General features: G+C 71.4%; 53 protein-coding genes (2 of these 53 only partly in view). 28 read left to right on the top strand and 25 right to left on the bottom strand.

Annotation, left to right across the window (positions count from 1 at the left end; translation table 11 throughout):
- Window positions 1-1,043, bottom strand: the 5' portion of a protein-coding gene (locus ABT053_RS08595) for an acetate/propionate family kinase (protein ID WP_350968269.1). It extends 97 nt beyond the left edge of the window; only the first 1,043 of its 1,140 coding nucleotides appear in the window; its start codon is at window positions 1,041-1,043; the stop codon falls past the left edge of the window.
- 324 nt (window positions 1,044-1,367) lie between these two features.
- Between ABT053_RS08595 and ABT053_RS08590 the strand changes: the two genes are divergently transcribed.
- Window positions 1,368-1,715 (top strand): STAS domain-containing protein, encoded by a 348-nt coding sequence (locus tag ABT053_RS08590; RefSeq protein WP_350968268.1) that lies wholly within the window; start codon window positions 1,368-1,370, stop codon window positions 1,713-1,715.
- Between the two features lie 187 nt (window positions 1,716-1,902).
- Here the strand turns inward: ABT053_RS08590 and ABT053_RS08585 are convergent, their stop codons facing one another.
- Window positions 1,903-2,121, bottom strand: coding sequence for an EF-hand domain-containing protein (locus tag ABT053_RS08585; protein ID WP_350968267.1), 219 nt, complete (start codon window positions 2,119-2,121; stop codon window positions 1,903-1,905).
- A gap of 154 nt (window positions 2,122-2,275) precedes the next feature.
- Between ABT053_RS08585 and ABT053_RS08580 the strand changes: the two genes are divergently transcribed.
- The 3 genes from ABT053_RS08580 to ABT053_RS08570 all read left to right on the top strand — a co-directional run bounded on the left by ABT053_RS08580 (window position 2,276) and on the right by ABT053_RS08570 (window position 5,073).
- Window positions 2,276-2,755 (top strand): GNAT family N-acetyltransferase, encoded by a 480-nt coding sequence (locus ABT053_RS08580; RefSeq protein ID WP_350968266.1) that lies wholly within the window; start codon window positions 2,276-2,278, stop codon window positions 2,753-2,755.
- A 436-nt stretch (window positions 2,756-3,191) separates the two neighbouring features.
- Complete coding sequence (locus ABT053_RS08575) at window positions 3,192-4,238, top strand: lytic polysaccharide monooxygenase auxiliary activity family 9 protein (RefSeq protein WP_350968265.1); 1,047 nt, start codon at window positions 3,192-3,194, stop codon at window positions 4,236-4,238.
- 271 nt (window positions 4,239-4,509) lie between these two features.
- Complete coding sequence (locus ABT053_RS08570) at window positions 4,510-5,073, top strand: cellulose binding domain-containing protein (protein ID WP_350968264.1); 564 nt, start codon at window positions 4,510-4,512, stop codon at window positions 5,071-5,073.
- Window positions 5,074-5,178: 105 nt separating this feature from the next.
- Here ABT053_RS08570 and ABT053_RS08565 read toward each other — a convergent pair whose 3' ends face one another.
- Window positions 5,179-5,424, bottom strand: coding sequence for a type B 50S ribosomal protein L31 (locus ABT053_RS08565; RefSeq protein WP_350968263.1), 246 nt, complete (start codon window positions 5,422-5,424; stop codon window positions 5,179-5,181).
- A 2-nt stretch (window positions 5,425-5,426) separates the two neighbouring features.
- Window positions 5,427-5,591 carry a 50S ribosomal protein L33 gene (gene rpmG / locus ABT053_RS08560; protein ID WP_350968262.1) on the bottom strand — a complete coding sequence of 55 codons (165 nt, stop codon included), beginning with the start codon at window positions 5,589-5,591 and terminating at the stop codon, window positions 5,427-5,429.
- A gap of 171 nt (window positions 5,592-5,762) precedes the next feature.
- Between rpmG and ABT053_RS08555 the strand changes: the two genes are divergently transcribed.
- Both ABT053_RS08555 and ABT053_RS08550 read left to right on the top strand, forming a co-directional pair.
- Window positions 5,763-7,502 (top strand): sialidase family protein, encoded by a 1,740-nt coding sequence (locus ABT053_RS08555; RefSeq protein WP_350968261.1) that lies wholly within the window; start codon window positions 5,763-5,765, stop codon window positions 7,500-7,502.
- Window positions 7,503-7,629: 127 nt separating this feature from the next.
- A complete protein-coding gene (locus tag ABT053_RS08550) occupies window positions 7,630-10,086 on the top strand; it encodes a Tex family protein (RefSeq protein WP_350968260.1) in 2,457 nt (818 codons plus the stop codon).
- Window positions 10,087-10,195: 109 nt separating this feature from the next.
- On the opposite strand, the gene ABT053_RS08545 is transcribed toward ABT053_RS08550, so the two are convergent.
- Window positions 10,196-10,393 carry a hypothetical protein gene (locus ABT053_RS08545; RefSeq protein WP_350968259.1) on the bottom strand — a complete coding sequence of 66 codons (198 nt, stop codon included), beginning with the start codon at window positions 10,391-10,393 and terminating at the stop codon, window positions 10,196-10,198.
- 1 nt (window position 10,394) lies between these two features.
- A complete protein-coding gene (locus tag ABT053_RS08540; protein ID WP_350968258.1) occupies window positions 10,395-10,940 on the bottom strand; it encodes a GNAT family N-acetyltransferase in 546 nt (181 codons plus the stop codon).
- Between the two features lie 976 nt (window positions 10,941-11,916).
- Between ABT053_RS08540 and ABT053_RS08535 the strand changes: the two genes are divergently transcribed.
- Both ABT053_RS08535 and ABT053_RS08530 read left to right on the top strand, forming a co-directional pair.
- A complete protein-coding gene (locus ABT053_RS08535) occupies window positions 11,917-13,320 on the top strand; it encodes a ricin-type beta-trefoil lectin domain protein (protein WP_350968257.1) in 1,404 nt (467 codons plus the stop codon).
- Between the two features lie 45 nt (window positions 13,321-13,365).
- Window positions 13,366-14,745: a ricin-type beta-trefoil lectin domain protein gene (locus ABT053_RS08530; RefSeq protein ID WP_350968256.1), complete on the top strand. Its 1,380-nt coding sequence runs from the start codon at window positions 13,366-13,368 to the stop codon at window positions 14,743-14,745.
- A gap of 131 nt (window positions 14,746-14,876) precedes the next feature.
- Here the strand turns inward: ABT053_RS08530 and ABT053_RS08525 are convergent, their stop codons facing one another.
- The 9 genes from ABT053_RS08525 to ABT053_RS08485 all read right to left on the bottom strand — a co-directional run bounded on the left by ABT053_RS08525 (window position 14,877) and on the right by ABT053_RS08485 (window position 24,726).
- Window positions 14,877-15,776, bottom strand: a complete 900-nt coding sequence (locus ABT053_RS08525; RefSeq protein WP_350968255.1) for an MOSC domain-containing protein — start codon at window positions 15,774-15,776, stop codon at window positions 14,877-14,879.
- A gap of 150 nt (window positions 15,777-15,926) precedes the next feature.
- Window positions 15,927-17,369, bottom strand: a complete 1,443-nt coding sequence (locus tag ABT053_RS08520) for a WGR domain-containing protein (RefSeq protein WP_350968253.1) — start codon at window positions 17,367-17,369, stop codon at window positions 15,927-15,929.
- Between the two features lie 66 nt (window positions 17,370-17,435).
- Window positions 17,436-18,413 (bottom strand): phosphotriesterase family protein, encoded by a 978-nt coding sequence (locus tag ABT053_RS08515; protein WP_350968251.1) that lies wholly within the window; start codon window positions 18,411-18,413, stop codon window positions 17,436-17,438.
- Window positions 18,414-18,728: 315 nt separating this feature from the next.
- Window positions 18,729-19,388: a DUF998 domain-containing protein gene (locus ABT053_RS08510; RefSeq protein ID WP_350968250.1), complete on the bottom strand. Its 660-nt coding sequence runs from the start codon at window positions 19,386-19,388 to the stop codon at window positions 18,729-18,731.
- Window positions 19,389-19,737: 349 nt separating this feature from the next.
- On the bottom strand, window positions 19,738-20,955 hold the full coding sequence (locus ABT053_RS08505) for a 4-hydroxybenzoate 3-monooxygenase (protein WP_350968249.1): 1,218 nt from the start codon (window positions 20,953-20,955) through the stop codon (window positions 19,738-19,740).
- A gap of 139 nt (window positions 20,956-21,094) precedes the next feature.
- Complete coding sequence (locus tag ABT053_RS08500) at window positions 21,095-21,841, bottom strand: IclR family transcriptional regulator (RefSeq protein ID WP_350968248.1); 747 nt, start codon at window positions 21,839-21,841, stop codon at window positions 21,095-21,097.
- A 63-nt stretch (window positions 21,842-21,904) separates the two neighbouring features.
- Window positions 21,905-22,348 (bottom strand): SRPBCC family protein, encoded by a 444-nt coding sequence (locus ABT053_RS08495; protein ID WP_350968247.1) that lies wholly within the window; start codon window positions 22,346-22,348, stop codon window positions 21,905-21,907.
- A gap of 24 nt (window positions 22,349-22,372) precedes the next feature.
- Window positions 22,373-23,278 carry a phosphotransferase enzyme family protein gene (locus tag ABT053_RS08490; RefSeq protein WP_350968246.1) on the bottom strand — a complete coding sequence of 302 codons (906 nt, stop codon included), beginning with the start codon at window positions 23,276-23,278 and terminating at the stop codon, window positions 22,373-22,375.
- Window positions 23,278-24,726, bottom strand: coding sequence for a helix-turn-helix domain-containing protein (locus ABT053_RS08485; RefSeq protein WP_350968245.1), 1,449 nt, complete (start codon window positions 24,724-24,726; stop codon window positions 23,278-23,280). The genes ABT053_RS08490 and ABT053_RS08485 overlap by 1 nt, the downstream gene beginning before the upstream one ends.
- 230 nt (window positions 24,727-24,956) lie before the next feature.
- On the opposite strand from ABT053_RS08485, the gene ABT053_RS08480 reads away from it, so the two are divergent.
- Window positions 24,957-25,241 carry a hypothetical protein gene (locus tag ABT053_RS08480; RefSeq protein ID WP_350968244.1) on the top strand — a complete coding sequence of 95 codons (285 nt, stop codon included), beginning with the start codon at window positions 24,957-24,959 and terminating at the stop codon, window positions 25,239-25,241.
- Between the two features lie 322 nt (window positions 25,242-25,563).
- Window positions 25,564-26,298 (top strand): glycosyltransferase family 2 protein, encoded by a 735-nt coding sequence (locus ABT053_RS08475; protein ID WP_350968243.1) that lies wholly within the window; start codon window positions 25,564-25,566, stop codon window positions 26,296-26,298.
- 88 nt (window positions 26,299-26,386) lie between these two features.
- Here ABT053_RS08475 and ABT053_RS08470 read toward each other — a convergent pair whose 3' ends face one another.
- Window positions 26,387-26,752 (bottom strand): STAS domain-containing protein, encoded by a 366-nt coding sequence (locus ABT053_RS08470; protein ID WP_350968242.1) that lies wholly within the window; start codon window positions 26,750-26,752, stop codon window positions 26,387-26,389.
- A gap of 86 nt (window positions 26,753-26,838) precedes the next feature.
- Complete coding sequence (locus tag ABT053_RS08465; RefSeq protein ID WP_350968241.1) at window positions 26,839-27,213, bottom strand: STAS domain-containing protein; 375 nt, start codon at window positions 27,211-27,213, stop codon at window positions 26,839-26,841.
- A gap of 98 nt (window positions 27,214-27,311) precedes the next feature.
- On the opposite strand from ABT053_RS08465, the gene ABT053_RS08460 reads away from it, so the two are divergent.
- Window positions 27,312-28,589: a hypothetical protein gene (locus ABT053_RS08460; protein WP_350968240.1), complete on the top strand. Its 1,278-nt coding sequence runs from the start codon at window positions 27,312-27,314 to the stop codon at window positions 28,587-28,589.
- A gap of 555 nt (window positions 28,590-29,144) precedes the next feature.
- Here ABT053_RS08460 and ABT053_RS08455 read toward each other — a convergent pair.
- Window positions 29,145-30,485, bottom strand: a complete 1,341-nt coding sequence (locus tag ABT053_RS08455; RefSeq protein WP_350968239.1) for an APC family permease — start codon at window positions 30,483-30,485, stop codon at window positions 29,145-29,147.
- 133 nt (window positions 30,486-30,618) lie between these two features.
- On the opposite strand from ABT053_RS08455, the gene ABT053_RS08450 reads away from it, so the two are divergent.
- Entirely contained in the window at window positions 30,619-31,014 is a 396-nt protein-coding gene (locus ABT053_RS08450) for a DUF8711 family protein (protein WP_350968238.1), read from the top strand.
- 287 nt (window positions 31,015-31,301) lie between these two features.
- On the opposite strand, the gene ABT053_RS08445 is transcribed toward ABT053_RS08450, so the two are convergent.
- Window positions 31,302-32,420, bottom strand: a complete 1,119-nt coding sequence (locus ABT053_RS08445) for a glycosyltransferase family 4 protein (protein ID WP_350968237.1) — start codon at window positions 32,418-32,420, stop codon at window positions 31,302-31,304.
- Between the two features lie 72 nt (window positions 32,421-32,492).
- Here ABT053_RS08445 and ABT053_RS08440 point away from each other — a divergent pair, with 72 nt between their 5' ends.
- Genes ABT053_RS08440 through ABT053_RS08430 form a run of 3 tightly spaced genes read left to right on the top strand, consistent with a single transcriptional unit; the run spans window position 32,493 to window position 37,861 of the window.
- Entirely contained in the window at window positions 32,493-33,314 is an 822-nt protein-coding gene (locus ABT053_RS08440; RefSeq protein ID WP_350968236.1) for a PIG-L deacetylase family protein, read from the top strand.
- 60 nt (window positions 33,315-33,374) lie between these two features.
- Window positions 33,375-34,436, top strand: a complete 1,062-nt coding sequence (locus ABT053_RS08435) for a lysylphosphatidylglycerol synthase domain-containing protein (RefSeq protein ID WP_350968235.1) — start codon at window positions 33,375-33,377, stop codon at window positions 34,434-34,436.
- A gap of 53 nt (window positions 34,437-34,489) precedes the next feature.
- Window positions 34,490-37,861 carry an ATP-binding protein gene (locus ABT053_RS08430; RefSeq protein ID WP_350968234.1) on the top strand — a complete coding sequence of 1,124 codons (3,372 nt, stop codon included), beginning with the start codon at window positions 34,490-34,492 and terminating at the stop codon, window positions 37,859-37,861.
- A 39-nt stretch (window positions 37,862-37,900) separates the two neighbouring features.
- Here the strand turns inward: ABT053_RS08430 and ABT053_RS08425 are convergent, their stop codons facing one another.
- Window positions 37,901-38,569, bottom strand: a complete 669-nt coding sequence (locus ABT053_RS08425) for a hypothetical protein (protein WP_350968233.1) — start codon at window positions 38,567-38,569, stop codon at window positions 37,901-37,903.
- A gap of 162 nt (window positions 38,570-38,731) precedes the next feature.
- Here ABT053_RS08425 and ABT053_RS08420 point away from each other — a divergent pair, with 162 nt between their 5' ends.
- Window positions 38,732-39,274 (top strand): DedA family protein, encoded by a 543-nt coding sequence (locus tag ABT053_RS08420; RefSeq protein WP_350968232.1) that lies wholly within the window; start codon window positions 38,732-38,734, stop codon window positions 39,272-39,274.
- A gap of 149 nt (window positions 39,275-39,423) precedes the next feature.
- Here the strand turns inward: ABT053_RS08420 and ABT053_RS08415 are convergent, their stop codons facing one another.
- On the bottom strand, window positions 39,424-40,089 hold the full coding sequence (locus ABT053_RS08415; RefSeq protein WP_350968231.1) for an SDR family NAD(P)-dependent oxidoreductase: 666 nt from the start codon (window positions 40,087-40,089) through the stop codon (window positions 39,424-39,426).
- A gap of 78 nt (window positions 40,090-40,167) precedes the next feature.
- On the opposite strand from ABT053_RS08415, the gene ABT053_RS08410 reads away from it, so the two are divergent.
- From ABT053_RS08410 to ABT053_RS08375, 8 genes are all read left to right on the top strand, one after another.
- Entirely contained in the window at window positions 40,168-40,551 is a 384-nt protein-coding gene (locus ABT053_RS08410) for a MerR family transcriptional regulator (protein ID WP_350968230.1), read from the top strand.
- A 281-nt stretch (window positions 40,552-40,832) separates the two neighbouring features.
- Window positions 40,833-41,912, top strand: coding sequence for a D-alanyl-D-alanine carboxypeptidase family protein (locus tag ABT053_RS08405; protein WP_350968229.1), 1,080 nt, complete (start codon window positions 40,833-40,835; stop codon window positions 41,910-41,912).
- Window positions 41,913-42,107: 195 nt separating this feature from the next.
- Window positions 42,108-42,764 (top strand): GntR family transcriptional regulator, encoded by a 657-nt coding sequence (locus tag ABT053_RS08400; RefSeq protein ID WP_350968228.1) that lies wholly within the window; start codon window positions 42,108-42,110, stop codon window positions 42,762-42,764.
- Between the two features lie 119 nt (window positions 42,765-42,883).
- Complete coding sequence (locus tag ABT053_RS08395) at window positions 42,884-43,267, top strand: VOC family protein (protein WP_350968227.1); 384 nt, start codon at window positions 42,884-42,886, stop codon at window positions 43,265-43,267.
- A gap of 138 nt (window positions 43,268-43,405) precedes the next feature.
- Complete coding sequence (locus ABT053_RS08390; protein ID WP_350968226.1) at window positions 43,406-44,086, top strand: cysteine hydrolase family protein; 681 nt, start codon at window positions 43,406-43,408, stop codon at window positions 44,084-44,086.
- Window positions 44,087-44,089: 3 nt separating this feature from the next.
- Window positions 44,090-45,706: a SulP family inorganic anion transporter gene (locus ABT053_RS08385; protein WP_350968225.1), complete on the top strand. Its 1,617-nt coding sequence runs from the start codon at window positions 44,090-44,092 to the stop codon at window positions 45,704-45,706.
- 301 nt (window positions 45,707-46,007) lie between these two features.
- Window positions 46,008-48,089: an allophanate hydrolase gene (gene atzF, locus ABT053_RS08380; protein ID WP_350968224.1), complete on the top strand. Its 2,082-nt coding sequence runs from the start codon at window positions 46,008-46,010 to the stop codon at window positions 48,087-48,089.
- Between the two features lie 81 nt (window positions 48,090-48,170).
- A complete protein-coding gene (locus ABT053_RS08375; RefSeq protein WP_350968223.1) occupies window positions 48,171-48,578 on the top strand; it encodes a RidA family protein in 408 nt (135 codons plus the stop codon).
- Between the two features lie 82 nt (window positions 48,579-48,660).
- Here the strand turns inward: ABT053_RS08375 and ABT053_RS08370 are convergent, their stop codons facing one another.
- On the bottom strand, window positions 48,661-49,383 hold the full coding sequence (locus ABT053_RS08370; RefSeq protein ID WP_350968222.1) for a 5-formyltetrahydrofolate cyclo-ligase: 723 nt from the start codon (window positions 49,381-49,383) through the stop codon (window positions 48,661-48,663).
- Window positions 49,384-49,393: 10 nt separating this feature from the next.
- On the bottom strand, window positions 49,394-50,554 hold the full coding sequence (locus tag ABT053_RS08365; protein WP_350968221.1) for a helix-turn-helix transcriptional regulator: 1,161 nt from the start codon (window positions 50,552-50,554) through the stop codon (window positions 49,394-49,396).
- Window positions 50,555-50,704: 150 nt separating this feature from the next.
- Here ABT053_RS08365 and ABT053_RS08360 point away from each other — a divergent pair, with 150 nt between their 5' ends.
- Window positions 50,705-51,133 (top strand): ATP-binding protein, encoded by a 429-nt coding sequence (locus tag ABT053_RS08360; protein WP_350968220.1) that lies wholly within the window; start codon window positions 50,705-50,707, stop codon window positions 51,131-51,133.
- Between the two features lie 78 nt (window positions 51,134-51,211).
- Here the strand turns inward: ABT053_RS08360 and ABT053_RS08355 are convergent, their stop codons facing one another.
- Complete coding sequence (locus ABT053_RS08355) at window positions 51,212-52,138, bottom strand: TrmH family RNA methyltransferase (RefSeq protein WP_350968219.1); 927 nt, start codon at window positions 52,136-52,138, stop codon at window positions 51,212-51,214.
- The gene (locus ABT053_RS08350) at window positions 52,131-52,904 is read right to left on the bottom strand and encodes a DUF4184 family protein (RefSeq protein ID WP_350968218.1); all 774 of its coding nucleotides are present in this window, start codon (window positions 52,902-52,904) and stop codon (window positions 52,131-52,133) included. Before ABT053_RS08350 ends, ABT053_RS08355 begins: the two co-directional genes overlap by 8 nt.
- Before the next feature lie 197 nt (window positions 52,905-53,101).
- Here ABT053_RS08350 and ABT053_RS08345 point away from each other — a divergent pair, with 197 nt between their 5' ends.
- The 3 genes from ABT053_RS08345 to ABT053_RS08335 all read left to right on the top strand — a co-directional run.
- Window positions 53,102-53,731 carry a cation diffusion facilitator family transporter gene (locus tag ABT053_RS08345; protein WP_350968217.1) on the top strand — a complete coding sequence of 210 codons (630 nt, stop codon included), beginning with the start codon at window positions 53,102-53,104 and terminating at the stop codon, window positions 53,729-53,731.
- A gap of 351 nt (window positions 53,732-54,082) precedes the next feature.
- A complete protein-coding gene (locus ABT053_RS08340) occupies window positions 54,083-55,873 on the top strand; it encodes a substrate-binding and VWA domain-containing protein (protein WP_350968216.1) in 1,791 nt (596 codons plus the stop codon).
- A 202-nt stretch (window positions 55,874-56,075) separates the two neighbouring features.
- Window positions 56,076-56,134, top strand: partial view of a sigma-70 family RNA polymerase sigma factor gene (locus ABT053_RS08335; RefSeq protein WP_350968215.1) — the 5' end (the start) only. It continues 2,710 nt past the right edge of the window; the window shows 59 of its 2,769 coding nt (coding positions 1-59); the start codon lies at window positions 56,076-56,078; the stop codon falls past the right edge of the window.

Here is a 56,134-nt window from a genome sequence, read left to right as displayed (position 1 = left end):
CCGTCGGCATCGGTATCGGCGTCGGAAGCGGCATCGGCGCCGACGCCGGGAGCGGTACGGGCGGGCAGCTCGACGCCGAGGAGCGAGAGCCTGCGGCAGACGGCCTCGCGGACCTCGGGCTGGTCCCACCCGATCTCGCCGGTGAACACGAGCGCGTCGAGCCGGTCCAGGCTCGTCGCGGCGGCGGCGATCTCCCGGCTCACCCGGTGCTCGAACACCTCCAGGGCCAGCGCGGCGGCGGGATCCCCGGAGGCGATCAGTTCCCGGGTGTCGCCCGACTTCCCGTTCGAGAGGCCGAGCAGCCCCGACCCGTGCTCCAGGCCGTCGCGCAGCTCGTCGAGCGTGAGCCGGGAACCGGACAGCAGCCACAGCAGCATGCCGGGATCGACGCTCCCCGACCGCTTGCTCATCGGGACCCCCTCCAGCGGGGTGAACCCCATCGAGGTGTCCACGCTGCGGCCCTCGCGGACGGCGCACACCGAGGAGCCTCCGCCGAGATGGGCCAGGACCACCTGCAGGGTTCCCGCGGGCCGGCCGAGCAGCTCCGCGGCCCGTCCCAGCGCCCAGGTGTACGACAGGCCGTGGAAGCCGTAGCGGCGCAGGCCGTAGCGGCTCCGCCACTCCGCGGGCAGCGCGTAGGTGGCGGCGGCGTCGGGGAGCCCGGCGTGGAAGGCGGTGTCGGGGCAGAGCACGTGCGGGACGCCGGGCAGCCTGCGCCGGGCGGCCTCGACGAGCGCGAGGGCGGGCGGCACGTGCAGCGGGGCGAGGTCGGCGTACTCCCGTACCGCCTCCAGCACGCCGTCGTCCACGACCGTCGGCTCCCGTACGGCCTCGCCCCCGTGGACGAGGCGATGGCCGACCGCGGCGAGGCCGGTGTCGGGGGCGGCGTCGAGGAAGTCCGAGATCGCCCGTTCGGCCGTCCCGGGGTCGGGGCTCCGCTCGCTGTGCTCGGTGCGCAGGACCTCGCCGTCACGGACGAGGTGGAGCTGGAGGCTCGACGATCCCGCGTTGACGGTGAGCACCGCCGGGTCAGTGGTTCCCATCCCCCTGGCGTGCCCGGGGGTGATAAGGACAAACGATACCTGTCGCGGACCCGTCAGCCCGCCGCTCCACGCGGGCCTCCGCAGAGGTCCGTTCTACCGCGACGACCTGGGGTGACGATGCCCCGGACCGGGTGGCCGGAACGGGTCGCGGCACCCCGCCACCGGACTTCTTGACCTTCGGCGTTTCACAATCGCTTGTTGAACTGTCATGAGCCACGGGCGTACGGTGGGGCCAATGGCACCCGTCCTTCGTACGGCTCCCAACAGGGCGCTGTCCCCAACTGCCGTAGACAGCGGGGCGATATGACTCGACTATCCGTCACTGTGGACGCGCATCCGCACTTCTCCGTGGTGACCCTGATCGGCGATCTGGACAAGTCCTCGGCACCTCTGCTCGAAGAGCGGCTCGCGGACTTCATGAGACGCGGCCACGTCTGCCTGGTCGTCGACACGACGGGGCTGGGATTCTGCGACTCCACGGGCATCTGGGTGCTGCTGACGAGCCTGCGGCGCGCCTACGAGCGGAAGGGCTGGCTGCGCCTCGTCGGCGTGCACGGATTCCTCGGCCGCCTGCTCGACCTGACCAGGCTGAGAGAGGCGTTCCCCATCGACTCCAGCATCGAGGAGTCGCTGCGCGAGGTCTCCGACGGGATCGTCCCCGTCTCGCGCTGATCCCGCCTCAATCCCCTTCAATCCCTCTCGACCTCCCGTCGACCCCTTCGACGTTCCCGTCGGCGGAGGACCCGCACGTGACGGCACCCGCTCCCGGAAGGGGCCACCGGCTCCGGCGACGGGCGAAGGGGCCACTTCCGGGAGGAACCGCTTCCGGGAGAAACGCGTTTCGGGGGCGAGGGGCGGATCAGTCGCGGGAGACCAGGCGAACGAACTCCTCGAACGAAAACCGGCCGTCGCCGTCGGAGTCACCGTTCTGGTTCAGCGACCCGATGGCCTCGGCGGGCAGCGCGGGGAAGTGCTCACCGAACTCCCGCTCCGTGATGAACCCGTCGCCATCGGTGTCGATGGCCGCGAACGCCTGCCTGAGCTCCGCCAGACGCTCCCCGTTGGGCTCTGTCGACATGGTGACCCACCTCTCTCAACGACCCGCACTTCGATCAGCAGACAACTTACGGGAGGGGCGCCCCGTCCAGCCAACCGACCCATATAACACCTTTTATCACCAAAAATCCTTTTTTGGCACCGGCGTGGTCACGGCCCGCGCCTAGACTTCGGGCATGATTCGCCCCGCAACGCCGGACGACGTCCCGGCGATCATCGACATGATCCGTGGACTCGCGGAGTACGAGAAAGCGCTGGACGAGGTCCGGAACACCCCCGGCATGCTCCACGAGACGCTCTTCGGCCCCTCCCCCAGCGTGTTCTGCCACATCGCCGTCGACGGGGACAGGATCGCGGGGTTCGCGATCTGGTTCGTCTCCTACTCGACCTGGCTCGGCACCCACGGGATCTATCTCGAGGACCTCTTCGTCCACCCCGACCACCGGGGCGGCGGGTACGGCAAGAAGCTGCTCGCCACGCTGGCGGGCATCTGCGTGGAGCGCGGCTACGGCCGCTTCGAATGGTCGGTGCTCGACTGGAACACCCCGGCCATCGACTTCTACCGGGCGATCGGCGCGGAACCGCTCGGCGAGTGGGACAGGTACCGGCTCTCCGGCCCCGCACTGGAGAAGGTCGCCGCGGGAAACACGCGGTAGCCGGTACCGGAAGAGAAACACCGATAGCCGCACCGGAAGGGAAGCGCCCGGCGGCCGTACCGGAAAAGGGATTTTCTCCCGGGCCGTCCCGCACGGTGAAGACCGGCCGGAACACCCTTCCGGCCGGTCTTCCGTTCTCACGCGCGGCGTTCTCACACCTTCCAGGAAGCCCGCGCGCGAAAACCTCACCGGAGCACGGCTCCGGCCGTGAACCTTTCATCTCGCGAAACCTCCACACACCCTCCCTGAGCTGGTACGACGAGTCGTAGCCGCACCGCGGGGAAAGCGCTTCGTTTACACCCCGGGATCGGCGACCTAGAGTCCGTCTCGCGTGAGCGCCTCACCGCCATTGATCAGCGACTCGTCACCCCTCGAAAGGGAGGGTAATTCTGTGAGTAAATGGCGAAGTATGGCTGTCGCCGGTGTGGTCACGTTCATGACCGCGCTCCTTGCCGTCGTCCTCATTCCCCAGTCGGCCTCGGCGCACGGCGCCATGATGACGCCCGGCAGCCGGACCTTCTTCTGCTGGCAGGACGGTCTCTCCCCGCAGGGGAACATCGTGCCCATCAACCAGGCGTGCTCGGCCGCGGTGGCCCAGAGCGGGGCCAACTCCCTGTACAACTGGTTCAGCCTGCTGCGGTCCGACGGGGCCGGGCGGACCCGCGGGTTCATCCCCGACGGCCAGGCGTGCAGCGGCGGCAACCCCGGCTACAGCGGGTACGACCTGCCGAGCGCCAACTGGCCGGTGACGCACCTGACCTCGGGCGCGCCCATCCAGTTCAAGTACAACAAGTGGGCCGCCCACCCCGGCTGGTTCTACCTCTACATCACCAAGGACGACTGGAACCCCAACCGGGCGCTGACCTGGGACGACCTGGAGAGTGAGCCCTTCCACACGGCCGACCACCCGCAGAGCGTCGGCTCGCCGGGCACCAACGACGCCCACTACTACTGGAACGCCACGCTCCCGTCGGGCAAGTCGGGCCGTCACATCATTTACTCGGTGTGGAAGCGCTCCGACAGCGCGGAGACGTTCTACAACTGCTCCGACGTCGTCTTCGACGGCGGCAACGGCGAGGTGACCGGTGTCGGCCGGACGGGTCCCACGCCCAACCCGACCGTGACGCCGACCCCGAACCCGACGCCCACCCCCACCCCGACCGTGACGCCGACCCCCGGCCCCGGCGGGGCGTGCACCGCCACCTACCGGACCATCAGTTCCTGGTCGGGCGGCTTCCAGGCCGAGGTGACCGTACGCAACTCGGGCACGGCCGCCCTCAACGGCTGGACGGCGAGGTGGACGCTCGGCAGCGGCAGCACGGTGAACAGCCTGTGGAACGCCACGCACACCACGTCGGGATCCACCGTCACGGCGAAGAACGTCGACTGGAACCGGACGCTGGCGGGCGGCGGCTCGACCACCTTCGGATTCACCGGGACGGGAACCAGCGGCTCCCCCACCGTCACCTGTAGCAGCCCCTAGCGGGACGCGGTCCCCGCCGGTGCCGGTACGCACCGGCGGGGACCGGCCCGCGCCCGCCCCGCCCCGTTCCACCGGACCGGTAAACCGGCGAACCGGCGAACCGGCGAACCCGAAAGACCGACGAACCCAAAAGACCGGCGAACCGGAAAACCGGTGAACCGGGAAGGCCGGCGAACCGAGAAGACCGCCGAACCGGAAAAGACCAGCGAACCGAGGAGCCCGGCGAACCGCCCGGCCGCCGCGCCCTCGCGAAAGGGCGGAAGGGAGTCCCGTGCCGCCCACCACGAAGATCGCCTCACTGCTGGGTCTCGTCTCGCTCGGGGCGGCGACGGCCCTGGTCGTGGCGGCCTGCGCCGGCCGGACGGCGGAGGGCGGGCACGCCGTGGCGCACCCGCCCTCCCCGCCCTCCCCGTCCTCCCAAAGCGCCGCCCCGGCGTCCCCGTCCTCCCAAAGCGCCGCCCCGGCGTCCCCGTCCGGCCAAGGGAACACCCCCGCGTCCCCGTCGGCCCACGAGAGCACCGGGACCAAGGCCTCCGCGAGATGCCGGGCGACGGTCACCCTGGTGGAGTCGTGGCCGGGCGGCTACCGGGGCTCCGCGACGATCGAGAACACCACCGACCGGCCGATGCGCGACTGGTACATCCAGTGGATGCAGCCGCGCGAGGCGACCTTCACCCAGTCGTGGAACGGCACCCACATGCAGAGCGGCCCCGTCGCGATGATCCACGCTCCCAAGGAGAAGCCGTCGCTGCCGCCGGGGGCGACCGCCTCCGACATCGGCTTCGTGGGAGCCGCCGCCACGCCCCCGACCTTCGCCGAGATCACCTGCGGCTGACGGGACCGGCGGCCTTCCCCGGATCCCACCGGCCCGGACCGTGCGCGGCACGCCCACCGCCGCCGCGTACCCCGGAGGAGGACGGGTGCCGGGGCCGGTCCGGCGTCAGCGCTTCCCGTAGCGCTGCTTGAAGCGCTCGACGCGCCCGGCCGTGTCGACGACCCGGCCGCGCCCGGTGTAGAAGGGGTGGCTCGCCGAGGAGACGTCGACGTCGACCACCGGGTAGACGTTGCCGTCCTCCCACTCGACGGTCTTGCGGCTGCCGACGGTCGAACGGGTCAGGAAGGCGAAACCGGCGCTCGGGTCGCGGAAGACGACCGGGCGGTAGTCGGGGTGGATGCCCTTCTTCATGACTATCTGTCCTCTCGGAACGGGACGTGCTGGCGGACGATCGGGTCGTACTTGACGAGGGTGAGCCGGTCGGGGTCGTTACGCCGGTTCTTGCGGGTCACGTAGGTGAAACCGGTGCCCGCGGTCGACCTCAGCTTGATCACTGAGCGCACCTCGCTCCTGGCCACGGTCGGCTCCTCTCGGGTTGGCGGATCGCACGATGCCGGTGATAACGGTTTTCATTCGCCGAACATTCCCGCCCGGAAACCCCTGCCGGGTGGGACCGAGGAGGACGACGGCCGGGCAGGCTTCACCCCCCGGCAACCTCCCGTCCATCCGCCCCCTGTTCGCTGTGATCCATGCCCTGGCCGGAAACCGAGATCGTCGGATCGGACGTCAGCCCTCCCGTCACCGTGTACGGCGAGGTCGACAGGAGTCCCGACGGAGAGCTCGCCCACGAGGGCAACCGGGTCCCCGACATCGTCGCCCTGGACCAGCAGCGGCTGGTGGTCGCCTGGCGGGCCGGGGTCCGGGACGCGCGGGACCCGGCGCCGACCGACCAGGGCTCCGTCATGTACGCCCGCTCGCAGGACGGCGGCCGGACCTGGACGACGGGGACGCTCGCCGCCGCCACCGCCACGACCCGCTACCACTACGTGATCTTCCTCAACGACGCGGGCACGCTGTACGCGCTGCTCGGCCTGATCTCCGTCGAGCGCGACCGCGACCGGGAGGGCGACGTCGACGGCTTCCCCACCTCGCTCGTCGTCAGGAAAAGCACCGACGGCGGCCGTACGTGGACCGCCTTCCCCGTCACCGTCGACGTGCCGGACAACGGCAGGGGCGTGGTCGTCGCGGGCAAGCCGCTGCGGTTCGGCGGGGTGTGGCTGGTGCCGTACTGGCGGCACTCGGGCGGCACGAACAAAGCGGGCGTGCTGCGCTCGGCCGACCTGGTGACCTGGACCTCCGGCGCGCTCGCGGAGAACCCGCCGGGGGTGGCGATCGAGGAGCCGCAGATCGCGCCCTCCCACGACGACCCCGGGACGCTCGTGATGGTGACCCGCGCCCTGGACCTGAGGAGCGGCACCTCGGCGGAGGCGCGCGACGCCCGCTACCGCTCGGGCGCGGCCCACAGCGCCACGGCGACCAGCACCGACGGCGGGCTGACGTGGTCGCCGCTGAGGCTGGACGCGGACCTGCCCAACTACTACGTCAAGACGTTCTTCACCCGCGACTCGGCGGGCCGGCAGCTGGCCATCTTCAACACGCTCGCCGGGCCGTTCACCGGCTCCTCGGCGAGCAAGCCCGACCAGTATCGTGAGGTGCTCTACTACAAGGTCAGGCGGCCCGGCGAGCCTTGGGAGCCGGCGCGGCTCTTCGCCGACGGCCCCCGGCTGACGAAGGGCGCGGCCCGGGGGTGGGACGTCTACCCCAGCGCCGACGAGTACGAACCCGGCCGGTTCTTCGTCGTCTGGGAGCACAACCAGACCAACATCAAGGTCGCCAGGCTCGACATCTCCCGTCCCCTCTCCGGGGCGCCCCTCGCCGCGGGCGACTGGACCACCGGCGCGAACGCGAGGGGCTGGACGCTGGGCGGCGGCGCGCGGGTCGCCGGGGGCGGCCTGCGGCTCGTGAGCACCGGCACCGCGGCGTGCCGGGCGTCCTTCCCCCTCGACCCGTCCAAGGGGTGCGACTTCATCCTGGAGTTCCGCGGCCGGGTGGACGACGACAGCGCGCTCGACCCGCGTACCGGCAACGGCGTGTGTCTCGGCGTGAAGGTGGCCAACGGCGCCAGGCGGCTCATGCTGACCGTGCAGCGGAGCGGGGTCTGGACGATGCGTAAAGGCTCCGCCGTCTGGGAGAAGGTCCACTCGCTGGACACGGCCGGACGGACGGCGACCTGGAGGGTACGGGTGGACAGCGCGGGGACGGCCCGCCTGTCCAGGGACGGCGCCGACACCGGGGCGGCCTGGGTGATCCAGGACAGCAGGGAGAGTCCCCAGCTCACGCACTGGGTGACCGGCACCCCCGGCGGCAACGCGGCCGGGGCGACCGTCGAGTGGACCCGGCTCACCCCCGCCCTTGAGGTACTGCCCTGACGTCCCGCTCCCCGTACGACCGCACGGTTCTTTTCCTGTTCTCAGGTGATTCGTCCCTCCGGCTCCCCGGTCCGCCCAGGGGGTGAGGCGGTAGCTTGGAGACCGCCATCACAGAGGAAGAGAGATCGTGACCACGTCTATTCATCAGCGGATCGCCGAAGAGCTGGGTGTGCGCGAGCGACAGGTGAGTGCGGCGGTGGACCTGCTCGACGGCGGGGCGACCGTGCCGTTCATCGCCCGCTACCGCAAGGAAGCCACCGAGATGCTCGACGACACGCAGCTGCGCACGCTGGAGGAGCGGCTGCGCTACCTGCGGGAGCTGGAGGAGCGACGCACCGCGATCCTGGAGTCGATCCAGGGGCAGGGCAAGCTCGACGACGCCCTGCGGGCGCAGATCCTGGCGGCCGACTCCAAGGCCCGCCTGGAGGACATCTACCTCCCGTACAAGCCCAAGCGGCGGACCAAGGCGCAGATCGCCAGGGAGGCGGGGCTCGAACCTCTCGCCGACGGCCTGCTGGCCGACCCGTCGGTCGATCCGCGGGCCGCGGCGGAGGCGTTCGTCGGCGAGGGGGTCGCCGACGCGGCCGCCGCGCTGGAGGGCGCCCGCGCGATCCTGGTCGAGCGGTTCGGCGAGGACGCCGACCTGGTCGGCGAGCTGCGCGAGCGGATGTGGACGAAGGGCCGCCTGGTCGCGGCGGTCCGCGAGGGCAAGGAGGAGGGGGGCGCCAAGTTCTCCGACTACTTCGACTTCGCCGAGCCGTTCACCAAGCTGCCCTCGCACCGGATCCTGGCGATGTTCCGCGGGGAGAAGGAGGAGATCCTCACCCTCACCCTGGAGCCCGAGCAGGAGCCCACCGGCACCTACGAGGGCCGCATCGCGCACCACTTCGGCATCTCCGACCAGGGACGGCCCGCCGACGCGTGGCTCGCCGACACGGTCCGCTGGGCGTGGCGCACCCGCGTCCTCGTCCACCTCGGCATCGACCTGCGGATGCGCATGTGGCAGGCGGCCGAGGAGGAGGCGGTGCGCGTGTTCGCCGCGAACCTGCGCGACCTGCTGCTCGCCGCGCCCGCGGGGAGCCGCGCGACCATGGGGCTGGACCCCGGGCTGCGCACCGGCGTGAAGGTCGCGGTGGTCGACGCGACCGGCAAGGTGCTCGCCACCGACACGATCTACCCCCACGAGCCGCGCCGCCAGTGGGACCAGTCGCTCGCCACCCTCGCGGCGCTGGCGAAGAAGCACGACGTGGAGCTCGTCTCCATCGGCAACGGCACCGCCTCGCGCGAGACCGACAAGCTCGCGGGCGAGCTGGTGAAGCTGGTCCCCGGGCTCACCAAGATCGTGGTGTCCGAGGCCGGGGCCTCGGTCTACTCCGCCTCCGCGTTCGCCTCCCAGGAGCTGCCCGGCATGGACGTGTCGCTGCGCGGCGCCGTGTCGATCGCGAGGCGGCTGCAGGACCCGCTGGCCGAGCTGGTCAAGATCGACCCCAAGTCGATCGGCGTCGGCCAGTACCAGCACGACCTCGCCGAGACCAAGCTCTCCCGCTCGCTCGACGCCGTGGTGGAGGACTGCGTGAACGCGGTCGGCGTCGACGTCAACACCGCCTCGGCGCCGCTGCTCACCCGGGTCTCCGGCATCGGCTCCGGGCTCGCGGAGAACATCGTCCAGCACCGCGACGCCAACGGCCCGTTCCGCTCCCGCAAGGCGCTGAAGGAGGTCCCCAGGCTCGGCCCGAAGGCCTTCGAGCAGTGCGCGGGCTTCCTGCGCATCCGCGACGGCGACGACCCGCTCGACACCTCCAGCGTGCACCCGGAGTCGTACCCGGTGGTGCGGCGCATCCTGAAGAGCACCGGCGGCGACCTCGCGTCCCTGATCGGCAACGGTACGGCGCTGCGGGCCCTGCGCCCGCAGGAGTTCGTGGACGACACCTTCGGCCTGCCGACCGTCACCGACATCCTCGCCGAGCTGGAGAAGCCGGGCCGCGACCCGCGACCCGCCTTCAAGACCGCGACCTTCAAGGAGGGGGTGGAGAAGCTCTCCGACCTCACGCCCGGCATGCTGCTGGAGGGCGTGGTCACCAACGTCGCCGCCTTCGGCGCGTTCGTCGACGTCGGCGTGCACCAGGACGGCCTGGTCCACGTGTCGGCGCTGTCGCACAACTTCGTCAAGGACCCGCGCGAGGTGGTCAAGCCCGGTGACATCGTCCGGGTGAAGGTGCTCGACGTCGACATCCCGCGCAAGCGCATCTCGCTCACCCTCCGGCTGGAGGACGACGTGAAGCCCTCGGGTCCCCGTGGGCCGCGCGACCAGCGCGACCAGGGCGGCCAGGGCGGCCAGCAGGGCGGTGGCGGTCAGCGCCAGGGCGACGGCGGCGGCAGGCGCGGTGGCGGGCAGGGCGGCGGCCAGGGGCGCGGCGGGCAGAGCGGCCAGGGTGGCCAGGGACGCGGCGGACAGGGCGGGCAAGGGGGGCAGGGGCGCGGCGACCGGCAGCGCAACGCGCCGAGCGGCGCGATGGCCGACGCCCTGCGCCGCGCCGGGCTCGACGGCTCCGGCAACCCTGGCAACCCCGGCGGTAAACGCTAGGCGGACGTCGGGTCCCCGCGCGCCCGTACAGGACACACCGCTCCCGATGTCGCCGGACCCCCGGACGGCATCGGGGCCGGTGCGGCCCCCAGGAGGACGGCGCCCCCGCTCAGCGGGGGCGGCGGCCCCGGCGGAGGGCGGAGACGGCGAGGACGAGACCGACGGCGAGGGTGGCCAGGCCGATCCAGAACCACTCCCGCGCGCCGCTCATGGAACTGCCGCCCACGTAGCCGAGGCCCTGGAGCGCCCAGAGGCCGCCCGCCAGGACGAGCAGGATGCCGAGGCCGGCCGGAAGCCAGGTCTTCATCTCACAGACCCTTCGTGGTGCGCGGGTCGTGGAACTCGGAGGCGAGCAGGCCGAACAGCGCCTCGTCGACGAAGGACCCGGCCACCCAGGCGTGCCCGCGGAGCGTGCCCTCGCGCTGGAAGCCGGCCTTCTCGGCGGCGGCGATCATCGCGCTGTTGGTGGCGAGCGTCTCCAGGCCCAGCCGGTTCAGGCCGCGGATGCGGAAGGCGTAGTCGCACAGCAGTCTCAGCGCGTCGGGGGCGTACCCGTGGCCGCGCGCCTCGGGGAGCAGCGAGATGCCCAGGTGCCCGTTGCGGTTGAGGGTGTCGATCCCCCAGACGTTGCAGGACCCGAGCAGATCCCCGGAGAGGGACTGGATCGCGAAGTCGACGTTGGCCGGGTCGGGCTTGCGCCGCTCGTAGTGGGCGATCACCTGGTCGAGCGTCTCGGGGACCCAGGGCGTCGTGATGGCTCCGGCCGCCGTCTCCACGTCGTCGTTCAGCCGGTGGAGCGGGACCAGGTCCTCCTTGGTGATGGCCCTGAGCAGGACCCTGTCTCCACGAAGCATGAGCTGAACCCCACTGTCGATCGCCTGGCGGCGCGCGATGGCTCGCCACCTACCGGACATCACACCACACGAAAAGTCGGGAAGGACACTGAATAACGCCACGCCGCGAATGATCTGGACGGCACCCCGCCACCGGGCGCGCGACACGAAGCGCAGAGGACCGCGCAACCGGACAACACCACGCCGCGGACGATCTGAACGGCACCCCGCCACCGGACACGCGCCCCGGAGCGCAGAGGGCCGCGCAACCGGACAACACCACGCCGCGGACGATCTCCGCCGGGCGTGCGACACGGAACGTAGGGGGCCGTGCCCGCGTGGCGCCGGGGCGTACGGCGCCACGGCCGGGCACACCGCCGCGCCGGGCCGCACCCGTCCCTCCCCCACCGGTCCTGATATTTCCTGACAAGAGATCCTGACAACACCACCGCATGGAACGTTCCCGTCAGGGCTTTCATAGTTAGTAAACTTTCCTTTTTCCCATCAATTCGCAGCGTTTCGCGCGAACCGGAACCCGGAGGGGTGGCGCTTTTTTTACTGCTTGTATTGACTTGAGAATGAAGGCTGGCCTATGGTCCCGGGCAAGCGAGACCTTGCCGTGAAGGGACCCCCCATGACTCGCCTCCCCTGACAACGGCCGGCGGCGGGCGCGATGATCGCGATCGCCACCCCGCCCCGACCACACCCCGTCACGAGCGCGGGGCGCACTGGCCGCCCCTCACCCGTGAAGGTCCCCGTTCCCCCTGCCGTATCCGTCGCGGCAGGGCCCAGGACGCGCCGAGCAGCGCGTGCCGCCGCGAGGCGGGCCCGCCCCCCGGGCCACCGCGCGGTCGCTCGCGGGAAGCACGCTCGCCACGTCCGGCACCACCCGCATGTCACCCCCTGATACGGGCCGTGACGTCACGCGCGTGCCGCGTCCCCCCGGGGCGTGGCGGCACCCGTGCGTCGCCTCCCCAAGACGGAAGGAAGTCCGCGCATGGACACCGGACAGTCGCCTCGCCGGCGTCGTCGTATGTCGCTCCCCACCACCCTCGGCGGGATGTTCACCGTCGTCGTCCTCGCCCTCGCCGGCGTGACGACCGCGTCGCCGGCCGCCGCCGCCACCGGTCAGATCACCGGCATCGGCGGCAAGTGCGTCGACGTCGCCGCGGCCAGCAGCGCCAACGGCACCCCCATCCAGCTGTACGACTGCAACGGCAGCACGGCGCAGCAGTGGACCCGCAACGGCGACGGCACCGTGCGCGCCCTCGGCAAGTGCCTGGACGTCACCGCCGCCTCCACCGCCAACGGGGCGCAGATCCAGCTGTACGACTGCAACGGCAGCGCGGCGCAGCAGTGGTCCTACAGCGCGGCCCGGGACCTCGTGAACCCGGCCGCCAACAAGTGCCTGGACGCCACCGGCCAGTCCAGCGCCAACGGCACCCGGCTGCAGATCTGGACCTGCACCGGCACCGCCAACCAGAAGTGGAACGCCCCGAGCGACGGCGGCACCACGCCCCCTCCGGCAGGCAAGATGGCCGGGGCCCCGTACCTCTACATGGGCTGGGGCAACCCGCCGAGCCCGGCGACGATCATGAGCACCACCGGTGTGAAGTCCTTCACCATGGCGTTCATCCTGTCCGGTGGCGGCTGCACCCCGCGCTGGGACGGCTCCAGGCCGCTGACCGGCGGTACCGACCAGGCCGCGATCAACCAGATCAAGGCCGCGGGCGGCAGCGTGCAGGTCTCCTTCGGCGGCTGGTCGGGTAACAAGCTCGGCCCGAACTGCTCCACCCCGGCCGCCTACGCCGGCGCGGTGCAGCAGGTCATCAACGCCGTCGGCCCGGCGGTCGTCGACTTCGACATCGAGAACACCGACGAGTTCGAGAACTTCACCGTCCAGGACCGCATCCTCAACGGCCTGAAGATCGTGAAGCAGAACAACCCGAACGTCAAGATCGCCGTCACCTTCGGTACCGGGATCAACGGCCCCAGCTCGACCGGTGTCCGCCTGATCAACCAGGCCCGGGCGCTCAACGTGCCGATCGACAACTACACGATCATGCCGTTCAACTTCGGCGCCTCGAACATCTACAACGCCACCGTCAGCTCCTCCGAGGGCCTGAAGAACGCCCTCAAGGCCGCCAACGGCTGGACCGACGCGCAGGCGTACGCCCGGATGGGCATCTCCGGCATGAACGGCCTGTCCGACCAGGGCGAGCTGACCACCACGCAGGCCTGGACCCAGATCCGTGACTGGGCCAAGTCCAAGGGCCTGACCCGCCTGGCCTACTGGGCGGTCAACCGCGACCGTCCCTGCCCCGGCGGCAACGCGGGCTCCGAGTGCAGCGGCATCTCCCAGCCCAACTGGGAGTTCACCCGCATCACGGCCGGCTTCTAGGCCGTGCCCCCCTTCCAGCGGACACCGGCTCGAAAGGAACAGCCGATGATCTCCACCAGCCCGGCACCCCTTCCCGGCCCCCGCCCCGCGCGGAGCCACTCACAGAGCCACCCACAGAGCCACCTGCGGAGCCGCCCACGGACGCGGCTCGCGCGGATCGGCGGCCTCCTCGCCGCGACGCTCCTCGCCCTCGGCTCCGCCACGCTCGTCCCCGCCCAGGCGGGCGCCCAGGCCACCGCGGCCAAGCCTGCCGCCAAGGCGGCCCTGGCCGCCCCTGCTCCCGGCCCCCTCGTGTGGTCGGACGAGTTCAACGCCGCCTCGGGCGCCGGGCCCGACACCACCAAGTGGCGCCGGGACGTCGGCGGCGGCGGCTGGGGGAACAACGAGCGGCAGTACTACACGGCCGGCAACGAGAACATCGCCCACGACGGCGCGGGCAACCTGGTCATCACCGCGCGCAAGGGCAACCCCGCGGGCCTCGGCTGCTGGTACGGCTCGTGCGAGTACACCTCGGGCAAGCTGACCACCGCCGCGACCTTCACCCGCACCTACGGCCGCTTCGAGACGCGGATGAAGCTCCCCCGGGGCAAGGGCATGTGGCCCGCCTTCTGGATGCTCGGCACCGGCGGGGCCGGCTGGCCCGCCAACGGCGAGATCGACATCATGGAGAACGTCGGCACCGTCCCCGGTCAGGTGCTCGGCAGCCTCCACGGCCCCGGCTACTCGGGTGGCAGCCCGCTGAGCGGCAGCTACAACCTCCCGGCGGGCCAGGCCTTCGCCGACGCCTTCCACACCTTCGCCGTCGACTGGGAGCCCGGCGCGGTGACCTGGTACGTCGACGGCGTCCAGTTCTCCAGGAAGACCCCCGCCGACACGCGGGGCAACCCCTGGGTCTACGACCACCCGTTCTTCATGATCCTCAACCTCGCCGTCGGGGGTAACTGGCCCGGCTCGCCCGACGCCTCCACCGTCTTCCCCCAGCAGCTCACCGTCGACTACGTCCGCGTCTACGCCCCGCCCACCGGTGGCGGCGGCGGCCGTACGGGGCAGATCACCGGCATCGGCGGCAAGTGCGTCGACGTCGCCGCGGCCAGCAGCGCCAACGGCACCCCCATCCAGCTGTACGACTGCAACGGCAGCGGCGCCCAGCAGTGGACGCTGGGCACCGACGGCACCGTGCGCGCCCTGGGCAAGTGCCTGGACGTCACCGCCGCCTCCACCGCCGACGGAGCGAAGATCCAGTTGTACGACTGCAACGGCACCGCGGCCCAGCGATGGGCCTACAACGCGTCGGCCCGGGACCTCGTGAACCCGGCCGCCAACAAGTGCCTGGACGCCACCGGCCAGTCCAGCGCCAACGGCACCCGCCTGCAGATCTGGACCTGCACCGGCACCGCCAACCAGAAGTGGACCGCCCCGGCCTGACCCGGCTCACCCCTTCAGGACCCTGCACGACCCTGTATGACCCTGCACGACCGCGTATGACCCGGCCCGTCGCGGGCCGGAACCCGCACCCTGGGTTCCGCCCGTGACGGGCTTTCACCGTTCGCCGCAGCTCACGACGCGGTGACCGTGTCACCGACCGCGATCGTGCCGAAGGCGCGCGGGATGCCGAGCCGCCCGAACATGATGCCGCGATCGCCGTCGAAGACCCGGGTCCGGTATCCGGCCAGCACCCGCAGGGGTTCGCCGTTCTTACGCGCGGAGTCCTGGTCGACGTTGACGATGACGCAGCGCCCGCAGGGCTTGGTGAGCTCGATCTCGACGGCGCCGACACGCAGTTCCGACGGCGCGTCCTCACCGTAGGGACCGAGTCCCTCCAGCACGATGTTGGGCCGGAACCGGTCCATCGGCAGCGGGCCGTCCACCCGCCGGTTCAGGTCGTCGAGGGACTCGCGCGACAGCACGGAGACCGGGTGGCCGTCGGCGTACGTCAGCGTGCCGCCGCCCCGCGAGGTGGACCGGGTGCCGGTGAAGCGGACCAGGCGGCAGGGCGCTCCGAGGAGGCCGGAGAACCACGCGGCGGCCACCTCCCCCTGGTCCACTCCCCGGCAGGGCGTCCCGTGCACGGTCACGTCCAGCACCGGCCCGTCCACCGGCTCGTGGACCAGGGGCGTCGCCGCCCCGGCCGCGCTCACGACGAGTTTCCCGCCGTCGTACGCGGGCCGCAGCGTCGCCAGCCGGGGGATCTCCCGCTGTGACAGGTGCCGCAGGTCCGGCCGGACCAGCATGAACTCCCGGTCGTGCCGCAGCCCGGTCGGGGTCAGCTCGGCGGCGGCCAGGGGGGTGCCGCCCGCGCTTTTGATCGGGAAAACGTTCAGTTCCACGACGACGGCGACCGCGCTCCCTCCGCCGCCCGCCGGGCCCTGGCGAGCGGATTCCTCGCGCGCCAGGCCTTCACCTGCGGAGTCGTCCCCCGCCCCCACCGGGGCCGCACCGCGGAATTCGCGCACCATGTATCGGACGCTAGGACATCCGCGCGGAAGAGAGGTCAGGAAGCGACAGTGTCTGACAAAATCTCGTCAGTTTTACCGATGCCCGCCCGACGCGGGGCCGGGGAAACCGCAGTGCCGGGAGGATCGGAGGAGGGGGATCAAGCAGGAGGATCAGAGCAGGCGCCTGATGTCGCCGTACGCGCGGTAGAAGCCGCCCCGCTCGGAGAAGCGGACCCCCTCGACGAGATAGCGGGCCCCGGCCTCGCGCACGCCCTTGGGGAACTGCACGTTGCGCCGGACGTCGTAGCCCTCGCTGACCACCCGCACCCGGAGCCGCTCGCCCTCGCGGAAGCACTCCACCACCACGCCGTCGCCGGTGTCGGGGACGGTGTCGAACACCACGGTCTCCAGCGCGGTGGTGGGCTCCACCACGGCCAGCCCGGCGGACGCCTTGACGTCCACGACCTCGGGGACGGTGCCCTCCTGGGCCGCCCTGATCGCCGCCTCGGTGGCGTCGATGCAGGCCAGGGTGCCGTCGGTGGTCACGATGTAGAGGCGGTCGTCGAGATACTGCATGGAGAAGGCGGAGCCGCAGCCGGTGGCGAGCTTCCACAGGCGCTCGCCGCTCTGGTCGAAGCAGTAGATCGACGAGTGGTTGTCACCGGCGAAGACGTACCGGCCGCCGGGGGCGGTGGCGCAGGAGAAGACCGTGGCGTCGCAGCGGTAGACCGCCTGGGAGGCGCCGTCCGACTTGCGCAGGCGGTGCACGGTGGAGCGCGAGGTTCCCGCGTAGACCGAGTCGGCCTCCTGCCAGCCGAACAGCACCGCGCCGTTGAGGGGCGTCTCCCAGACCGGCGTGCCGTCGGCGGCGTCGTAGCGGGCCACCCCGGTGGAGTGGCCGTGGTAGACGGCCTCGTCGTCGCAGCGGACCATCCAGGCCGAGTCGCCCCTGCCCTTGCGCGCCCACTGGAACTCGTCCTCGTGGTCGATGGTGGTGATCCGCCCGGCCCGGTCGGAGACGCCCAGCACGCCGTCGTGGATGTCCAGCCAGTAGATGTCGACGTCCTCGGCGATCTCGTACGCGACCCTCGGGACCTTGCCGCCGAGGTCGTAGACCTTGCCGTCGTCGGCGCCCGCGTAGATCCAGAAGTCGTCGCCGACGATGCACTTGACCCCGTCGGGCAGCTTGAAGCGGCCGGTGACGGTGCCGCCGTGGGTGACGGTGTAGACGTCACCGCGCTGGTTGCCGACCCAGCAGCGCTCGGAGTCGACGAAGATGCCGAACGCCGCCGCGCCGCTGGCGAAGCGCCACAGCACCGGCGCCTGGGTCGCGGTGGAGCGGCTGCTCTCCACGCTGCGCCGGGTGACCGCGCGGCGCTGGCGCACCCCCTGGACGGCGGGGGCGTACCCCCTGCGGACCTTCTCGTTGATCTTCTTCGCGGCGGCCGCCTCGGCCTTCGCCTCGCTCGCGAACGCCGACGCCTTGGCCTGGCCCGTCTCGCCGATGCGGCCGTACCTGATCGTCACCTCGGTTCCGTCGACCACGACCTCGTAGAACTTGTGAGAGCTCCCGCCGTCCTCGGACAGTTCCAGGTAAGTGCTCCGCGCGGCCATGCTCCACCTTCTCGGTTGATCGACTTTCCGGGAGCGTAGGGCAGCCGTACGACAAATAACGAAAAGTCAGGAAAAGTAGCGGCGAGGATTGTCGATCAGCATCTGGTCCACCTGCGCGTCGCTCACCCCGGCCTCCCGCAGGGCCGGGAGCACGTCGGCGTGGATGTGGCCGAAGTGCCAGTTGGGCGCGGCGAGCGGTATGCCCTCGTCCCAGGCCTCACCGAAGTAGTCCATGAAGCACGCGCTGTCGTGGCTGAGCACCATCCGGTCGGCGTAGCCGCGCTCGCAGAGCGCGACGACGGTGGCGACCCGCGACGCCGTGGGGTTGTAGGCGTCCAGCCCGAAGCGGTCCATGCCGAGCGTCGCGCCGGTGTCGGCCAGCCGCATCAGGTGGTCGAGGTCGTTGGAGTCGCCCGAGTGCCCGAGCACGACCTTGGCCGGGTCGACCCCCTCCTTCAGGAACAGGTCCAGGACGACCAGCCCGCTCCCGGTGGAGGGGTTGGTGTGCACCGTGATCGGCACCCCGGTCCGCAGGTGGGTCTGGGCGACCGCCCGGCAGATCCGCTCGACGCCGGGGGTGAGCCCCTTCCTCTCGATCGCGCACTTGAGGAACGCGGCCTTGACCCCGGTGTCGGCGATTCCCTCGACGATGTCGCGGGAGAAGTCCTCGACCATCGGCTCGGGCACGTCCATCATCAGGCCGGGGCCCCGGTGCTCGTACTGGTGCGGGACGTCGTCGAAGGAGTAGATCCCGGAGGCGACGATGATGTTCAGCTCCGGCACCTGGTCCGCCACCCGCCGCACGCGCGGGATGTAGCGGCCCAGCCCCCACACGGTCGGGTCGACGACGGTCCTCACGCCCATGGCCGCCACCGCCCTGAGCTTGGTGACGGCGTCGGCCACCCGGTACTCCTCGTCCCACCACGCGCCCCTGCCGTAGTTGTCGACGTGCTCGGGCGAGAGGACGAAGACGTGCTCGTGCATGAGGGTCCGGCCCAGGTCGGCGACATCGACGGGACCTCTGACGGTGTTCACGACCGGCATGCGCGTCCTCCGGGGGGTGTTCCGACCTGATGGCGATGACGTACCGAGCGGTCGCTTCCTGCGAAGGTAGGCCGGGGCCCCGTGACCGTCAACCAGCCACGCGGAGCGGCCCGCACGGGAACAGCCGGGCGGAGGCGGTCAGACGGGAGCGGCCGGAGGCGGGGACGGCGACGGTGACGGCCGGTCAGGACGGCCAGGACGGCCGGGCGGGAACGGCCAAGCGGGAGCGGGTCAGGCGCGGGCGGTCGCCGGGAGGAGCTGGGCGATAGCGGGTCAGGCGCGGGCGGTCGCCGGGAGGAGCTGGGCGATAGCGGGTCAGGCGCGGGCGGTCGCCGGGAGCGGGCGGTGGACGCGGCCGCCGTGCCTGGCACCGGCCACCAGTCCCAGCATGGCCAGCACCGCCACCTCGAACCCCACCACCAGCCGCTGGATCACCCCGGCGGGGATGTCGTCGTTGGTCAGGTCCACGCCGAACATCCGCACCACGTACGGGAGGACCACCAGGACCAGCACGCCCAGCGCGGCCAGGCTGAGCAGCCGGACCGGGCGGGCGTACGGGCTGGTCGCGTACCGCCTGGACAGGAGCAGCCCGGCGACCGGCATCGACAGGAAGGCCACGAACGCCGCGTACCTGTGGATGCCACCGGACATCGACAGCGGCACCCCGGGCTCGTCGGTCGGGAAGGCGCCGATCAGCAGCATGCACAGGCCCCAGGTCCCGACGAGCAGGGCCACCGCGCGGTCCTCCCCGCGACGGGCCAGCATCGCCCCGATGATCGTCGCCGCGACGGAGAAGAGCGTGAGCGACAGGGGCAGCATCCATCCGGCCGCCTCGAACGCGTACTCGCTGATCACGGTGTGCACCGGATCGAGGCCGGTGACCACGTGCAGTCCCAGCATCGCGACGGCCCCCGCGCCGATCGCCGCGTAGCCGCCGAGGATCATCGTGTGCCGCGTGAACGCCTGGCTTCCCATGTCTCAACGATGGCGACGATCAAGATCCCGGAATATCGGAGACAGCCCCAGGCCACCCCTGAACGGTCCCGGATGACCCCCGGGACAGGGTGGTGCTCACCCTCCGGGGACATTCCCCGCTATACACCCCTGAGCTGCGAAAAAGCTCACTATGGTAGGGAATTCCCCCTCAGGGTCCCGCCCTCGGGGGAAGGGCCTGGAGGAGCGACTCGTCCGCGACACTCCCGGCAGACGGGGAGCGAGCCGGCGCGGGTACGAGCCGCCGAAACAACGGGCCGACGCGAGGACGAACCGGCGGAAGAGCGAGCCGACGCGAGAACGCGTCAGCGCGGGAGCGTGCCTGCGGAAGTCATGGGTGGGCCTCGAACGGGTGAGCCTCGGACGGGTGGCCCTCGGACGGGTGGGTCCCGAAGTCGAAGGGCAGGCCGACGTAGTTCTCCGCGAGCGTGGTCGCCGCGGCCTCGGAGGAGGTGACGTAGTCGAGGTGCGAGGTCTGCAGGCGCCGCCCGTAAGGGTCGTCGTCCAAGGTGTGCAGCAGCGTCGTCATCCACCAGGAGAAGTGCTGGGCCCGCCAGACCCGCTTCAGGCAACTAGCGGAGTACGTGTCCAGCAGCCCCGTGGAGCCCGTCTCGTAGAACTCCGCCAGGGCCGCGGTCAGCAGCCGGACGTCCGCGACGGCCAGGTTGAGCCCCTTGGCGCCGGTGGGCGGCACGATGTGGGCGGCGTCCCCGGCGAGGTAGAGGTTGCCGTGACGCATGGGCTCGGCCACGAACGAGCGCATCGCCGACAGGTCCCTGGAGATGATCGGCCCCTCGGCCAGCGCGAACCCCGGTACCGTCTCCAGGCGGGCCCGCAGCTCGGCCCAGATCCGCTCGTCGGGCCAGTCGTCGAGCGAGGCGTCCGGGGGGACCTGGAGATAGAAACGGCTGATCTCCGGGGAGCGCATGCTGTGCAGCGCGAAGCCCCGGTCGTTTCGCGAGTAGATCAGCTCCTCGGACGACGGCGGGACCTGCGCGAGGATGCCGAGCCAGGCGAACGGGTAGTCACGCTGGAAGACCGACAGGACCCCCTCGGGGATCGACGGCCGCGAGACGCCGTGGAAGCCGTCGCACCCGGCGATGACGTCGCAGTCGAGGCGCTCGCCCCGGAAGGTGAGGTAGGGGTCCTTCTCCAGCGAGTGCAGCGCGACGTCGGGGACGTCGAAGAGGATCCTCCCCCCGTCGGCCAGCCGCCGGGCGATGAGGTCCTTGACCACCTCCTGCTGGCCGTAGACGGTGATGGCCCGCCCGGGGACCAGCCTCTCGAAGGCGATGCGATGCCCGGCCCCGCCGTAGCGCAGCTCGATGCCGTGGTGCGGCAGCCCCTCGGCGCGCATCCGGTCGCCGACGCCCGCCTCGTTGAGCAGGTCCACCGTGCCCTGCTCCAGCACCCCGGCCCGCACGCGCTGCTCGACGTACTCCCTGCTCCGCGCCTCCAGGACGACCGAGTCGATGCCCCGCAGGTGGAGCAGATGGGAGAGGAGCAGCCCGGCGGGTCCCGCGCCGACGATCCCGACCTGAGTTCGCATGCACCGAGCATTCCGCACCGCCCGTCCCCGCACGGCACGCCCTTCCGCTCAGCGGAAATCCCCGCCCGGCGAAAGCCGGAACGGGCCGTACGGAACGGGAAACCCCGGACACGCGGCGGAGCGGAGCGGCCGCGAACGGTCAGCGGGGAGCGGCGGCGAGGTCGCGGGAGAGCGCGGCGGCGGCCGGCAGCACGGCCGCCGCCAGCCGCCGCGGATCGGCGCTGTGCCGCCAGGCCACCAGCGACAGCGCCGCCACCACCCGGCCGCCCGCCCCCCGCACCGGCGCCGCGACCGAGCAGGTGCCCACCGACATCTCCTCCTGCGTGCGGGCGATCCCGGTCCTGCGGACCTCCTCCAGCTCGGTACGGAGCCGCGCCGGGTCCACCACCGTGTTCGGCGCGTGCGCGGTGAGCTCCCCGGCGAGCACCCGCTCCACCGTCTCGGGGTCCGCGAAGGCGAGCAGGACCTTGCCGACCCCGGTCGCGTGCAGCGGCAGCTCCCCGGCCACCCGCGAGACGACCGGCACGGAGGTGGGCCCGCGCAGCCGCTCGACGTACAGCGCCCGGTCGTCGCGGAGCACCGCGAGCTGCACGTTCTCGCGGGTGGCGACGTAGAGGTCCTCCATGTACGGCAGGGCGAGCTCGCGCAGCTCCCTCGGCTCGGCGGCCTGGGCGCCGATCCGCCACAGGAGCGTCCCGACCCGGTAGGAGCCGCCGGGGAGCCGTTCCAGGAACCCGCCCTCCACCAGCTCCCCGACCAGCCGGTGGCCGGTGGCGGGCGGCAGCTCGGCCCGGCGGCAGATCTCGGTGAGCGTCAGCCGCACGTCTCCCGGCAGGAAGGCGCCGAGGATGGCCATGATCTTCCCGGTGACCGTGGGCGCCCTCACGCGCCCCACCCCGGGCACGGGCCCACCGCCGCCGCGACGCCCCCGACGACCACGACCGGCATCCTAGGGAGCGGAACCCAGGCGGGCGGCCAGGACCCCGGCGCGGGCGAGCTGCACCTCGCGGGCCTTCTTCGCGGCGTAGCCCAGCAGCGGCCTGACCCAGGCGTGCACCACGAGGATGTCCTCGACCTCGGTGCCGCCGTCCTTCTCGTTGAGGGTGAACCGGTAGTCCAGGCGCACCCCGCCGGGACTGTCGACCTCGCCCTCGACGGTCCGCGGCGTGCTCCGCAACGTCACCTTGATCATGTTGTCGTACTTGACGAGGCCGAAGAATTTGAACCGCTCCACCGAGGTGTAGCGGGTCTCGGACTCGCCCCGCTCGACGTTCTTGACGGCGACCACCATCGGCGAGAGCCCCACGTAGCTCTGCGGCTGGCTCAGATGGGCGTGGAGCGCCTCGGGAGTGTTGCGGACATGGAAGGTGTTACGCAGTGTGACCTTTGGCATACTATGCCCCCGTTTTAAGATCCTTTACTGGGAGACAGTAACGGGTTCGGCCATGTACCAGCGGGCGTGTTGCTCACCTCGGGTGAGGGAATCCAGCCTGCGGGGAAGCTCGCGCCGGGAGAACGGGTCGGCGGCGGCGTTGCGGATGTGGATGCCCACCGCGTAGATGTCCCTCACCTCCATGAGGGTGGAGTATCCCGGCCAGGAACGCAGGTCACTGCCGTACGCGTCGGCGAAGGCGTCCACGTCGGCGGCGGTCAGGCCGAAGCGCCGCTGGCCGTGGTAGGTGTGGACCAGGTCCCACTCGCGGGGGCCGACCGCGACGCCGTCCCAGTCGCAGAGCACCACGTGGCCGTCCGTGCAGCGCAGCAGGTTGTCGATCCACGCGTCGCCGTGCAGCAGCACCGGCGCGTCGTCCATGCCGAGGTCCGACCAGCGCTCCGTCAGCTCCGCGATGCGGTCGCGCAGCCAGGCCCGCTGGCAGGAGGTGAGCTCCTCGGATCGGTCCACCGCGCGGCGCACCTCGCACAGCGGGTCGACGAACCGCCGCAACGCCACCGGCGGGACCGGCAGCAGGTGCAGGCTGCGCAGGATCTCGCCCAGCTCCGTGGTGGTGGGACGGCCGCTCGCCGGGACGTAGTGCCAGAAGGTGACGACCCTGCCCTCGTGCACCACGGGCTGCTCGGAGATCTCGTCGGCCGGGCGCACCGCGGGGAACCCCTGCTCGGCGAGCCAGCGCGCCACCGCGAGGACCAGCGGCAGCCGGGTCAGCGCGTTGGGGGCGGTGGCGATCCTGACCACGATCTCGCTGCGCAGCTTGAAGACGGCGTTGCTGCGCACCCGCAGCAGCTCCGCGTCCCTGTGGTCGATGCCGAGGTCCTCGCAGACCTCCCGCAGGACGGTGAACGCCTCCTCGGCGAGCGCGTTCATCAGCCGACCGGTGCCGCGCCGATGACCAGGTCGTTCAGGCGCCGCACCGCCGCCGCCCTGTGCCTGGTCTGGGGCACCTCCGACAGCAGCGCCCGCGCCCGGTTGAGCACGATGGAGGTGCGGTGCTCCGGCGGGACCTGGAGCAGCGCCTTCTCCGCCAGGTGGCAGGCGTCGTCGATCTTCCCGTCGCGGACCAGGTGCGCGGCCTGGTCGAGCAGGAGGAGGACCGGGTCGATGGCGTACGGCACCGAGGGCCCGGCGGGTCCCGGCTTCCAGTCGACGTCCTCGCCCAGCTCGATCAGGGTGCCGATCCGGTAGAACTGCAGCCGCCGCTCGGAGAAGCGGAACGCGAGGTGGTCGTGGCCCTCGGGGGGCATCTTGGCGAAGATCCGCTCCGCCTCGGCGAGCGCGACCCTCGCGGCCTTGTGCTCGCCCATCCGGGCCAGCGCCCGCGCCTCCGCAGCCGCGCCGAGCGCCGCGGGGGAGCTGGGCGCGCTGCCGGCGAGCATCCTGGCCTCGCGGGCCAGCCGCACGGTCTCGGCCAGGTCGCCGTAGTAGTAGGGGAGCATCGCCTGCTGCGCCCGGACGAGGGCGCGCAGCCGCACGTCGCCCATGTCGTCGGAGGCGTTGCGCGCGGTGCCGTACCAGGCGTGGGCCTGGCGGGTGTCGCCGAGCTTCATCAGCGCGTCGGCCGACAGCAGCGCGAGCATGACGGTGGCGTTGAGCAGGCGGCGCTGGGCCATCGCGGGCTGGCGGGCCAGCGAGAGCGTCCGGACGTCCGACAGCTCCAGCATGAGCCGGTAGAGCATCGGCACCGGCGCGCTGCTGATGTACTCGCGCCGGTAGCGCAGCACCTGCTCGTCGAGCCGGTCGAGCTGCTCCTCGGAGACGGTGGCGACGGCGAGCGTGCGGTCCAGGTCCTGGCGGGTCCGCTCGACCTCGGCGAGCAGCTGGCCGGTCATCACGGACTCCGAGCCGAGCAGGGCGTGGTGGAACAGCGCCCGCCGCTCGATGTCGTCCTCGGACCGTTCCCGTTCCTCCGTCTGGTACGGCGCGCGGGCCTCGCCCCCCGAGACGACCACGACCTTGGTGCCCCCGCCGTCCTCGCAGTAGTCTCCGGCGAGGCCTAGCCTCACGGCGTTCGCGCGGTAGAGTCGGGCGAGCAGATCGATGGTCTGCGGGCGCGGTCGTGCCCGGTTGTTCTCCCAGGCGTTGAGCAGGTCGATGCTGGCCCGCGCCTCGCCCAGGTCCTGGCGCTCACAGAGCTCCTCCAGCTCCTGAACGGACTGCCTGGCCGACCATCCCCTGGCCAGGCGGTGTGCCTTGAGCAGGCTCACCCCGCAGCAGCCGTGGATGGCCTGGGCGGTCTGCCAGTGGGTCCACTGCCTGGACGCCGCCTGCTCCCGCCATCGTCGCGCGCACGCGGGGGAATGCTCACCTCGGGCCACGGCGCCCCTCCCGGTCGCTGTTTACACAACATTAACAAACACGCACCTCAGCGTAAACGCAGCTGTGCGCGACGTTCCTTTTATTCGCGGTTTCCCCACGGAACATCAGCGACTTTCCGGTCTATTCCACTGATCCCGAGCGGGGTTGCGGAGGGACCGATTGCCTCAAGTGCCACAAAACCGCACTCTGCAGAGAGGCAAGTCACGAGTGTCCGCCAGGAGTGATCCGGATGATGACAGAGCGCGGCGAGGGCATCGACCATCTGCGTCGGTTGGCCGCCCAGTTGGAGGCGCACGCCTTCCAGGTGCGTCTGAGGTCGGCCGCGGGGCTTTATCCACGGCTGCATGTGATCAACCCCATGGCCCCGGCCAGGACCGAGGACGTGCTCGCCGCCCACGAGGAGGACGGCGAGTGGTGGTTCTGGCTGTCCTGGGCGGGGCGCATCGGCCACGCGGAGGACGTCGCGACGGCCGCGGAACGTGTGGCCAGTGTTCTTCATGTGATACGGAGATAGGTGATTCTTGGGCCTGGCATGGGTAACACCCGGTGATCAAGCCCAGAATGGAGCGGCACCGTGAAAAGGATCCTGGTCGTGCAACGTCCGCGTCCGCCCCGTGAGCCGGTGCCGCTCGATCTGCGCAGCCCCTCGGGTCGTACGCTCCCCTTCTGACGATCCCGGCGATCCGCATCGGGTCGCGCCTCCCCCTTGGGAACGGTTGGCGAAGAGACCTTCCCGCCGTCCCCAAGGGGAGGTCAAGGGGCACGATCCTCCGTCGCTTACGGGGTTGCAAGAGGCTTTCAAGTGTTCTGCAGGTGGTTCGTTAGACCTTGTGACCATGAACAGCGCCCCTTTCGCTTTCAGTGTCAGCGTGATCGTCCCCGCCATGAACGAGGCGGAGAACCTCCCCCACGTCTTCGCGACCCTGCCGTCCTGGATCGACGAGGTGATCCTGGTCGACGGCAACTCCACCGACGACACGGTGGCCGTGGCCAAGTCCCTGCGCCCGGGGCTGCGCGTCGTCACGCAGACCCGCAAGGGCAAGGGCAACGCTCTCACCGAGGGTTTCGCCGCCGCGACCGGTGACATCATCGTCATGATCGACGCCGACGGGTCCACCGACGGCCGGGAGATCCACGCCTTCGTGACCGCGTTGGTCGAGGGCGCCGACTTCGCCAAGGGGTCCCGCTGTGCCCCCGGCGGAGGCTCGGACGACATCAGCCCGATCCGCTCGCTCGGCAACACGATGCTGACCAAGATGACCAACCGGCTGTACGGCACCCGCTACACCGACCTGTGTTACGGCTACAACGCCTTCTGGGCCCGCCACCTCGACGCCCTGGACCTCGACTGCGACGGCTTCGAGATCGAGACCCTGATGAACATCCGCGCCGCCCAGGCCGGTCTCGTCATCCGCGAGGTCCCCAGCCACGAGCGCAGCCGCATCCACGGCGCCAGCAACCTGCACGCCGTCCGCGACGGCCTGCGGGTGCTCCGCACCATCCTCCGCGAGCGCGAGGGACGCGTCGGCGGCCTCCGGCTGCAGGAGCACGCCACCCACGCCACCGTCTGACCCGCGAAGGACTCCGGTGCGATCAAGGCGAACCGCGTCCCGGCAGGCGGCGGGAGAGCGGAACGGGTGCGGGGCCGCCGCGAGGGCCTCAGGCCACCTCGAGGGCGTCGGCCACGGAGGGGAGCACCTCGAACACCTGGATCAGGCCGGCGAGGTGGAGGCGTCTGGCCAGGTTGCCCTGGACGCCGGTGAGGATGACCCGTACCTCCCGGTTCAGGCCCTGGTGGCGGACCTGGAGCAGCTCGCCGATCCCGGAGGAGTCGCAGAAGGTCAGGGCGGACAGGTCGAGGATCAGTATCGGCGAGGGCAGGGAGTCCCATGCCCTGCCCATCTCCTCGCGCAGCACGGACGTGTGGTAGTGATCGAGCTCTCCACTCGCGCGCACGACGAGCGTCGTACCGTGCAGCCCGGAGGTGACGGTGAAAACCGACTCCGGCTCATCTCCCACGAACATGACCAACCCTCTGACCGACCCTTTGCCCAAGCAACCATAACTGTCTCATACGGTGCGGATCGCCCCGTGTGGTGAGGCGTGGCCGCTCACGTCGGCTTGGGAAAGGCCTCCACCGCCTCTTCGACCGTGCGCCGGGTGTCGAACAGGTCGGCCACCCCCAGGCGGCTCAGCCGTTGTCTCATCACGGTCGAGGGGCCGACGAGGACGAGCGAGCCCGCGACCCGGCGGACGCGGGTGAGGGCGTACATGAGCACGCCGTATCCGGTGGAGTCGCAGAAGGTGACCTCGGTGAGATCGATCACCAGGCGCGGGTGGTCGGTCGCCCCCAGCGCGGCGTCGGCCTGCTCCTTCAGCAGCGGGGAGGACCCGTAGTCCAGTGCCCCCACCGCGTGCAGGGCGGTGAAATAGCTGTGCTTGTCGGCCCGAACGCGAAATCTCGCGTCCTCCTCAGCCTTCGACATCGGCATCCTCTCCCGCCTACGTCCCCGGTGCCCCAGCCAGGCGGTTCTAATCATCGCGGGCACGGCCGGACGACGGAGGCATGGGGAACAATGGTGACATGGTGAAAGCGCGCCCGTTGGCGATCCTGGTCTTCGGAGCGCTCCTGATCGCCGCGTGCGGTGCGGCTCCGGCCGAGCCCACCGCGCCCACCGCGCCCACCGCGACCCCGGCACCGGGCGGTACGGCCTCGCCGGGCCCCCTTCCCCCGAGTTCCAACTCCCCGGATCCCGCGTCGCCGGCCCCCTCGGCGAGCCCGGTGGCGACCGGGGCGGCCGCCGCGTCCGCCGAGTGGGCGGCCGTGGGGGGCGCGAGGCTGTCGGGCGGCACGGCGCTGCTCGACGTGGCGGCGACCGGGCCCCGCGACGCCTGGGCCGTCGGATACCAGGACGGCGCCGAGGACCGGGAGGGCACGCCCGCCGTCCTGCGCTGGAACGGGAGCCGCTGGCGGGAGATGCCGCTGGGCGAGGGCGCCGGCGCCCACCGCCTGGAGGGGGTCGGCGCGGCCGGGCCCGGCGACGTGTGGGTGGTGGGCAACGGCCCGGCCGCGTTCGCCGCGCACTGGAACGGGCGGGCCTGGGCCCCGCACCGGCCCTTCGGGGTCGCCGAGGACTACCGGCTCGCGGACGTCGCGGCGAGCGGCGGCGACGCGTGGTTCGCCGCGAACGGCCCCTCCGGCGCGGTCGTCCTGGAGTGGGCGGGCGGCGAGTTCCGCAACGCGCTGAGCACCGGGGGCACCCTTGAGGCGATCACCTCCGGGGACGGCCACGTCTGGGCCGTGGGGACGAGCGAGACCGGGACCCCGCTGGTCTGGCACGGCACGGCCGGATCGTGGGAGAGCCAGGAGACGCCCCCGGTCCCCGGTGGCCGTCTCAGCCGGGTCTGGCAGGTCTCGCCGTCGGAGGTGTGGGCGGTCGGGCAGGTCTCCGCCGCCCCGGCGACCCGGCCGGGGAGCGAGCCCGGGCCGAGCGCCCAGGCGGGCGGCGAGGGAACGCGGCCGCTCGTCATGCGCTGGGACGGCACCCGCTGGACGCGGGTCGAGGTGCCGGTCTCCCGGGGGAGCCTGCACGGGGTCACCGCCTCCGGCCCCGGCGACCTGTGGATCAGCGGCGTCGACGCCGACCACGCCGGGCAGGTGCTCATCCTCCACTTCGACGGCACCACCTGGTCACGCGAGTACGGCCCGCTGTTCCGTACCTACACCAGCACCCAGCAGTACGACGAGACCGACGACGTCGGCGGGACCGGCCTGACCCGGGTGCCGGGCACCGGGACGCTGTGGGCGGTGGGCTCGGTCGGCGTGGGCGACGACGAGAAGGCCTTCGTGCTCCGCCGCTGATCCCGTCGCCTCCACGGTCCACACTCCACGGTCCACACTTCACGGCCCATTCCACGGCCCATTCCACGGCCCGCTCCGCGACCTGCCCCGCCGCCGCGATCACGGCCCCGCCGCCTGCCGCGCCGCGCCGAAAACGCCTGCCGCGCGGTGCCGAGGTCGCCTCCTGCGCGGTACCGAGATCGCCTCCGCGCGACGCCGAGGTCGCGGATTTGGAACACACGGTGTCCCTGCCGGAAACATGAGCCGCTTACTGTGCGGACATGGCGGACTTTACCCACCAAACGCCACGACAGAGCCCTCGACGACACGGCCGGGACAGCGGAGGTCAGACCTCCGGCCCGGACACCGCCCACATCCGCGCGCTCACGTGATCCCGGAACCCCTGACTTCACCCCAGACCTACACGCGCTTGGTAAAAAATCAGTGAAAAAGTCGGTCAGGTGACGTAGTCTCTCTCAAACTCCAACAAAGAGGGAGTATGACATGAAAAAGGTTCTTATCCTCCAAAAGCCCCGGCCGCCCCGGAAACCCATCGCCCTCGACCTCCGTACGCCCTCAGGACGGGCGCTTCCCTTCTGAGAGGAAGAGCCGGTTGACGAACCAGAGGGCCACCCCGATCACGAGCAGCACCGCCGCGCGGACGTAGACGTCCACGCCCCTGCCGGTGACGGGAAGCGCCAGGACGAAGCAGACCACCGCCCCCAGGACCGGCATCCAGCTCGGCGCCCGGAAGTGATCGTGGTCCACCCGGTCCTTGCGGAGGACCAGCACGGCCACGTTGACCAGCGTGAAGACGCACAGCAACAGCAGCACCGTGGTGTCGGCCAGGCCGCCCACGTCGCCGGTGGCGACCAGCACCGCCGCGACGCCCACGGTGAAGACGATGGCCACCCACGGGGTGGACCGCGTCGAATGGACCGACGCGAAGACGCGCGGCACGATCCCCTCACGCGCCATGCCGTACACCAGGCGCGAGGCCATGAGCATGTTGATCAGCGCGGTGTTGCCCACCGCGAGCAGCGCGATCAGGGCGAACAGCTTGGGCGGGAACGCCAGCCCGGCGACCTTGACGACCTCCAGCAGCGGGCCGGACGAGTCCGTCAGCGTCTTGGTGTCGACCAGCATGGTCGCCGTGAACGCGACTCCCAAATAGATGATCGCCGCGATGGTCAGGCCGCCGAAGAGCGCGCGGGGGAAGTCTCGTTGCGGGTCCTTGGCCTCCTCGGCGAGGTTGACCGAGTCCTCGAAGCCGAGCAGCGCGTAGAAGGCGAGGGCCGTGCCGCCCAGGACGCCGAGGAAGGCGCCGTTGGCCGGGTGGAACTCCAGGGCCCGTGACGGATCGCCGTCGCCGGACAGCAGGGCGAAGATCCCGATCGCGATGATGACGAGCAGGCCGAACGCCTCGATGATCGTCAGCACCACGTTGACCTTGATGGACTCGGAGATCCCGGCGAAGTTCACCAGCGTGACCAGGCCGAGGAAGAGGAACGCCCCGACGACGACCGGCAGCGTGACGAACTCCCCGAGGTAGTCGCCGCCGAAGGCCCGCGCGGCCGCGCTCGCCGAGGTGATCCCGCTCATCAGCACCGCGAACGCCACAATGAAGGTGACAAAGGGAATGTTGAACGCTTTGTTCGCGTAAAGCGCGGCACCGGCCGCTTGAGGATATTTGCCGACAAGTTCGGCGTAGGCGGTCGCCGTCAGGGCCGCCAGCACGAAGGACACCAGGAAGGGCACCCACAGGGCTCCGCCGACGTGCCCGGCGACCTTCCCGACCAGGGCGTAGATCCCCGCGCCGAGGATGTCGCCCACCACGAACAGAAGGAGCACCTTGCGCCCGATGACCCGCTTGAGCGAGTGCTGACCGGAACCGGGATCGACGATCGCCTCAGCCATACCCCGCCCTTACCCGCAGCGGGGGCGAAATCACGTCAGGTCACACGAGTCACTGTTGTAAGTGCTGTGAAAGTGATCCGCAAGGAACCCTGCCTACAGTTCCAACTGTCACGAAATGCAATGAAAGGCAGAAATGTTCCGCGCCCTCTCCTCCCGCCGCCTCGCCGTCACCGCCGCGGGAATCGCTCTCATATCGATGACCGCCGCCTGTGGCGCGTCGTCCGCCAACAGCGCGGTCTGCACCGACGGCGCGTGGTCGAAGCCCTTCACGGACTTCACCACCGCCGTGGCGGGGAGCACCGGCGACCTCGCCAAGTACAACGACGCCACCGCCAAGCTCGCCGCCGACCTCAAGGCGCTGGCGGGCACGGCCGACGGCGACGTGGCCACCGCCCTCACCGACCTCGCCACGACGTTCGAGTCGGTCAAGATCGACCCGAACGACCCCACCGCGGCCGCCACGGCCCTGGGATCGCTCACGACGAAGGCCCAGGAGGCGAGCACCAAGCTCGCCGAGGCCTGCTCCTGAGCGTTCCGGCGGACTCGTGCCCCTGGTGACAGGAGGCACTCCCGGTACGGCCGCCGCCCCGCCTGCGGGGGGCAGTGCGGCGCGGCGGCCGTACCGACCATCTCCACTGAGTTCCACCGAGTTCCACCGAGGCCCCTGCCACCGCACGGCAGGGGCCTCGCGCGTTCTCCCCGCCCTCGCACCGCGCGCCCGGGGGCGGGACGACGTACGGTGCCGTCTCAGGTCTCAGGTCTCAGGTCTCAGGTCTCACCTCGCACCGCGCGCCGCGCGCCCGGGGGCGGGACGCGTCAGGTCCTGGCGGCGCGGGCCTGCTCGTAGCAGCGTTCGAAGCCTTCGAGCACCACGGGCCAGGAGCTGCGGACGGGCTCGGTCTCCCGGTTGTTCGCCGCGATCGACTCGCGCAGCTCGCGGTCGCGGACCAGCCTGGCCACCGACGCGACCAGGTCGTCGAAACTCCCCCCGAGCAGCCCCTCCTTGCCTGGCCGTACGAAGTCGGCCACCCCGCTCTGCGCGCGCGCCACCACCGGCACCCCCGCGGCCCTCGCCTCCAGCGCGGCCAGCCCGAAGGACTCGCGGGGCGCGGGAGCGACGAACACGTCCGTCGAGGCGAGCAGCTCGCGGATCTGGTCGCGGCTGTAGCGGCCGGGAAGCGAGACCCAGCCGGTCATGCCGTTCGCCCTCAGGTAGCGCTCCATCCGCGGCCGGGCCGGGCCGTCCCCGACGACGGTCGCCCGCATCGGCGTCTCCCCCGGCACCTGGGCACGCGCCTCCCGCAGGAGCCTCAGCAACTTGACCGGCTGCTTGCGGGGCGCGAGCCGCCCCACCGCGACGACGTGCACCGGCTCCGGCCGTACGAGATCGGCGGAGGGCGGGGGGTGGGGCGGCGAGCGCCAGCCGGAGAGGTCCAGGCCGTTGGAGACCACGTGCACCGGCACGCCCGGCCCGGCCACCGCGCGGATCGGCAGCGCGGCCGCCTCGCTCACCGCGGTGCCCACCAGCCCCCAGCGGTGCCACCCCGACAGCAGCCGCAGACCCCGGTAGAGCGCCCGCGTGACCGGGTCCCACATGCTGTGCACGGTGACGACCACGGGCAGGCCCGCGCGGGTCGCCGCCCGCACGCCCATCCAGGCGAACGGCGAGACCGCGCCCGTGTGCACGTGCACCACGTCGGGACGCCGCGCCCTCACCAGACGGAGCAGGTGACCCACCCCGAACGGATGGACCGGCAGGTCGAACGGTAGTCTCGCGACGATCCTGTGCACCCCGGGCAGGCTCTCACCCGGGGTGGCGGTCGCCACCTCGACCTGGTGGCCCGCCTCCCGCTGCGTCCGGACCAGATCGGCGACCTGCACCTCGATCCCACCGAGACGCGGCAGGTAACAGTCACTGATGTGGAGGATCCTCACCGTGCCAGCGTAGACCCGCGTGAGATCATGCCTGCGTGCCCCGTGAGGGCGCGTCCGAGTCGCGCGAACGGAGTGAGCCTGATCAGCAGCGTCAAGACAGCAGTGTTCTTCCATGCCCATCCCGACGACGAGGCCCTGCTCACCGCGGGCACCATGGCGATGCTCGCCGCCGAGGGCCACCGGGTGGTGCTCGTCGTGGCGACCTCGGGAGAGCGGGGCCAGGCCGACCTCGAACCCGGTGAGGCGCTGGGCGCCGCCCGCATGGCCGAGCTGTACAAGTCGGCGGCGGCACTCGGCTGCGCCCGCGTGGTGAACCTCGGCTACGGCGACTCCGGGCTCGCGCCCGGCGGCGGGGTCGCCGACGACCGGCCCGACGACGCCTTCATCGACGCCGACGCCGAGGAGGCCGCCCGGCGGCTCGCCGGCATCCTCACCGAGGAGCGGGCCGACCTGCTGACGACCTACGACCCGGCGGGCGGCTACGGCCACCCCGACCACGTCCAGGTGCACCGGGTCGGCGGCCGGGCGGCCGAGATCGCGAGGACCCCGATCGTGCTGGAGGCCACCGTCAACCGCGACCCCCTGCTGCGGGGGCTGCGGCTCGCCAGGAGGTTCTACCCGCAGCTCGACATCCGGGCCTTCGAGCGGGCGTACTCCCCCGGCGAGGTGATCACCCACCGGGTCGCCGTGCGGCGCTTCGCCCGCCAGAAGCGGGCGAGCATGGCCGCCCACGCCTCCCAGGCCACCGGCGCCGACACCCGCACGCTCGGGGTGATGCTCAAGATCCCCCAGCCGCTGTACGGTCTCGTCTTCGGCACCGAGTGGTACGTCCGCCGGGACGCCCCCCTGGGCTCCCGGCTGAGGCATCCCTTCGAAGTTCCTCCCAAAGGATGAGATCGGGAGCGGCAGACTTGTCCGGGGGTGCCGGATGAGGAGCGGGCGGGTCGGGTTCGGATGAAGAGCAGGTTGTTCCAGGTCGGGCTGTCGGTCGTGTCGCTCGCACTCGCCGCCACGCTCGTGTTCTTCATGCCCCAGGTCGTCGCGGCCCTGACGGGCAAGCACGTCTCCTGGGCGCAGATCGGCGCGCAGTTCGCCGCGCTGAGCGGCCAGGAGATCGCGCTGATGGCCGTCGTCTGGCTGCTCAGCCTCCTCGCGTACACGTTCGTGCTGACCGCCTCCCTCCCCGGGCTCACCCACCTGCAGGCGCTGACGCTGAACGCGAGCGGCAGCGCGGTGAGCAACCTGCTGCCCTTCGGCGGCGCGGCCGGGGTGGCGATGACGTTCGCGATGGCCAAGAGCTGGGGTTTCACCGCGCGGGCCGTCGTGGTCTCCACGCTGACCACCGGCGTCTGGAACACCCTGTTCCGCTTCCTGCTGCCCGCGGCGGGCATCGTGGCCCTGCTGTTCAGCGGGGAGCCGCTCAGCCCCTCGGTGACCCGGGCGGGCTGGGCGGGTGTGCTGTCCATCCTCGTGCTGGTCGCCGTGGTGACCGTCGCCCTCTACTGGGACCGCGCCGCGAACGTCCTGGGCCGCGGCCTCGACGCCCTGACCCGCGTGCTCCCCCGCCGGATCCGTCCCGGCGAGCACGCCGCCTCCGAGGCGCTGGTCAAGCTGCGGGCCGACACCTCCGAGGTCGTACGGAGCCGCTGGGCCGGGCTCACGCTGGGCATGCTCTTCTTCCTCGGCTTCCAGTGGCTCATCCTCGTCGTCTGCCTGCACGCGACCGGCGCCTATCCCGGCCTGGCGCAGTCGATCGCCGCCTTCGCCCTGTCCCGGGTGTTGACCACGGCTTTGGTGACTCCCAGCGGTACGGGGATAATGGAGGCCGGAACCATCGGCGCGCTGGTCTTCTTCGGTGCTCCGCTGGACTCCGCCACCGCCGCCGCCCTGCTTTTCGGGTTCTGGACCTACACTGTCGAAATCCCCTTCGGCGGGCTGGCGCTGGGGGCGTGGACGTTCCTGCGCAGGCGTGAGAACGCCGCTCCGGCCCCTGAAAAGGAGTCGATCAGCCGCTAGATTGGGAAATACCTTGTATGCGATTGGAAGGCCCACATAGCGTGGCGGCTGACATGGTGGCTTTCCGAGTTCTCGGCCCGGTCGAGGCGCATTCCGGTGAGGACGAGCTCGACCTGGGCGGGCTTCGTCAACGTGCGGTCCTGGCACGCCTGCTCGTCGCACGCGGCCAGGTCGTCCCCGTCGACTCCCTGCTGTACGACCTGTGGGACGACGACGCGGCCAAGGGCGCCCAGTCGGGTCTCCAGGTCTACATCTCCCGGCTGCGCAGGGTCCTGGAGCCGGGCCGTCCGCGCGGGGGCCCCAACCGGCTGCTGGTGACCGTCGCCTCCGGCTACGCGCTGCGCGCCGCCCCCGACCAGGTCGACGCGCTCCGCTTCGAGACGCTGGTCCGCACCGCCGGGGAGCACCTGGAGGGCGACGACCCCGCCTCCGCGCGAGCCCGCCTGGAGAAGGCCCTGGGCCTGTGGCGCGGGACCCCGTACTCCGACTTCGCCGACCAGCCGTGGGCCGAGGCCGAGGTCAACCGGCTCACCGAGCTGCGCCTGGTCGCCCGCGAGCGGCACGCCGACAGCGGCCTGCGGATGGGGCTGCCCGCCGAGTCGGTGCCCGACCTGGAGGCGCTCACCACCGAGCACCCGCTCCGCGAGGAGGGCTGGCGGCTGCTCGCCCTGGGCCTGTACCGCTGCGGGCGGCAGGGCGACGCGCTCGCGGCGCTGCGCCGGGCGCGCACGATCCTCTCCGACGAGCTGGGCATCGACCCGGGCCCGGCGCTGCGCAAGCTGGAGTCCGACATCCTGTCCCAGGATCCCGGCCTGCAGCTCGCCGCCCCGCCGCCGTCCAGGCAGCGCCAGCAGGTGGCCGCGGAGACCTGGCCGCCCAGGCCCACGGTGGCCCAGGTGGAGCTTCCCCCGCTGGAGCCCGAGCCGTTCGTCGGCCGCGACGCCGAGCTGGGCAGGCTCACCACCGCCGCGGCCAGGACCGGCCGGTTCACCGTCGCGGTCATCAGCGGCGACGCGGGCGCGGGCAAGACCACCCTGGTGCGCCAGCTCATCAGGCGGCTGTCCGACGACGGGTGGGGCATCTCCTCCGGCGCGTGCCCCGACAGCAGCGCCACGCCTCCCGGCTGGGCCTGGGTGGAGATCCTGCGCACCCTGGTGAACGCGGCCGGGCCCGGCGAGTACGCCTCGCTGCTGGCGCCGCTCCTCGACGACGCGGCCCCCGAGCCCGACGACGACCAGGCCTCCGGCGGGTTCCGGCTGCACCGGGCGGTGGGCGGCTACCTCGCCGCCGTCGCCAAGGAGACGCCGATCCTGCTCACCCTGGAGGACCTGCACTGGGCCGACGACCAGACGCTTGCGCTGCTCCGCGCGCTGCCGAGCCTGCTCGCCACCAGCCGGGTGCTGCTCGTGGTGACCTGCCGCGACAGCGAGCTGAGCGACCAGCAGGCCGACGTGCTGGCCGCGCTGGCCAGGCTCGGTCCCGTCCGGGTCGGCCTCACCGGGCTCGACACCAAGGCGGTGGCCGAGCTGGTCAGGGCGACCTGCGTGCGCGAGGTCGACGAGGACGCGGTCAACAGCATCGTCGAGCGCACCGGCGGCAACCCCTTCTTCGTCCGCGAGACGGTGCGCCTGCTCGACGCCGAGGCGGTGAGCGACCGCGCGACGGCCGCCGAGGTGATCTCCGGCGTGCCCTCCGGCGTCCGCGACGTGCTGCGCAGGCGGATCTCCCGGCTGCCCACGACCGCCCAGCAGATCCTGCTGCAGGCCGCGGTGATCGGCCGCGACGTGGATGTGGACGTGCTGGTCGACGTCTCGGGCGACGAGGAGGCCGTGGTCGACGCGGTGGAGGCGGCGCTGCTCGCCGGCCTGGTCACCGAGCCGGGTCCGGGCATGCTCCGCTTCGACCACGACCTGGTCCGCGACACCCTGTACTCCGACGCCTCCCGGCTGCGCCGCTCCCGGCTGCACGCCGCGGTGGCCTCGGTGATCGAGCGCAGGAACCCCGGCGACGTGGCCGCGCTGGCCCACCACTACGACTCGGCGGGCACCAGCGAGACCGCCGGCAAGACGGTGCACTACGCCGGGCTCGCCGCCGAGCAGGCCGAGCGGCGCTTCGCCCACCGCGAGGCGGCCACGCTGTGGGAGCAGGCCATCGTCGCCTTCGACAGGTCGGGCATCACCCACACGCCCGACAGCACCAGGGAGCGGCTGCTGCTGACCCTGCGGCTGATCAAGGCTCTGGCGCTCTGCGGGGACATGGCCGCGGCCCGCAGGCGGCGGCGCGAGGCGATGGACGCGGCGCTGCCGCTGGGCAACCTGGAGCTCACCGCCCGGGTGGCCGCCTCGCTCGCGGTGCCGCACAAGGGCATGGCCCGCGACTTCACGCGCACCGCCTGGGAGATCGTCGACGTCGCCGAGCAGGCGCTGGTCGAGCTGCCCGCCGGTGAGCAGTCGCTGCGGGCGAGCCTGCTCGCCACGCTCGCCCTGGAGCTGGAGGGGTCGGCCACCCCCCGGGGCGAGCAGGCCTCGCTGGAGGCCGAGGAGCTGGCCCGGCGCTCCGGTGACCCCGCCCTGCTGGCGACCGCGCTGAGCGGGCGGCTGCGCCAGTCGTACGGGATCACCCCGGTGGGCGAGCGCGAGGTCATCGGCAGGGAGCTGCTGGAGGTCGGCAAGACGACCGGGCAGATCTCGGTGCAGGCGCTGGCCCACCTGGTGCTGATGGAGTGCGCGGCCGCCTCGGGCGCGTTCGCCGAAGCCGACGCGCACGTGGCCGCCGCCGAGAGGATGGCCAGGCAGTACGGCCTGTCCGCGCCCGCCGCCGTGGTCGCCTGGTACGCCGGGCAGCGCCTGATGATCGCCGGTGACTTCGCCGGGGCGGAGCGCGCCTACCGCGACGCCGCCCGGCTGACCGCCAAGGCCGGGATGCTGGAGGGCCGCCAGGACCTGCCGCTGATCACCACGTTCTGCCTGCACCTGGTGAACGGGCAGGCCGCCGAGATGGTCGAGCCGCTGGCCGAGGCGCACCAGCGCGGGGCCAAGTGGACCCTCGACGCCTACGCGGTGGCCCTCGCCTCGGCGGGCCACCACCGCGACGCGCGGGCCGTGATCGCGGTGAAGACACCGGTGCGCCCCGACTTCCTCTACGAGCTGGCGATGATCTGGCGGGCCCTGGCGGGCATGCTGCTGGACGACCGGGAGCGGATGATCGAGGCGTACGACACGCTGAAGCCGTTCGCCGACCGGATCGCGGGCGCCGGGACCGGGGTGGTGGCGCTCTGGCCGGTCGCCCTCACCCTGGGCGACCTGGCGCTGCGGCTGGGCTTCGCCGACGCGGTGAAGCCGCACTACGAGAACGCCCTCGCGGTGGCCGAGCGGGTCGGCGTGGGCCGGTGGGTGGAGGCGGCGCAGCGCTCCCTCGGCGGCTGAGCCCTTCCGGGGGCCGGGAAAAGCCCGGGAGCGGGCGGGTCAGCAGCCGACGAGGAACTTCTCGCTGCGCAGCGGGGCGTCGCCGGAGACCGACAGCACGACGCGGTACCAGCCGGGGTTGTCGACGATCCTGGGCTGCCACTCGACGGTCTGGCTCTCGCCGCCGAAACCGGAGCCGGTGCCCAGGTAGGTCTGCCAGCGGCGGGTGCCGGGGCTCCAGCGCTCCAGGTGCCAGCCGTAGGAGACGGCGGCCCGGGGGTCGGCGTTGTCGACGACGCTCCGCGCCTGGTAGAGCCTGTCGCAGGGACCGAGCGCGTCGAGGGCGGTGACGGTGACCGCGCCGCGGGTCGCGGCCTTCTCCGTGACGGTGTCCGTGACCTTGCCCGTGGCCTTGTCCTCGGTTTTGTCCGTGACTGTGCCCGTGGCCTTGTCGGCGGTCTCGTCCGTGGTTTTCTTCGAGGTCTCGTCCGCGGCGGGAACCCGGCCCGCGGCGGAGACCCGCTCCGTGGCCGGCATCGACCGCGACGACAGCTCCACCGTCCGTACCGGCTCCTGCGCCGCCGCACCGGCCGGGACCTGGGCGGGGGTGCCGTACGTGGCCTCGACCCCCAGGTATGCTCCGGCGAAGGCGAGGGTGGCGACGAGCAACTTGACGGCGCTCGCGGTTCCACTCGCCATCACCGGCGCCACACTGCTACGCGGACTCATGACAGACACCTTTCTTCGTTACACCCCAGGTGTACGCCACGGTTCTTGCTCCGGAGTTGACGTCCGCTTGCAGCCGGGGTACCCAACAGGGGCTCCGCCATGCCGGTTCAGGTAAGCCTGCCCTAATATCGAGTCAAAGCAGGTGGAACGACCGTGGTGGTGATGTTCAGAGTGCGACCTGTTGTGGCGGGCATCCCCGACCCGGCCTCCGCGTCCTTCCTGGGCATGCCCCTGTGGCTCTGGGTGATCGTCGGCGGCGTGGCCCTGTTCGGCGCGTTCCAGGCCTACTACTGGATCGGCCACGTCCTGGGCTCCAGGCTCTACACCTCGCGCCTGGGCGCCAAGATCGGCCAGGAGAACATCACCCGGGTCGAGAACGTCGTCAGGAAGTGGGGCGCGCTCGCCGTCTACGCCTGCTTCTGGGTGCCGGGGCTGCGCCACACGCTGCCCTGGGTGGCCGGGGTGCTGCGGATCTCCTATCCCTGGTACGTCGTGGCCAGCGCGCTCGGCTGCCTGACCTGGGTGCCGGTGACCTCGTTCGGCCTGTATTCGGTGATCTGGGGCTGGCTGGGGCTCGCCGCCCGGTCACCGCTCCTGGCGGGCCTGGCCGCGCTGGTCGCGGTCGCGGTGATCGCCGGGTTCGTCCGCCGGCGCCGCCGCCGGGCCGCCCGCCGCGAGGCGGAGAGACCGGCCGCCGCGGCCTGAGACGACCGGCTCGACGAGCCGGCGGGCCTCGGAGCGGTGTCCGAGCGGATCCTGGCCGAACCGCGAGACGATCTCGGCCGGGTGGTGTTCGTTCGAAGCCCGCCGGCGGTGGAGCGCCCCGGTGAGAGCGTTCGCGGCCTCGGCGCCGGTCATCGCGGGCGGCCGACGTGCAGAGCCTCCCGCTCCCAGCGGTGTCGTGGTTGTGCGTGCAGCCGCCAGTAGTGCCCGGCGATGTCGTCCGGGTCGAAGTCGGTGCCGGGGGCGACCGGACCGGCCACGGTGACGCTCGCCACGTGCACCCCGGAGGGTCCGTACTCCTGGTCGAGCAGGGTAACCAGGGTGCGGACGCCCGCCTTGCCCAGCGAGAGGCTCACGTATCGCGGCTCGGGCTCGGGCATGCCGCCCGTGACGAGGAACGTCCCGCCGCCGCGTGCCGCCATCGCGGGCGCGACATGGGCGGCGGCGTTGAGCGCGCCGACCACGTTCACCGCCCATGCCTCCATGTGGGCGCGCACCGACAGCTCGCCCGGGGCGTCGGCCTGGATGATCGCCGCGTTGTACACGACGACGTCCGGCACGCCGTGCTCGCCGACGGCCCTGTCGAGCGCGGCGTTCAACGCGTCCTGGTCGGCGCTGTCGGCCTCCACCGTGACGATCGGGACACCACGGGGAGCGACCGCCTCGGCCACGGCACGCAGCGTCCGCCCGCTCCGGGCGATCAGCGTGATCGACAGCCCCTCCCCGGCGAAACGGCGGGCCACGGCCTGCCCGATCCCCGGCCCCGCACCAATGATCACCGCACTCGGCATCGACATCTCCTCATTTTTCGTGATCAGCGATACTTGGGACCGTAAAGCGTCACATCTATGTGAAGGTCAAGCGAGAGGAACCGGATGCGGATCGGCGACCTGGCCCGCGAGACCGGGGTGCACAGGCGGCTGTTGCGCTACTACGAGGAGCAGGGCCTGCTCAGGCCGGTCCGGCTGTTCAACGGCTACCGCGAGTACACCGAGACGGACGTCGCGACGGTGCGCCACATCCGCGCCATGCTCGCCGCCGGGCTTCCCACCGCGGTCATCGCCCGGGTCCTGCACTGCGTCCACGACGACGGCGAACTGATGGTGCCGTCCGGCTGCCCGGTCTTCGTCGAGGACCTGCGGCGCGAACGCGCCCGCATCGCCGAGACGATCGCCCAGCTCCGCAGCTCCCAGGAAATACTGGACGCGATCCTCGACGCGGCGCTGCGGCAGGCGGCAGGCGGCACACGGGCCACGTGAACCCGTCCGGTGATGCGGCACACGGCCACGTGAACCCGTCCAGTGATGCGGCACACGGGCTACGTGAGCCCGGCCGGTGATGCGGCACACGGGCCGCGTGAACCCGTCCGGTGATCGAGCGCCGGCTCCGGCGCGACCGGCCTTCGTGGTCGCGCACTCCCGCACGCCCCGGCACCACCGGCCCTCTCCTTCGCGTCCGCCCACGGCACCGATGTCAACTTTTCCATAGCCAAACCGCCAACTTCCGCATATCAACGGTGGCCTCTGTCAGCATGGCTCGCATGCATCACGGGGGAACACGCCTCACAGCCCGCGCCGCGCTGGTCACCGCGGTCACCCTGGCCACCGTGTCTCCGGTGCCCGCCCTGGCCGCGGGGACCTCGGCACCCGCGCTGACCGGCAGGTCTCCGGCGCACGCCCCGGCCACCGGGGCCACGGCGGCGACGGTGTCCGCCCTGACCGTCTTGACCGCCGCGCCGCCCGCGCCCCGCGCGCCCGTCCTCACCGCGGCGCCCGGCGCGCTCTCCTTCACCCCCGCCTCCGCCACGCCAGCCGCACCCGCCGCCGGGCGGCGAGCCTCCGTGCCCTCGGTGCCGGGACGGGCCGCGTACCTGTACGACGCGGGCACGGGAACGATCCACCTGAGCAAGCAGGCGGGGAAGCGGATGCCGGTGGCCAGCCTGACCAAGGTGATGACGGCGTACGTCGTCCTCAGGGAGGCGAAGCCGACCGACACCGTCACGATCCAGGCGGCGGACGTACGGCACGCGGCGACGAACGGCGCGACCCACGCCTCCCTGCGCGCCGGGGAGCGGCTGACCGTCAGGGACCTGCTCTACGCGGTCATGCTCCCCTCGGGGGCGGACGCCTCCCATGCCCTGGCCCGCGTCTACGGTCCCGGCAACGCGGCGTTCGTGGCGAAGATGAACGCCACGGCCCGCTCGATGGGACTGGTCGACACCCGTTACGCCAGTGCCGACGGCCTGCCGAAGCCTGCTCCCGGCTACTCCACCGCCCTGGACCAGGCGAAGCTGGCCGACCTCGCGCTACGCGACCCGCTGCTGCGGATCATCGCGTCCACCAGGCGCCACGTCGTGGCCAAGTCCAAGGTGCACCGGGCGCACTCCTGGACCAACTCCAACAAGCTGCTCGGCAAGACGCCCGGGGTGATGGGCCTGAAGACCGGTTACACCAGCGCCGCCGGATACTGCCTGTCCTTCGCCGCCGACCGCGACGGCCACCGGCTCGTCGGCGTCATCCTCGGCGAGTCCAACGCCGACCGGCGCTTCCAGAGCGCGACGCGGCTCCTCGACTGGGCGAGCGAGCAGACCGCGCCCGAGCAGACCGTGCCCGAGCTGTGAGGACCGGGCTGTGAGGACCAAGCTCTGAGAACGGAGCTGTGAGAACGGAGCGGCGTGCTCCCGGTTCCGAGGCATGCCGGACGTGAATCCGGAGGGCGCGTGACCCGGGCCCCCGGCCGCGCCGCCGTCCCCGCGCGCGGGAATCCGGCCGAACTCTGAGAGAGTTTGTTCCACACGTCGAGAGGAGTTGGACGGGTGGAACCCGATGGGGAGCTGAAACACCCCAGCCTGGTCGAGCTTTCGATGCGACGGCTCCGTCACGAGATCCTCTCCGGCGCCCTCGCGCCGGGCGAGCGGCTGATCGAGGAGCAGCTCACCCAGCGGTTCGGCATCAGCCGGGCGCCGCTGCGCGAGGCGCTGCGGTCACTCGGGCAGCAGGGGCTGGTGGAGCACCTGCCCCGGCGGGGAGCCCGCGTCACCGAGCTGACCAGGGACGACGTGGACGAGCTGTTCGGGCTGCGCGACGTGCTCGAACGCTACGCGGTCGAGACCGCGCTGCCGCTCTCCGGCACCCACGGCATGACCGCGCTGACCGTGCTCGCCGAGGCGCTGGAGGGCATGGCGTCGGCGGTCCGGCTGGACGACCCGCTCAGCGAGAACGAGGCGCACCGGCGCTTCCACGTCGCCCTCGTCGCGCTGGCGGGCCACCGCCAGCTGCTGATGGCGTACGAGCCCGTCATCCTGAAGCTGCAGCTCTACATGGCCGCGAACCTGCGCAGGGAGGCCGAGCAGCGGGCCCCGTCCGAGGGGGTGGAGCGGCACCGGCGGCTCTTCGAGGCCATCGCGTCCGGTGACCCGGCCACCGCGCTCGACGCCCTGTCCCGGCACGGGGCACGCACCTACATCGGCTGACCACCTGACCTGGGGTTCTTCGAGGGATTTCTCCGGAAGACACCGGGAAAGGTCTTCACGGGAGACTCGGGAGACTCGGGCGGGGCCGGAGACGGTCGTCACAGGAGGAGGGCAACGCCATGCGCGTCGAACGGCTCGATCATCTCGTTCTCACGGTGGCCGACATCGAGGCCACCGTCGACTTCTACGTGCGGGTCCTCGGGATGACACCGGTCACCTTCCAGGGTGGGCGCAGGGCCCTGTCCTTCGGGCAGCAGAAGATCAACCTGCATCGGGCGGGCAAGGAGTTCGAGCCCAAGGCCGAACGTCCCACGCCGGGCAGCGCGGACCTGTGCCTCGTCGTCGGCACGCCCCTCGATCGCGTGGTGGCCGAGCTGGCCGCCGCGGGGGTCGCGGTGGAGGAGGGACCGGTCGGCCGCACCGGCGCCCTGGGCCCGATGGTCAGCGTCTACGTCCGCGATCCCGACGGGAACCTGGTCGAGCTCAGCGACTATCCCGGCTGAGCCGCCCGGGGGGCGCACGCCGGACCGTGCCATCACGCTCTGGTCCGGGCCGCTAACAGAAGCGTAACCGGGCGGGAAAGCCACTGACACAATTCTGTCGACAATCGACAAAAGGAGGATCCGAGGAACGGAGTCAACGTGTCCGATCCGCTTCTCGTCGAGGCCGAGCCGTACGCATACGGATTCGATCCGCGACACACAGCGCTGCTGCTCATCGACATGCAACGGGACTTCGTCGAGCCCGGGGGTTTCGGGGAGACCCTGGGCAACGACGTGTCCATGCTGCGGCGGGTCATCCCGCCGCTCCAGGAGGTGCTGGCCGCCACCCGCGCGGCGGGGATGACCGTCATCCACACCCGCGAGGGGCACCTGCCCGACCTGTCCGACTGCCCGCCCGCCAAGCTCGGCCGCGGCGCGCCGTCGCTGCGCATCGGGGATCCCGGTCCCAAGGGACGGATCCTGATCCGAGGCGAGTACGGCCACGACATCATCGACGAGCTGGCCCCCATCGAGGGCGAACTCGTCGTCGACAAGCCCGGCAAGGGCTCCTTTCACGCCACCGACCTGGACCGGACCCTGCGGGCGGCGGACATCCGCAGCCTGATCGTCACCGGCGTCACGACCGAGGTGTGCGTGCACACCACCGTCCGCGAGGCGAACGACCGGGGTTACGAGTGCCTGGTCCTGTCCGACTGCGTGGGCTCGTACTTCGCCGAGTTCCAGCGGTACGGGCTCGAAATGATCGCCGCCCAGGGCGGCATCTTCGGCTGGGTCGCCCCCTCCGGCGGCTATCTCAAGGCACTCGAAACACGGAGCTGACCGATGCCCACGACAACCGGCCCCGCCAAACTCAACCTCCCCTGGTGGGTCAGCGGGGACACCAACGCCTTCTTCGGCCTCGGCTTCAACGTGATGGTCAACGTGCTGGTGCTGAGCGGCCTCTGCCTCGGGGTCGTCCACCTGCCCGGCTCCGACGTCTTCGGCGTCATCCTCCCGGCGATGGGCATCCAACTCCTGATCGGCAACGTGTACTACACCTACCTCGCCCGGCGGCTGGCCCGCCGCGAGAACCGCACCGACGTGTGCGCGATGCCGTACGGGCCCAGCGTCCCGCACATGTTCATCGTCGTGTTCGTGATCATGCTGCCGACCTACCTGGCGACCAAGAACCCCCTGCAGGCGTGGGTGGCGGGGCTGGCCTGGTGCTTCATCATCGGCGTCATCGTGCTGATCGGCGCCTTCGTGGGCCCGTACATCCGCCGCTTCACCCCCAGGGCGGCGATGCTCGGCACCCTGGCGGGCATCTCGATCGCCTTCATCTCGATGCGGCCCGCCGCGCAGATGTGGGAGGCGGCCTGGATCGCGCTGCCGGTGCTGGTCATCATCATGGTCGGCTTCTTCACCGACCTGAGGCTGCCGGGCAACATCCCCGTCGGGCTCGCCGCGCTCCTGGCCGGTACCGCGATCGCCTGGATCGGCGGCTACATGAACCCCGCCGACGTGGGCGCCGCCGCCGAGAACATCGCGGTGAGCCTGCCGTCGCTGAACATCGACCGTCTCCTCGAAGGGCTCGGCCAGGTCTCTCCGCTGCTCGCCACCGCCATCCCCCTGGGCATCTACAACTTCACCGAGGGCATGAGCAACGTGGAGAGCGCCGCCGCCGCGGGCGACTCGTACAACCTGCGCTCGGTGCTCCTCGCCGACGGCGCGGGCGCGGTGGTCGGCTCGATGCTGGGCTCGCCGTTCCCGCCCGCGGTCTACATCGGCCACCCGGGGTGGAAGTCGGCGGGCGGCCGTACGAGCTACTCGATGGCGAGCGGCGTCGTGATCGCGCTGTTCTGCTTCCTCGGCATGTTCGCGCTGCTCGGCGCGGTGCTTCCGGCGCCCGCGATCGTGCCGATCCTGCTCTACATCGGGCTGCTCATCGGCGCCCAGGCCTTCCAGTCTGTGCCGAAGGCGCACGCGGTGGCCGTGGTGATCGCGATCATCCCCAACATCGCCTCCTGGGCGCAGGGCTACATGGACAACGCGCTCGCCGCCGCGGGGACCAGCGCGCGGGAGGTCGGGTACGACACGATCGCGCAGAGCGGGACGGTCTACGAGGGAACGGCCCTGCTCGGCGGGGGCGCCGTGCTCGCCGGTCTGATACTCGGCTCGATCACGGCCTTCGTCATCGACCGGTCGTTCGTGTGGGCCGCCGGATACGCCTTCGCCGGAGCGGCCCTCGCCTTCATCGGCCTGATCCACGGGGAACGGGTCGAGTGGAACGCCAACGGCCAGGTCTCGCTGGGCTACCTCTTCGCGGGGCTGATCCTGCTCGCCTTCATCTTCCTCAAGCCCAGGCCGTCGGACGAGACGGCGGCCACCGACGACGAACCCGAACCGGCCGCCGCGACACCGGTCGCCGCTAATCCGTCGGCGGCCCCCGCCACCCCGTGAACCGGCCGACACCGGCTCGCGGGGCACACCTGCACGCCGGCGCTCCCCACGACGGCCCGCACCACCTCTTGAGCGCCACCCCGTGAGCACCATCTCGTGAGCACCACCTCGTGAGCGCCGCCCCGCGAACCGGCCGACACCGGCCGACACCGGCCGACACCGGTCGGCACCGGTCGGCACCGTTCCGCTTTCGGTTCGCGGGGCACGCCGCAGGCCGGCGCTCCTCACTCACGAACCGGCCCACGCCTCCCGTATCGAGCACCGGGAACCACGTCCCCACACGTACCCACAGGAAAGGCACATGCATCCTCCGCCTGATCCGGACAGCACGCCCGCGCCGCGGAGCCCGCTCCGCCTGGACCTGGAGAGTCTCTCCGGCCTCTACCGCTCCGGGGCGGCCGACCCCGCCGACGTCGCCGGGGAGGTGCTCGCGCGGATCGCGGCGCGGGGTGACGACCACGTGTGGATCACCCTGCGCCCGGCGGCGGACCTGCTCGGCGACGCGGCCGGGCTGGCCCGCCGCTGGCCGGACCCGGACACCCGCCCGCCGCTCTACGGCGTCCCGTTCGCGGTCAAGGACAACGTGGACGTGGCCGGGCTGCCCACCACCGCGGCCTGCCCCGCCTACTCCTACGTCCCGGAACGCGGCGCGCCGCTGGTGGAACGGCTGCTCGCGGCGGGCGCCCTCCTCGTCGGCAAGACGAACCTGGACCAGTTCGCCACCGGCCTGTCGGGCACCCGCAGCCCGTACGGCGCGTGCGAGTCGCCGCTGCTCCCGGGCCTGATCTCCGGCGGGTCCAGCTCGGGCTCCGCGGTGGCGGTGGCCGCGGACCTGGTCTCGTTCGCGATCGGCACCGACACGGCCGGGTCCGGCCGGGTGCCCGCCGCGCTCACCGGCACCGTCGGGGTCAAGCCGAGCCGGGGCCTCGTCAGCACGCTCGGCGTGGTGCCCGCGTGCGCGTCGCTGGACTGCCCGAGCGTCTTCGCCCGCTCGGCCGCCGACGGCCTGGCCGTCCTGTCCGTCGTCGCGGCCTTCGAACCCGCCGACCCCTGGTCACGGGAGCTCCCCGTCCCCGGCCCGGTGCCGCCCGCCGCGTACCCCCTGCGCATCGGGGTGCCGCGCGACCCGGAGTTCTTCGGCGACACCGCCGCCGAGGCGGCCTTCGCGGAGGCCGCGGAACGGCTCACCGCGCTCGGCCACCGGCTCGTCCCCGTCGACCTCGACCCGTTCCTCGCCGCGGGACGGCTGCTGTACGAGGGGCCGTGGCTCGCCGAACGGCTCGCCGCGGTCGGCGGCTTCGTGACCCGCAACCCCGGCGAGGTGCACCCGGTCACCCTGAAGGTGCTGTCCGGCGGCGGCGCGCTCAGCGCGGTGGACGCCTTCGAGGGGCTCTACCGCCTGCGCGCGCTGGACGCGGAGACCCGGCGGGCGTGGGCCTCGATGGACGTCCTCGCGGTGCCGACCGTGCCCACGACCTTCACCGTCGCGGAGATGCTCGAAAGCCCAATCGAGCGCAACGCGATCCTCGGCCACTACACCACCTTCACCAACCTCCTCGACCTGGCCGGGATCTCCGTGCCCGCCGGGACGACGACCACCGGCCGCCCGCACGGCGTCACCTTCCTGGGACCGGCGGGCTCCGACGAACTCCTCGCCGGTCTCGGCGCCGCCTTCCACACCCCGACCGGCGACCCCGCCTCCCACGGCCTGACCGGCGACCCCGCGCCCCCCGTCCCGGACGCGCGGCCGACGACCACCTCCGTACCGGACACTCAGCCGACGACCACCTCCGTACCGGACGCTCAACCGACGACCATCCCCGTACCGGACGCTCAACCGACGACCATCCCCGTACCGGACGCTCAACCGACGACCATCTCCATACCGAACGCTCAACCGACGACCATCCCCGTACCGGACGCTCGACCGGCGGCCGTACACGCTCCGGAAGCACGACCGGCCACGCTCCCCGCCCACGGCCCCGAAGCGCGGGCGGTGCTCGCCGTGGTGGGCGCGCACCGCTCGGGCCAGCCGCTGCACGGACGGCTCGTCTCCCTCGGGGCCACCGGCCTGGGAACCGCCCTGACGGCCCCCCTCTATCGCCTCTACGCCCTGACCGGCGGCGAACTGCCACTCCCCGGGCTGGTCCGCTCGGCCTCCGGCGGCGTCCAGGTGGAGGTGGAGCTGTACGACCTGAGCCCGTCGGCACTCGGCGTCCTGCTGACGCAGACCGCCCCGCCTCTCGGCCTCGGCACGATCCAGCTCGCCGACGGCCGCGCGGTGCACGGCTTCCTCTGCGAGCCGTACGCCACCGAGCGGGCCCCCGACATCAGCCACCACGGCAACTGGCCGGACTATCTCCTCTCCCTGCCCCGGTCCTGACGACCCGGCGTCGGCGCACGATCGTTCCAAAGCCCGGCCTTGGAACGACCTGCGCCGACGCCGGTTGCTACGGTTCTGCGCATGACTGAGCGGTTCGCGATCCTGAGCGGTTCGACCTTCGAGGAGCGGATCGGATACGCGCGGGCGGTGGTCGACGGCGACCGGGTCCACGTGTCCGGGACGACCGGCTACGACTACGCGACCATGACGATCTCCGACGACGTGGTCGAGCAGGCCGAGCAGTGCCTGCGCAACATCGAGGCGGCACTGACCGAGGCGGGCTGCTCCCTCGCCGACGTCGTCCGGGTGCGCTACATGCTGCCCGACCGCGAGGACTTCGAGCCCTGCTGGCCGACCCTGCGCCGCCACTTCGGCGAGGTCCGCCCGGCCGCGACGATGCTCGTCTGCGGCCTCGCGGACCCCCGGATGAGAATCGAGATCGAGGTCGACGCGCGACGCCCCGGCAGCCCCCCGTTGACCGACCGCTGAAAACAGAGACCGCATGCTCGTCGGTGATCTCCATTCGGCGACGGCGGAGCCTGTCTCGCCCACCCCGGCGGGAGGCGTTCTTTCAGCTGCGACCGTTCTCGCCTCGTGCTTTCAGGAGAGGGATCGCGGCTATCTTCTCGGCGGGCATGCCGGACCAGATCAGGCCGCTGGGCCGACGATGGGATGGACAGGTGATGACATCCTTCTCCGTGACGATGAGATCCACCCTGAAGTCGTGGTCCGCCTCGGGGAGAGGCTCGTCGAGCACCTGAAGCGAGTGGACGGTGGTCACGATCACTGTCCGGTCGCTCACCAGGCCCGCCTCGACGAGTAGTGCCACCTCGATGTCGGAGTAGCCCGCTCCCTTGCCGAGCCGGACACCCTCCCGGTTGACCGCGACGGTTCCGCAGACCACCAGGTCGATCGGGCGCATCTCCTCGATCCCGACCTTGGGGCTGACCTCTGACGCGACCTCGCTCGACGCCGCCTGGGCCGGAGGCAGCGTAGAACGCGCCGGGTCGATGAGATAGAAGGGCTCGATCGTGGCGAGTTTCGGAACCGCCATATAGAGGACCTTGCCATCGGTGAGGGCACTCGCCCTTACGGGAAGCTGGGCGGTGTCCGGGTTGGCCTTCACCATTCGCGCCTCCCGCCACGGAGAAGTCAGGGCAAGTGACTCGGCGGCCTTGTCGGAGCCCACGAAGTCGGGAATGTAGCCATGAGCGTCAGGGGTGGAGATCCCCGCCTCGATCAGAGCGGACCATACTCGCTCGCGAACCGCCTGCTTGCTCCCGTCAAGCTCCATGTCTCCCACCTCACGCCGCCATGAGCGCGAAGAGACGGTCGCTGATTTCCCGCGCCCACGGCTCGTGCCGCCAGGGAGACAGTTCGCGCCCGGCGGTGAAGGCGATGTTCAGCCCGCCGCCGCCTCGCGTTTCCTCCACGAGGTCGATCGCCTCGTGGAGCGTGCCGCAGGCTTCTTCCGGCTTTCCCTGACGAATGTGGGTTAGCGTGAGATTTCCCAGCACGATGGACCGGGACTTCTTCCACCGGAGGAGCTCCCGCGCGGTTCTGGTGAGAATTTCCTCGGCTCTGTCGTACGCCCCGAGAAACAGGTAACAGGATCCGGCCATACGGTCGAACTGCGAAGACGAGAACATGTGCATGGCCTCGTCGTCGTCGCGGATCCGGGCGAAGGCGTCCTCCGCCGCTCCCAGTGCCCTCTCGCAGTCGCGGCGTTCGCCGAGCATGGCATGCGCCTCACCGACGTGCAGGAACCCCAGGCCCATGAGCACCTGGCTCGCGGGTGCACCGACGATCGCCGTCTCATGACAGAGCCTCAGCCCCTCCTTGAGATCCTTGCTCCCGTACAACGCCACGAATCCTTTGCGCAGGTGAGCGTGGGCTTCCAGAACGGGATCGCCGACCTCCCTGGCGGCGCTCACCGCCTGGTCGAAATAGCGCGCAGAAACAGCGTGATCACGTCTCTGGGAGGCATCCCAGACGAGTTGCCCCATCAGCGTCGCCGATTCGGCCATCGAGACACACAGCTCGCGCCGGACTCGCCGGTTCGGCGCGTGGTTCCGCAGCAGGGACAGGTGACTGTGACACTGACCTGCGGTGGCGAGCAGCGAGGCGGAGGGCACGGTGTCGTACTCGGCGGTGAGGCGCTGCACCTCCTGCGTCAGGTGGGCGACCGCCACGAGATCGACGGTTACGGGATCTCGCAGGACGAATTCGAGCCGATCCGACCCTGGCGAACCCTTCGCGTAACCAGACAGGATGCCTTCGAGTTCTTCCAGGGAGACCTTGAGGATCACCGCGAGTTTGGGGCGTTGCCACGGACGCGGCTCGGTCTCGCCGAGTTCCCAGCGCACGACGGTCGAGCGCTCGACCCCAACCGCGTGTGCGAAGCTCTCCTGTGAGAAACCCAGTGATTTGCGCCGTTGCGTAAGTCTTTGTCGCCTGGTTGGCATGCTTCGCTCCTCCCATGAGACTGCCAGGAGTTTCTCCCGGAGGACTCCTTCTCTTCGCGCAGCTCATCAGGCCCGGTGCGACATTGATGCGTCGTTTCCGCACCGTTGTGCTGTGGAACGAGAGAACGCGGGGGTGTCTCCTGCTGAGCTATGACCAGTCGCCACCCTACGTACACGAACGATGACCTGTCGCGGGTGTTCACCCTGTCACCGGTTCCGGCGTCGGCCCCCATGGCACGCATGTTGGTACGGCAGACGCTCGCCCAATGGGAGATCACGCACTTCCAGGAGCAGGCCGACCTCCTCGTCACGGAGCTGACGGCCAACGCGGTCAGGCACGCCCGCGCGGGTGACGCGTCCGTAAAGGTTCTGCTGACGTACGCCGCCGGAACGCTCAGGATCGAGGTTCGCGACCGTGACAGGACCACTCTGCCGGTACGGCGGGAGCCGGGTTCCGAGGAGGAGGCGGGGCGAGGGCTTCTGATCGTCGACGCATGCGCCGATCGCTGGGGAGTCCGGCTGGCGGAGTCCGGCAAGACGGTCTGGTGCGAACTCGCCGGACCTTCGTCCGATGGGTAGATGGATAGGACGACACCCTTTTCATCCGCTGATGCGAACGCGTGCGGATTCGTGAGGAGTCGGCCTCACCGTAGGAGCTCAGCCCGCGCGCATGAGGCCGTGGCAGGCGATGGCGGCGGCGGCCACCACGTTGAGGGAGTCGACGCCCAGGCCCATCGCGGCCGGGCTCATCGGGATGCAGACCGCCTCGTCGGCCTCGCGCAGCCAGCGGGAGGAGAGGCCGTCCCCCTCCGAGCCGAGGAGCAGGGCCACCCGGTCGGCCATGGCGACCTTGTCCATGGGGGTGGCGGACTGGTCCGGGGTGAGGGCCAGCGTCTGGAAGCCCGCGCCGCGCAGCTCGGCCAGGCCCGCGTACCAGTCGGTCATCCGGGCGTACGGGATCGCGAAGACCGCGCCCATCGAGACCTTCACCGAGCGCCGGTAGAGGGGGTCGGCGCAGCGCGGCGAGAGGATGACCGCCTCCACGCCCAGGGCGGCGGCGCAGCGGAAGATGGCGCCGACGTTGCCGTGGTCGACGAGGTCCTCCAGGACCAGGACGCGCCGGGGCGTCACCTGCTCGGCGGGGGGATTCGAGCCGGGCTCGTCGTCCGGCCGCGTCGTGTTCCCGGCGAGAGCACTTCGCGCGGCGGGGGGAACTGGCCCGGGTTCGGAGGGAGCCCTTCGCGCACCGCGTCCCGACAGGAGATCCGTGACCTCGGGAAGGGGGAGGCGTTCCATGGCGGCGAGGGCGCCCCGGTGGACCTGGAAGCCGGTGACGTCCTCCATGACGGTGTCGTCCACGACGTGGACCCGGTCGCCGAGCGGGCCGAGGAGGTCGGCGAGGGGGGCGGCCCAGCGGGACGTGAGGAGGACCGAGCGCACGGGGTAGCCCGCCGCGACCGCGCGGCGGATGACCTTCTCCCCCTCGGCGACGAAGAGGCCGTGCTCGGCCTCCATGCTCTTGCGCAGCTCGACGTCGCGCAGGTTGGCGTAGTCGGCCAGGTGGGGATCGATGGCTTCAGGCACCCTCGAATACTGCCATGACCCGCCTGAGCTGCCATATCAGCGCGTAGACGAGCAGCGTCGCGGAGCAGCCGACGAGCACCCCCGCGCCCAGCCTCGTCACGAGCTCGGCCCTGCTGCCCGGGGGGAAGGCGACCGCCCAGGCGACCGCGCCCAGCGGGATCGACACGGCGGCGGCCAGGAGCACGGCCGCCCGCCTGCCCGCGGGCAGGAGCAGCCGCTCGGGCACCGGCCGAGGCTCCATCCCGGCCAGCCCGCGCCAGGCCCACCAGAGGACGACCGCCAGGCCGATCACGGTGGAGGTGTACTGCAGCAGGCGGAACAGGGGGATCACCCCCGCCACCCGGACGTCCAGCCAGCTCCAGCCCCACAGTGCCGAGCTGTACGAGTGGGTGAAGGAGTCCCAGAACATGTGGGTGAACGCGCCCACGATGCCTCCGGCGATCACGGCGGGCAGCCGCCGCACCCCGTACATGCCGGGGGTCAGCGAGGCGGCGCGCCCGGCGAGGGCGGGGGGCAGGAGCGCGGTCAGCGGGTCGCGGAGCACCAGGTGGAAGACGGCGAGCAGCACCACGACGGCGAACGGGTCGATCGTGAGGACACCCGTGACGGAGTGCCAGATCATGTAGTCGGGCAGGAACGGGAGGAAGATCGGCAGGTCGGGCACCATGGCGCCCAGGGCGAGGGCCCAGGGGTCGAGGAACCCGCGCGTCCGCTCCGAGGAGATCAGCGGCAGCACGGCCGCGACGTGACTGGGCGTGAACGGCACGGTTTTCCCTCCGACGATCTGCTGGACACGTCAATCCTGCGACACGGCGGCCCCGCAGGAGCACGCCGCTGTCATCGCGTGGAGCGCCGCAGGAGCACGCCGCTGTCATCGCGTGGAGCCTCGCCGCTTTCCCGCCTTCCGACATCCTGTGAGGGATAGATTACCGAGCGCTGTCGAGCGGGTGTCCGGAGGCCGTCGTGACCGACCAGATCGTGCTGGCGCCGCCGGGCGCCGAGTGGCTGCGCGACGCCCGCAGGGCTCGCGCGCTCTCCCTGGCCACCCTGGTATGGCTGGGCGTCGAGAGCGTGCTCGGCATCGCCGCCGGTCTGGGGGCGCACTCGGTCGCCCTCATCGGCTGGGGCGTGTCGGCCCTGGTGGAGGCGGCGGCGAGCCTGATCGTGGTCTGGCGGTTCACCGGGACGAGGACCGGTTCCGCGTACGCCGAGGCACGGGCCCGCAAGGCGGTGGCCGTCAGTTTCTGGATCCTCGCCCCCTACCTGGTGCTGCACGTGGCGCACGACCTGGACGCGGGTCACCGGGCCGTGCCGAGCGTGCTCGGGATCGCGGTGACGGCGGCCAGCGTGGTCGGCATGCCGTTCCTGGGGATGGCCAAGCGGCGGCTGGGCGCCCGGCTGCACTCGGCGGCGACCGCGGGCGAGGGGACGCAGAACCTCCTGTGCGCCCTGCTCGCGGCGGGGGTGCTGGCCGGGCTCGCGCTGAACTCCGCCGGATGGTGGTGGATCGATCCCGCGATGGCGGTCCTGCTCGCGGCGGTGGCTGCGCGCGAGGGTCTCAGGGCGTGGCGCGGGCACTCCTGCTGCCACTGACCACTTTTCCCCTCCCCTGTCGCAGGGTCCTCTGTCCGCCGCGGCCGGATGCCCCCCGTCAGGTCCCCCCGCTCACGTCCCCCGCTCACGTCCCCCGCCATGTCCCCCGCCATGTCCCCCGTCGCCGGTCTTCCGTCGTTTCCGCGGCCCGACCAGGTGATCTTCGCTGCCACCGGTCGCCGGACGGCCTCGCGGACGCAGAGCTTCATGATCGACACATACAGTAACAGCAGTACCAGAATGCGTTTTTTGTCCCAGTAACCATTCCCAGTACAGTTCCGTGAATATTGCGGTCTACCTCCCGATAGGGTGACCCGCTAGCTCCAGGACATCGACACCAAAGAGGACATCGTGGGCGGACGTCACCGGACGGATGAACTCGAGGACGGCTACACCCCGTACAAGGAAGCGCAGCCCAGACGCAGGCGCGGGGGACGGGGCAAGGTGCTGGTCCCGCTGGCCGGGTCCGTCGCTCTCGCGGTGCTGCTCGGCGTCGCCGCGTTCGTGGTCATCAACCGCGACCGCGGCACCGGGGCGTGCGGGGGCGAGGCGCTCCCGGTACGGATCACCGCCTCCCCGGACATCCAGCCCGCCCTGTCCCAGATCGCCGAGCGCTTCAACAAGGCCGCCCACGACGTCGACGGCAGGTGCGCCACGGTCGCGGTGACCAAGGGTGTCTCGGCGACCGTGGCCTCCTCCTTCAGCGGCGGCAAGGCGGCCGCGATGGACATGTGGATCCCGGACTCGAAGCTGTGGGTGACGAACCTGCGGGCGAGGAACCAGGAGGTGCCCGAGGCCGGCGCGTCCGTCGCCCGTTCCCCCATCGTCATGGTGGCCTCCGGCTCGGTGGTGCCGAACCTGAAGAAGAGCTTCGGCGAGGCCAGCTGGGGCGGCATGATCAACGCCGCCAACGTGGCCAACGTGGACGGCCCCGGCCGCAAGGTGCGCGTCCTCGTGCTGGATCCCTCGCTCAACGCCGCCGGGCTCGGCGCGCTCCTGGCCGCCGCCGGGGTGGCCAGGGCCTCGGGCGCGGGCGAGGAGCAGCTGGTCGGCGCGCTCAAGAGCCTGTCGGGGTCGACGTCGACGGTCCGCGACCAGGACGCGCTGCTGTCCAGCCTCGGCGTCAAGGGCAGCAAGGCCCCGCTGGGCATCTCCTCCGAGCAGGGGATCTGGGCGTTCAACAAGGCCAGGAAGCCCGAGGTCCCGGCCGTGCCGCTCTATCCGGCCGAGGGGACCATCAACCTCGACTACCCGGTGGTGGTCACCGCCGAGGACGCCGCCGTACGCAAGGCCGCCGAGGCGTTCCAGAAGGAGCTCGGCAGCGAGGCGTCGAAGAAGACACTTCAGGACCAGGGGTTCCGCACCCCGGACGGCAAGGGCGGCAAGGCGATCTCCGGCTCCGCCGGTTTCCAGGCCAAGGCCCCGCAGGCGATCGAGCCGCCCGACGGCAAGACCGTCGCGAGCATGTCCCAGACCTGGTCCCGGATCAAGCTGGGCACGAGGCTCATCACCCTGCTGGACGTCTCGGGCACCATGGCCCTCCCGGTGCCCGGTACCGGGCTGACCCGGATGCAGGCGATCAGCAGGATCGCCGTCGAGGGCATGAAGCTCTTCCCCGCCAAGAGCGAGATGGGACTGTGGGAGTTCTCCACCCATCTGAACGGCCAGGGGGTCGACTACCGCGAGACGGTCCCGGTCGGCCCGCTCACCGAGGACATGAACGGCGTCCTGCGCAGGGACGTGATCAACCAGAGGCTGGTCGCGGCCCAGGCGAAGTCGACCGGCGACACCGGCCTCAACGACACCCTCGCCGCCGCCTACAAGCAGATGACCGACGAGTACCAGAGCGACAAGATCAACACGGTGCTGATCCTCACCGACGGCGCCGGCAACGACGACCCGGACGGCGGGATCGGCAACCAGCAGATCCTCAAGCGGCTCAAGGACCAGTTCGACCCGGAGAAGCCGGTCAGCGTCCTGATCATCGCCTTCGGCCCCGACGCCCCCAAGGGAAAGCGCCAGATGGACGCCCTCGCCAAGGCGACCGCCGGTGACGCGTACATCGCCAAGGACATCCTGGAGGTCAGGAAGTTCTTCCTGGAGGGCATGAAGCGCAGGCTCTGCGCCCCCAACTGCGACTGACCCTCCCGCCCCACCCTCCCCCTGTACGGCTGGTGCCACATTGGCACCAGCCGTATGCAGTTTTCCCAGGTCATACCGTGTCGGCATGATATCGACCCCTTTGGTCAACCGGTTGCCGGGAGGTGACGTCCTACGCGTGTGGGCTGGAACGGGTGAGCGGTGAAACCCGTGAACGAGCCCGTCTCGCGGGGGAGGAATGTCCGTGCCCGGATGGCCGGCCGTCGGCCGAACCGACGATCAGAAACTCGTTGAGGCGCTGCG

The sequence above is a fragment of the Streptosporangium sp. NPDC002524 genome, assembly GCF_040295985.1.
GTDB lineage: Bacteria > Actinomycetota > Actinomycetes > Streptosporangiales > Streptosporangiaceae > Streptosporangium.
This window is presented reverse-complemented; position numbering and strand designations above follow the sequence as displayed.

Excerpts from the sequence above, each read along its gene's own strand:
- ABT053_RS08555 (WP_350968261.1), top strand. The coding sequence starts at position 5,763 with ATGCCCTGGCCGGAAACCGAGATCGTCGGATCGGACGTCAGCCCTCCC.
- ABT053_RS08460 (WP_350968240.1), top strand. The coding sequence starts at position 27,312 with ATGGTGAAAGCGCGCCCGTTGGCGATCCTGGTCTTCGGAGCGCTCCTG.
- ABT053_RS08565 (WP_350968263.1), bottom strand. The coding sequence starts at position 5,424 with ATGAAGAAGGGCATCCACCCCGACTACCGCCCGGTCGTCTTCCGCGAC.
- ABT053_RS08505 (WP_350968249.1), bottom strand. The coding sequence starts at position 20,955 with ATGCGAACTCAGGTCGGGATCGTCGGCGCGGGACCCGCCGGGCTGCTC.
- ABT053_RS08495 (WP_350968247.1), bottom strand. The coding sequence starts at position 22,348 with ATGCCAAAGGTCACACTGCGTAACACCTTCCATGTCCGCAACACTCCC.
- ABT053_RS08525 (WP_350968255.1), bottom strand. The coding sequence starts at position 15,776 with ATGGTGCGCGAATTCCGCGGTGCGGCCCCGGTGGGGGCGGGGGACGAC.
- ABT053_RS08430 (WP_350968234.1), top strand. The coding sequence starts at position 34,490 with ATGGTGGCTTTCCGAGTTCTCGGCCCGGTCGAGGCGCATTCCGGTGAG.
- ABT053_RS08475 (WP_350968243.1), top strand. The coding sequence starts at position 25,564 with ATGAACAGCGCCCCTTTCGCTTTCAGTGTCAGCGTGATCGTCCCCGCC.
- ABT053_RS08405 (WP_350968229.1), top strand. The coding sequence starts at position 40,833 with ATGCATCACGGGGGAACACGCCTCACAGCCCGCGCCGCGCTGGTCACC.
- ABT053_RS08535 (WP_350968257.1), top strand. The coding sequence starts at position 11,917 with ATGGACACCGGACAGTCGCCTCGCCGGCGTCGTCGTATGTCGCTCCCC.
- ABT053_RS08480 (WP_350968244.1), top strand. The coding sequence starts at position 24,957 with ATGATGACAGAGCGCGGCGAGGGCATCGACCATCTGCGTCGGTTGGCC.
- ABT053_RS08360 (WP_350968220.1), top strand. The coding sequence starts at position 50,705 with ATGACCAGTCGCCACCCTACGTACACGAACGATGACCTGTCGCGGGTG.
- ABT053_RS08510 (WP_350968250.1), bottom strand. The coding sequence starts at position 19,388 with ATGGGAAGCCAGGCGTTCACGCGGCACACGATGATCCTCGGCGGCTAC.
- ABT053_RS08540 (WP_350968258.1), bottom strand. The coding sequence starts at position 10,940 with ATGCTTCGTGGAGACAGGGTCCTGCTCAGGGCCATCACCAAGGAGGAC.
- ABT053_RS08575 (WP_350968265.1), top strand. The coding sequence starts at position 3,192 with ATGACCGCGCTCCTTGCCGTCGTCCTCATTCCCCAGTCGGCCTCGGCG.
- ABT053_RS08415 (WP_350968231.1), bottom strand. The coding sequence starts at position 40,089 with ATGTCGATGCCGAGTGCGGTGATCATTGGTGCGGGGCCGGGGATCGGG.
- atzF (WP_350968224.1), top strand. The coding sequence starts at position 46,008 with ATGCATCCTCCGCCTGATCCGGACAGCACGCCCGCGCCGCGGAGCCCG.
- ABT053_RS08585 (WP_350968267.1), bottom strand. The coding sequence starts at position 2,121 with ATGTCGACAGAGCCCAACGGGGAGCGTCTGGCGGAGCTCAGGCAGGCG.
- ABT053_RS08470 (WP_350968242.1), bottom strand. The coding sequence starts at position 26,752 with ATGTTCGTGGGAGATGAGCCGGAGTCGGTTTTCACCGTCACCTCCGGG.
- ABT053_RS08515 (WP_350968251.1), bottom strand. The coding sequence starts at position 18,413 with ATGCCGGTCGTGAACACCGTCAGAGGTCCCGTCGATGTCGCCGACCTG.
- ABT053_RS08425 (WP_350968233.1), bottom strand. The coding sequence starts at position 38,569 with ATGAGTCCGCGTAGCAGTGTGGCGCCGGTGATGGCGAGTGGAACCGCG.
- ABT053_RS08580 (WP_350968266.1), top strand. The coding sequence starts at position 2,276 with ATGATTCGCCCCGCAACGCCGGACGACGTCCCGGCGATCATCGACATG.
- ABT053_RS08435 (WP_350968235.1), top strand. The coding sequence starts at position 33,375 with ATGAAGAGCAGGTTGTTCCAGGTCGGGCTGTCGGTCGTGTCGCTCGCA.
- ABT053_RS08530 (WP_350968256.1), top strand. The coding sequence starts at position 13,366 with ATGATCTCCACCAGCCCGGCACCCCTTCCCGGCCCCCGCCCCGCGCGG.
- ABT053_RS08375 (WP_350968223.1), top strand. The coding sequence starts at position 48,171 with ATGACTGAGCGGTTCGCGATCCTGAGCGGTTCGACCTTCGAGGAGCGG.
- ABT053_RS08545 (WP_350968259.1), bottom strand. The coding sequence starts at position 10,393 with ATGAAGACCTGGCTTCCGGCCGGCCTCGGCATCCTGCTCGTCCTGGCG.
- ABT053_RS08410 (WP_350968230.1), top strand. The coding sequence starts at position 40,168 with ATGCGGATCGGCGACCTGGCCCGCGAGACCGGGGTGCACAGGCGGCTG.
- ABT053_RS08450 (WP_350968238.1), top strand. The coding sequence starts at position 30,619 with ATGTTCCGCGCCCTCTCCTCCCGCCGCCTCGCCGTCACCGCCGCGGGA.
- ABT053_RS08455 (WP_350968239.1), bottom strand. The coding sequence starts at position 30,485 with ATGGCTGAGGCGATCGTCGATCCCGGTTCCGGTCAGCACTCGCTCAAG.
- ABT053_RS08370 (WP_350968222.1), bottom strand. The coding sequence starts at position 49,383 with ATGGAGCTTGACGGGAGCAAGCAGGCGGTTCGCGAGCGAGTATGGTCC.
- ABT053_RS08465 (WP_350968241.1), bottom strand. The coding sequence starts at position 27,213 with ATGTCGAAGGCTGAGGAGGACGCGAGATTTCGCGTTCGGGCCGACAAG.
- ABT053_RS08420 (WP_350968232.1), top strand. The coding sequence starts at position 38,732 with ATGTTCAGAGTGCGACCTGTTGTGGCGGGCATCCCCGACCCGGCCTCC.
- ABT053_RS08395 (WP_350968227.1), top strand. The coding sequence starts at position 42,884 with ATGCGCGTCGAACGGCTCGATCATCTCGTTCTCACGGTGGCCGACATC.
- ABT053_RS08490 (WP_350968246.1), bottom strand. The coding sequence starts at position 23,278 with ATGAACGCGCTCGCCGAGGAGGCGTTCACCGTCCTGCGGGAGGTCTGC.
- ABT053_RS08365 (WP_350968221.1), bottom strand. The coding sequence starts at position 50,554 with ATGCCAACCAGGCGACAAAGACTTACGCAACGGCGCAAATCACTGGGT.
- ABT053_RS08385 (WP_350968225.1), top strand. The coding sequence starts at position 44,090 with ATGCCCACGACAACCGGCCCCGCCAAACTCAACCTCCCCTGGTGGGTC.
- ABT053_RS08520 (WP_350968253.1), bottom strand. The coding sequence starts at position 17,369 with ATGGCCGCGCGGAGCACTTACCTGGAACTGTCCGAGGACGGCGGGAGC.